The sequence below is a fragment of the Crossiella sp. NPDC003009 genome, from assembly GCF_053591555.1.
Map to the genome: position 1 here is coordinate 56909 of NZ_JBSFUA010000025.1, position 57563 is coordinate 114471.

Sequence of the window (57563 nt, forward strand, 5' to 3'; positions counted from 1 at the left end):
GACCAGGTAGAGCGGGACCGCGCAGGAGCGCCACAGCAGCAGCGCGCGGTCGGTGACACCCCGGTCCAGGAAGCGCTTTCCGACCTGTTCGAGGTCGGCGAGGCCGCCGCTGAGGTCGCCAAGGGAGGCGCGCAGCAGGCCGCGGACCAGCAGCAGGTAGTTGTAGCGCCAGCCGGCCGGCAGCTCGTCGGCCAGGCCGCGGTCGTGCAGCAGGTCCGCGGCGGCCGGGGCCTGGCCGCGTTCGAGCAGGATCTCCACCAGGGTGGCCACCGCGAACAGGGTGGCGCTGCGGGTGCCGGTGCGCAGCTCGTCCAGCACGGCCAGCGCGGCGCGGGCGTCCGCCTCGGCCTCGGCCAGCGCGCCGCGGCGGCAGCGGACCTGGGCGCGCAGGCCGAGCGCGGCGGCGGCGCGCAGCGAGTAGCCGAGGCGGCGGGCCGCGGTGAGCAGCTCGGTGCAGTGCGCCTCGGCCAGGTCGAGGCGTTCCAGCACGAACAGCCCGGCGACCAGATAGGCGAACTCCCAGCGTTCGGCCAGCTCGGCGCCGGGACCGGCGACCGGGGTGCCGCCGCGCTGGGCCCAGGCGCGCAGCACCAGCGGCTCGGCCTCGGCCGCGCTGGGCCCGCCGACCGCGGCCTGGAAGGCGAGCAGGGTGTCGGCGAACCGGCTGGCCCGCATCGAGCCCGCCGTGCCGCGCAGTCCGGCCAGGCGGTGCGGCAGGTCGGGCTGGACGTGGCAGTCGTCGACCTGCAGGCACAGCACGGACAGCCGCAGCTGCCTGGCCAGGTCGGCCTCGTGCGGCTCGACCCTGGCCGCGGCGCGCGCCAGCAGGGCGATGCCCTCGGCGTGCCGGTCGGCCTCGCCGAGCTCCTGGGCCAGCGCGTGCGCGGCCTTGGCGGCGAGCACCGGGTCGATGTCCTCGCCGGTCAGCTCGGCCAGGCGGGTCGCGGCGGTTTCCGGGTCGACCTGCAACTCGGTGAGCGCGAGCTCCAGGCGGAGCTCGGCCAGGTCCTCGGCGGGCTGGGGTTCGGCGAGGGCGCGGCGCAGGCAGCGCACGGCCAGCTCGGGGGCGCCGTTGGCGGCCGCGCCGCGGGCCGCGCGGACCAGGGTGCCGGTGATCCAGTCGCCGGTGACCGCGCCGGGTCCGGTGGCGGCCAGGTGCGCGGCGACCTGTTCGGCTGGGGCGGCGGTGGCGTGCAGGTGCCGGGCGGCGCGGGCGTGCGCGGTCTCCTGCTCGGCCGCGCTGACCTCGGCGGCGAGCGCGCCCGCGATGAGGCCCTGGGCGAAGGTCAGCGGTTTGCCGTCGGCGAGCACGCCGAGTCCGGTCAGCTCGCGGGCGGCTTCGGCCGCCTCGGCCGGGGCCAGGCCGGCGGCCGCGGCGGCCAGGTCGAGCTCGGCCGCGCCGAGCACGGCGAGCACCCGGACCAGGCGGACCACCTCGGGTGGCTGGGCGTGCAGGCGCGGCAGCAGCAGCTGGGCGATCTGCCGCTCGCCGAACTCGGGCACCTCGGCGGCGTGCCCGGCGGTGGGCGGCACCCCGGCGGCCCGCACGGCGCGGGCCAGCTCGCCGAGCAGGTACGGGTTGCCGCCGGTGGCCGTGGCGCAGGCGGCGGCGAACTCGGGCTCGACCGGCTCGCCGAAGGCGGCGGTGAGCAGGTCGGCGCAGTCCGCGGCGGCCAGGCCGGTGAGCGCCAGCGGCTGGCCCGAGGTGACCAGGTCGTCCAGCGCGGCCGGGTCGGCGACCTCCCGGCCGGCGCCGCGGGTCACGGCCAGCAGCACCGGCAGGCCGTGCAGGCGGCGGCGCAGGTAGGCCAGCCAGCGCAGCGAGGGCGGGTCTGCGGCCTCGACGTCGTCCACCGCGATGACCAGCGGCGCGGTCGCGGCCAGGTTGGCGGTGAAGCGGAACAGGCCGTGCAGGGCGGCGTAGGTGTCCAGCGCGGGCCGCTCGCCGTGCAGGCCCTCCCAGCCGAGCACTCGTTCGGCCAGCACCGCCGGTCCGGCCAGCAGCCGCTCCCGGCACTCCGCGGGCGCGGTGAGCAGCGCCGGTTCCAGCAGCTGCCGGACCACGCCGAAGGCGAAGTCGCGCTCCACCGGCGCGGCCTGCGCGCTGAGCACCAGCAGCCCGTCCTGTTCGGCCTGCTGGGTGAGCGCGCGCAGCAGGGTGGTCTTGCCCATGCCCGCGGCGCCGGTGACCAGGACCGCGCGGGGCAGGCCGCCGACGGCGTCGGCCAGCAGGGCGCGCAGGCTGGCCAGCTCGGCGCGACGCCCGAAGAGGAGGCGGTCGCGCTCGGGCGTCCATGGTCGCTGGCGCGTCATCGGCTGCTCCTCGAAGGCCACTTCCGGGGCTTCGCGGCGGTGCGAGTGCTGAATGGTGGAAGCGTAGGAACCGCTGGGACGGCGGGCCAGTCCACATTGGATTTTGTGGTACAGACTGTCCCTGTGACAGCGGACTTCCTGGGTGAGGCCTATAGCGCGCGGACGATCAAGCTGGCCGCGGTCCGGAATGTGGACTCGGTGGCCACGCTGGTGCGCTACCCGGCGAAGTCTCCCGGTAAGGGCGCTTTGCTCTACGTGCACGGTTTCTGCGACTACTTCTTCCAGACCCACGTCGCCGAGTTCTTCAGTGCACTCGGTTATGACTTCTACGCGCTGGACCTGCGCGCCTATGGCCGGTCGTTGTTGCCGGCCCAGCTGCCGAACTTCGTCACCGACCTGGCCGAGCACTTCGAGGAGCTGGACGCCGCCGCCGAGCTGATCCGGCAGGACGGGCACGAGCGGCTGGTGGTGATGGCGCACTCCACCGGCGGGCTGATCACCCCGCTGTGGGCCGATGCCCGGCGCGGGCAGCTGCCGCTGGACGCGATGGTGCTGAACAGCCCGTGGCTGGACCTGGCCGAACCCTGGTTCAACCGGACCATCGGCACCGCGATCGTCCGGCTACTCGGCCGGTGGCTGCCGAAGCTGGTGGTCAAGCCGACGCTGGCGCCGACCTACGCGCACAGCCTGCTGCGCGCCCACCACGGCGAGTGGGACTACAACCTGGCCTGGAAGCCGATCGAGCACTTCCCGGTGCGGATGGGCTGGCTGCGCGCGGTGCGCCGGGGGCACGCGAAGGTGCACGCCGGGCTGGACGTCGGCGCGCCGGTGCTGGTGCTGTGCTCGGACAAGAGCCTGCTGCACCGCAAGGTGTGGGAGCAGGCGGCGGGCAACGCGGACACCGTGCTGGACGTGGAGCAGATCGCCAGGTGGGCGCCGCGGCTGGGCCGGGAGGTGACCGTGACGCCGGTGCCGGGGGCGCTGCACGACGTGTTCCTGTCCGCGCCCTCGGTGCGGGAGCGGGCGCTGGCCGAGGCGGGGAACTGGCTGACCTCGCGCACGGCGCTGTAGCGGCCGCGGGGCCGCCCCCGGTGTCGGGCGTCACCCGGAGTGAAAATATCGGGGTCTACCCCGAGGTGCGTGGGCCGGAAAACGGGGAATGTGAATGGGGAAGCGGCCGCAGCGAGCGGCCCGACCCCAGGAGGTACTCACGATGTCCGCCCCGATCAGGTCGCGACGGCTGGCCCGGTCGCGCAACAGTGTGTTCTTCGGCGTGGCCGGTGGCCTTGCCGAGTACTTCGGCTGGAAGCCCGGCACGGTGCGGTTGCTGTTCGTGGTCTCGTGCGTGCTTCCTGGGCCGCAGTTCCTGATCTACCTGCTGCTGGCGCTGTTCATGCGCTCGCCGGAGAAGTACTGAACCGCGCTGAGCTGAACTGAGCTGACGGACCCCCGCCGTGCCACCGGCGGGGGTCCGTCTTTTGTCAGCTCAGACCTGCGGGGCCCAGCCCGGCATCGGGTAGCCGGCCATCAGCTCGGCGACCTCGGCCGCGATGCGCTCGATGGCCGCCTCGTCGTTCTCGCCTGCCGCGGTCACCGCGCGGTCCATCCACTCCGCGACCTGCGGCATCTGCTCGACGCCCAGGCCACGGGTGGTGATGCCCGCGGTGCCCAGCCGGATGCCGGAGGGGTCGAACGGCTTGCGCGGGTCGAAGGGCACCGTGTTGTAGTTCAGCTCCACGCCCGCCCGGTCCAGCGCCTTGGCCGCCGGCTTGCCGCCGATGCCCTTGCTGGTCAGGTCGGCCAGGATCAGGTGGTTGTCCGTGCCGCCGGAGACCAGCTCGAAGCCGCGTGCGAGCAGCGCCTCGGCCAGTGCCTTGGCATTGGCCACCACGGCGTGCGCGTAGTCGCGGAAGGCCGGGCCGGCGGCCTCGCCGAGGGCGACCGCGATGGCGGCGGTGGTGTGGTTGTGCGGGCCGCCCTGCAGGCCGGGGAAGACCGCCTTGTCCAGTGCCTTGGCGTGTTCGGCGTCGGACATCAGCATCGCGCCGCGCGGGCCGCGCAGCGTCTTGTGCGTGGTGGTGCTGATGACCTGGGCGTGCCCGGCCGGGCTGGGGTGCGCGCCACCGGCGATCAGGCCGGCGATGTGCGCGATGTCGGCGACCAGGATGGCGCCCACCTCGTTGGCGATCTCGGCGAAGGCCGGGAAGTCGATGGTGCGCGGGATCGCGGTGCCGCCGCAGAAGATCAGCTTCGGCCGTTCGGCGCGGGCCAGGTCGCGCACCTGGTCCATGTCCACGGTGCCGGTCTCCTTGCGCACGCCGTACTGCACGGCGCGGAACCACTTGCCGGTGGCCGAGACGCTCCAGCCGTGCGTGAGGTGGCCGCCGGAGGGCAGCGCCATGCCCATCACGGTGTCGCCCGGCTCGGCGAAGGCCAGGTAGACGGCCAGGTTGGCCGGGGAGCCGGAGTAGGGCTGCACGTTGGCGTGGTCCACGCCGAAGAGCGCCTTGGCCCGGTCCACGGCCATGGTCTCGATCGGGTCCACGAGCTGCTGGCCCTCGTAGTAGCGGCGGCCTGCGTAGCCCTCGGAGTACTTGTTGGTCAGCACGGTGCCAGTGGCTTCCAGCACCGCTTCGGAGACGTAGTTCTCCGAGGCGATCATGCGCAGCTTCTCGAACTGGCGGCCGGCTTCGGCCTGCACGAGTTCGGCGAGCACCGGGTCGGCATGGGTGAGATGGGGCAGGGCGGGCTGGTGCATGGACGAGTCCTCCTCGCGGCACGGCAACGGGTTCCGGCTGCGCCCAGGCGTACGGCGCGCACCGATCCGTGCCGCTCCCCGATGGTTGGTTCCACCCGAACACGCCAGTCGCGACAGGGGTGATCCTACCGCGCGACGGGGTAGGAGAGGGGTGGATAGGGTGATCCGCAGCCGCGGTGCCCATGACCCGCGAGACCCCATTTCTTGGAGTGCCGATGAGCCTCGAACGTCCCGTCGCCCCCGACCCGTACAGCCTGCTGCCCCCGGTCGGCTCCTTCACCGTCACCTCCACTGACGTGGCCGACGGCGAGCAGCTGACGAACGCGCAGGTGTTCAACGGGATGGGTCTGTCCGGCGAGAACCGCTCCCCGCAGCTGAGCTGGAGCGGCTTCCCCGCCGAGACCAAGAGCTTCGCCGTGACCTGCTTCGACCCGGACGCGCCGACCCCGTCCGGCTTCTGGCACTGGGTGGTGGTGGACGTGCCGGCCTCGGTCACCGAACTGGCCGCCGACGCCGGCCGCGCGGACGGCTCCGGGCTGCCCGCCGGCGCCTTCCACGTGCGCACCGACTTCGGCTCGGCGGGCTACGGCGGGGCCGCGCCGCCCGCCGGGGACCACCCGCACCGCTACCTGTTCGCGGTGCACGCACTGGATGTGGAGACCCTGGGCGTGGACGCCTCGGCCACCCCGGCGGTGGTCAGCTTCAACCTGGTGTTCCACACCCTGGCGCGGGCCGTGATCAGCCCGGTCTTCGCGCACTGACCGGATGGGAGTCCGGGTCTTACCGGCCTGGGTCGCGGGCATCGCCGCGGTCGTACTGACCCTGGTGCTGTTCGTGCCCTACGTCGCCGTGCGCTACCGCAAGCGCGGCGACCTCGGTGCCGGTGATGTGGCGGTGGCCTTCGCCTTCCTGCTCTACCTACTGGCGCTGCTCGCCTATGTGATGATCCCGCTGCCGCCGGTGGGACCGGACTTCTGCCAGCAGTTCGGTGTGCGGGCGCAGTGGCAGCCGCTGCACGTGCTCACCGAGTGGCCCTCGGTGCACGGCTGGCGGGACCTGCCCAGGGTGGCCGCGGACGGCAGCTTCCGCTCCTTCGCGCTCAACGTGGCCCTGTTCGTGCCGCTGGGCATGTTCGTCCGGCACCTGTTCCGGCGCGGTTTCCTCGCCAGCGCGTTCCTCGGCGCGGGGGTGTCGCTGCTGATCGAGCTGACCCAGCTGACCGGGATCTGGTGGGTCTACCCGTGCGCGTTCCGGATCTTCGACGTGGACGACCTGATCTCCAACACCACCGGCGCGGCGCTGGGCGTGCTGTTCGCGCCGCTGCTGCGGCTGGTGCCCGGGCAGCGGGCGGTGGCCGACGCCGGGCTGCCGCGGCCGGTGACCCGGTGGCGGCGGCTGCTGGCGATGGTGTGCGACCTGCTGCTGTTGTGGTGGGCCGGGAACGTGTTCGCGCTGGTCGCGGGCGTGGGCGGGGTCGCGGGGCCGTGGGTGCCCGCGTGGGCGCAGTGGTGGTTGCCGGCGGGGATCTTGCTGGTGCTGACAATGGTGGCGCGGGGCGCGAGTCCCGGGCAGGTGATCGTGCGGCTGCGGCCGGTGGCGGCCGAGGACGGTGCGCGCCCGGGGCCGGAGCCGGCAAGGGACGGCGCGGACCGAGGGCCGGTGGCGGGCGCGCGGGCTCCTGGGCTGGTGGCGCTGCTGGTGCGCTGGCTGATCGGGCTCGGCGGGGTGGCCGGGCTGCTCGGCTTCGCCGCGGCGCCGACCGAGGTGCCTGGCGCGGACATCGCACTGTGGCTGGCGCTCGGGTTGTTGCTGACGCACGCCGTTTCGGCGGTTTTCGGGCGGGACTCGCGGGGAATCTCCGGGCGGCTCGCCGGGTTGCAGGTCATCGACGCCCGGATGCCCGTGGCGGTCAGCGACCCCGCCGATGACCGGCGGACCACGAGCGACAGGCAGGATGGATAGCGTGCCTCACTACGACCTGGTCATCATCGGCAGCGGCTCGGGCAACTCGATCATCGACGAGCGGTTCGACGACTGGAACATCGCGATCGTGGAGAAGGGTGTCTTCGGCGGCACCTGCCTCAACGTCGGCTGCATCCCGACCAAGATGTTCGTGCATCCCGCCGAGCTCGCCAGCAGCCCGAAGCCCGCGGCCAAGCTGGGTGTGGACCTGGAGCTGCACGGGGTGAACTGGCCACAGATCCGGGACCGGGTGTTCGGCCGGATCGACCCGATCGCCGAGGGCGGGTTCCGCTACCGCGCGCAGGAGTGCCCGAACGTCACCGTCTACACCGGTGAGGCGAGGTTCACCGGGCCGAAGCAGCTGGACACCGGCACCGGGGTGACCATCACCGCGGACCGGTTCGTGATCGCGGCGGGCAGCCGTCCGGTGATCCCGGCGGTGGCCGGCATCGACGAGGTCGGCTTCCACACCAACGAGACCGTGATGCGCCTGGAGAAGCTGCCCGCGCGGATGGTGATCCTCGGCGGCGGGTTCGTGGCCACCGAGTTCGCGCACGTGTTCAGTTCCTTCGGTGTCCAGGTGACCGTGGTCAACCGGTCGGGCGCGCTGCTGCGGGCCGAGGACGGCGAGATCTCCGCCCGGTTCACCGAGCTGGCCGGCCAGCGCTGGGACCTGCGGCTCAACTGCAAGGCGCTGCGCGCGGAGCGGGTGGACGGCGTGGTCCGGCTGCACCTGGAAGGGCCGGAGGGCGCCGAGGTGGTGGAGGCCGAGGAGCTGCTGGTGGCGGCCGGGCGGATCCCGAACGCGCACCTGCTGGATGTGGACAAGACCGGCGTCGGCACGCATGCCGACGGTCGGATCGCGGTCGACGAGCACCAGCGCACCGGCGTCGAGGGCATCTTCGCCCTGGGCGATGTCAGCTCGCCGTACCAGCTCAAGCACGTGGCCAACCACGAGGCGAAGGTGGTCCAGCACAACCTGCTGCACCCGGACTCGCCCAGGACCACCGACCACCGGTTCGTGCCGCACGCGGTGTTCTCCACGCCGCAGGTCGCCTCGGTCGGGCTGACCGAGGAGCAGGCCAAGGCGGCCGGGTTCAACCACGTGGCGGTCACCCAGGAGTACGGCGGCATCGCCTACGGCTGGGCGATGGAGGACACCACCAGCTTCTGCAAGCTGATCGCCGACCCGGCCTCCGGGCTGCTGCTCGGCGCGCACATCATCGGGCCGCAGGCGGCCACGTTGATCCAGCCGCTGATCCAGGCCATGCACTTCGGGCTGGACGCGCGGACCATGGCGCGCGGGCAGTACTGGATCCACCCGGCCATGCCGGAACTGCTGGAGAACGCGCTGCTCAAGATCTGAGCCGGGTCACCCCGCGACCGCGCACCGCGGTCGCGGGGCAGGCGCTCAGACGTAACGGGGGCGGCCGGCCAGGTAGCCGATGAGCAGCTGGATGGTCATCGCGGTGAGGACCAGCAGCAGCGAGGCGGTCCAGCCACCGGTCCAGCCGTGCAGCATGCCGACGCCGAACGGGCCGACCGCGGCGATCAGGTAGCCGAGGCTCTGCGCCATCGCGGAGAGCTCGGCGGTGTCGGCCACGGTGCGTGAGCGCAGCGCGATGAAGGTCAGCGCGAGCGGGAACAGCCCGCCCATGCCGACGCCGAGCAGCGCCACCCACAGCACCGGGGACAGCGTGGGCGCGACCAGCAGGCCCAGCACGCCGAGCAGCGAGGTCGCGGTCATCGCCACGGCCCAGCCGGACTGCGCGCGGCGGCGGGTGACCAGCGGCGGGACGATCAGCGCGGCGGGCACGCCGATGACCATCAGCGCGCCGAGCATGACGCCGGCGGTGGTCGGGTCGACGCCCGCGACGTCGCGCAGGATCTCCGGCAGCCAGCCCATCCAGGTGTAGGCGACCAGCGACTGCATGCCGAAGAAGCCGGTGACGGCCCAGGCCAGCGGGTTGCGGTACAGGCTGCGGGAGCGCCCGGCGGCCGCGGTGGTGGACGCGGCGGCCGGTTCGGCGGCGGTGGCCCGGGTCGCGGTGGTGGCGGACGTCGCGGTGGCGGCGAGGGCCGCGGTGGTCTCGGCGCGGGTGGCGGTGGTCTCGGCGGGGGTGGCGGCTTGTTCGAGTGCGTCGTGCGCGAGGGCCGCTTCCTCCAGGGGCTGGGCGCGGCGGCGGGCCACCGCCCAGACGACCAGGGCGGTCACCGCGAGCACCGCCCACAGCCCGACCGCGACCCGCCAGCCGCCGACCCACCGCTCCAGCGGCGCGGTGAAGGCGGCCGCGGCGGCGCCGCCGGCGGAGAGCGCGGCGCTGTAGACGCCCATGACAAAACCGAGCCGTCCGGGGAAGGACTCCTTCACGACCACCGGGATCAGCACGTTGGCCACCGCGATCGAGGAGCAGGCCGCGAGCGTGCCGCCCAGCAGAACCGCAGGTCCGTCCAGGACTCGGAGGGCGAGTCCCAGGCCGAGCAGGCCCAGTGCGAAGCCGACAACGCGCAGCGGGCCGAAGCGGCGGGAGAGCATCGGCGCCACGAGACCGGCGAAACCGAAACACACTGTAGGCACGGCCGTTACCGCGCTGACCCAGACTGCCGAGACGCCCAGAGAATCACGGACCTCCGCCAGCACGGCAGCGAGGCTGGTCACGGCGGGACGGAGGTTGAGCGCGGCAAGCACGATACCGACGATCAACAGCGAACTGCCGCCGACGACCGTAGCTGCACGGGAACGGCCGGAAGTGGCAGGCTGAGCTGCTGACCGGATGTCGTCAGGGAGGATCGGCGTCACGGTCACGCGAGTACTATAAGCAAACATGGGATGTCCGGATGAAAGGATGAGACTGTGCCGTTGGCCACTACCCGACGCACCGGCCTCGTCGAGCAGGTGATCGACCAGATGCGCACGCTGGTGACCAGCGGCGAATGGCCGATCGGGCGGCGGATTCCCGCTGAGCCCGAGCTTGTGACGGCGCTGGGCGTGGGCAGGAACACGGTCCGGGAGGCGGTCCGGGCGCTGGCGCACGCCGGGTTGCTGGAGGTGCGACAGGGCGACGGCACGTTCGTGCGCGCGACCAGTGAGCTTTCCGGCGCGGTGCGCAGGCTGTGCGATGCCGAGCTGCGCGACGTGCTGGAGGTGCGGCACGCGCTGGAGGTCGAGGGCGCGCGGCTGGCCGCGGTCCGCCGCAGCGAGGAGGAGCTGCACCGGCTGACCGAGACCCTGGCCGAGCGGGACGCCGCGCTGGCCGCCGGGGAGTGGGATCGGATGGTGGTCACCGACACCGCCTTCCACCTGATGCTCGTCGAATGCTCGCAGAACCCGGTGCTCACCGAGCTGTACCGAGGGTTCACCGAGGCAGTGAAGGCCAGTGTCGCGACCACGGTGGACTCCGAGGTGGACGGCGACCGGCACATCTCCCACCAGGACCTGCTGGCGGCGGTCCGGGACCAGGACCCCGAACGCGCGGCCCGGGAGGCAGGCGGCTTCATCGAGGAACTGCTCTCCACCCTCGGTTCCGCCGAGCACTAGGCACAACGGCGGCCCGCCGGATGACCGGGAACCACCGGCGGGCCTGTCCTCGGCCGGGGGCGGTTCTCCGCGACGGCCAACGACTGGCGCAGGCCGCGCGGCACGGGAGGCCGACGCGGCGGTCGCGGTGTGGCGGCAAACCGGCCGCCGGGGACGTGCGCTGCGCTAGCGGCCCCTGGTCCGCTGCTCGCGGGCGTCCAGGTCGGCGTTGAGGCGGGCGACCAGGCGGGCCAGGTCGCGCTGGTCCTGTTCGGGCCAGTCGGCGAGCACGCCGTGCAGCCAGGCGGCGCGGTCGGCTTGCACGATGGCGACCCGACGTCTGCCCTCCTCGGTGGCCTGCAACGGCTGGGTGCGCGCATTGGGCGGGTTGTCGACCACCCTGGCCAGCTCGGCGCTGGTGAGCTTGGCCACATGACGGCTGGCGGTGGACTTGTCCACGTTGAACATCCTGGCCAGCTCGCCGACGGTCAGCCCCGGACGCGCGGAGATCACCGCCAGGTAGGGGTACGTCGTCTGGTCCAGGCCGATGACCTCGGGATATCGAGTGGTCCAGAACCGCCAGAAGGCCTTGCGGGTGAACAGGGTCAGCTCGTGTTCGAGTGCGCCGGTGAGCTGGTCGTCCGCCGTGTTCGGTTCGGCCCGGTTCGTCACGATTCCACCCTTCCACCTGCCGCCGGGAACACCAAGCCGACCGTTGCGTGACGCAACCATCGGGTCTACCGTCGGAGACATCCCACCAATTCAGTGCTGAAGGGGGATCTCTCTCATGTGTGGAATCGCCGGCTGGGTCGGCTACCAGCGCGACCTGACCCAGGAACACGACACCGCCGCCGCGATGACCGAGACGATGGCCTGCCGGGGACCGGATGACGCCGGGCTCTGGCTGGACCGCCACGCCGCGATCGGACAGCGGCGACTGGCCATCATCGATCTTGAGGGTGGCCGTCAGCCGATGCTCGCCGAGGCGCAGGGGCGCACCACCGCGGTGCTGACCTACAGCGGCGAGGTCTACAACTTCCGCGAGCTGCGCGCCGAGCTCCAGCGCCGCGGCCACCTCTTCCGCACCGCCAGCGACACCGAGGTGGTGCTCAACGCCTACCTGGAGTGGGGCCCGTCCCTGGTCGACCGGCTCAACGGCATGTACGCCTTCGCCATCTGGGACGCCCGCACCGAGGAGCTGCTGCTGGTGCGCGACCGGATGGGCATCAAGCCGCTCTACTACTACCCCACCGCCGACGGCGTGCTCTTCGGCTCCGAGCCCAAGGCGATCCTGGCCAACCCGCTGGCCGAGGCGGTGCTGGACGCGGACGGGCTGCGCGAGGCGCTGGGCTTCGTCAAGACGCCGGAGCTGGGCATCCTGCGCGGGCTGTCGGAGGTGCGGCCCGGCTCGGTGGTCACGGTGTCCCGCAAGGGGATCAGCAAGTCCCGGTACTGGCAGTTGGAGGCCACCGAGCACACCGACGACCTGGACACCACCGTGCGCACCGTGCGGGAACTGCTGGAGGACATCGTCGAGCGGCAGCTCATCGCGGACGTGCCGCTGTGCACGCTGCTCTCCGGCGGCCTGGACTCCAGCGCGCTGACCGCGCTGGCGGCCAAGGCGCTGACCGCGCAGGGCGCGGGTCCGGTGCGCTCGTTCTCGGTGGACTTCGCCGGGTACACCGACAACTTCCACGCCGACGCCTTCCGGGACAGCCCGGACGCGCCGTTCGTGGCCGAGGTCGCCGAGCACGTGGCCGCCGAGCACACCAACATCGTGCTGGACAACGACGACCTGATGGACCCGGTGGTGCGCGCGGCCGCGCTGCACGCCCGCGACCTGCCCAACGGCATGGGCGAGATGGACTTCTCGCTGTACCTGCTGTTCAAGGCGATCCGCGGCCGGTCCACGGTGGCGCTGTCCGGGGAGTCCGCCGATGAGGTCTTCGGCGGCTACAAGTGGTTCCACGACCCGGCCGCGGTCAACGGGAACACCTTCCCGTGGATCGCCGCGCGAGCGCACAGCCAGACCGAGTCGGTCTACCGCGGGCTGGCCGAACGGCTCCAGCTGGGCGACTACGTGCAACAGCGCTACCAGGAGGCATTGGCCGAGGTGCCCAGGCTGGCCGGGGAGACCGGGCTGGAGGCGCGGATGCGCGAGCTGAGCTACCTCAACCTGACCCGGTTCGTGAACCTGCTGCTGGACCGCAAGGACCGGATGAGCATGGCGGTCGGCCTTGAGGTCCGGGTGCCGTTCTGCGACCACCGCCTGGTGCAGTACGTGTTCAACGCGCCGTGGGCGATGAAGACCTTCGACGGCAAGGAGAAGAGCCTGCTGCGCGCGGCCACCGCGGACGTGCTGCCGCAGTCGGTGGTGCAGCGCAAGAAGAGCCCGTACCCCTCCACCCAGGACGCGGGGTATGAGAAGGCGCTGCGCGAGGAGCTGGCCAGGGTGATCGAGGACTCGTCCGCGCCGGTGACCGAACTGGTGCCGCGCAAGGACATCCAGACCCTGCTGGACTCACCGCTGGTCACCGTCGGCTCGGACTCCGCGACCCGGCGCACGGTGGAGTCGCTGCTGGGCCTGAACCGGTGGATCGTGGACTACGGCGTGCGGGTCGAGCTGTAGCAGTCGTAGAGCTGCCCTGTCCCCGGCACCGGCGCGCAGTGCGCGGTGACCCAGGACAGGGCCGCGTCCACCACGGCCGTGCCTGCGCCCGCACCGCCGCCGAACTGGAGCGTCGGGGACGCGCCGGTGGTCCAGACGAAGCGCAGCTGTCCACTGTGGACATAGTTTTGCAGCTGGGCCGTGGTGGGTGCAGGGTCGTTGCCGTTGAAGCCGCCGACGGCCATCACCGGCAGGCCGGTGTCCAGGATGACCGGGGCGGCGACCAGCGCGCCTACCACGGCCACCGCCCAGCGCTCGTTGCGGTACTGGGCCTCCAGGTGGGCCAGCGCGGCGGCACTGGGGCCTTCGGCGCGGTCCGGGGCGAACCTGACGGCGGCCGCGGGCTGCGCGATCGGGAAGGTCACCGAGGTCTTCGCGGTCAGCGGGGTCACCGCGTAGGCGGCGGGTCCGGCCAGGGCCGCGAGCAGCCCGGTGATCGCGGTGAGCGCGGTCGCCCGGCGGGAGAAACGGCCGCCCAGCAACGGGATCGCCAGCGCGACCGAGGCGGCCAGGCCGAGCAGCGCGAGGGTGACCGGCAGCCAGGGCAGGTAGTCCGGGGTGCGGCCGAGCAGGGTCGCGCCCCAGAACCCGGTCAGCCCCACGGTCACCGGCAGCAGCCAGCCCCAGTGCGAGCGGTCCCGGTGCAGCCGCCACAGCGCGGTCGCGCCCGCACCGGCCACCACGGCCAGCGGCGGGGCCAGCGCGACCGTGTAGTAGGTGTGCCAGATCCCGGCGGCGGTGGAGAACACGACCGCGGTGGTGAGCAGCCAGCCGCCCCACAGCACCAGTTCGGCGCGCTGCCGCCGCAGTACCAGCGCGGCCAGGAAACCCAGCAGCGCCAACGGGAACAGCCAGGCGATCTGGCCGCCGACCTCGCCGCTGAGCAGCCGGTCCCAGCCGCTGGCGTTGCCCCCGCCGCCACCACCGGCGTTCAGCCCTGGCGAGCCGACCCGGTTCTGGCCGAGCAGTCGGCCGAAACCGTTGTAGCCGAACAACAACTCGCTCACCGTGTTGTCGGTGCTGCTGCCGATGAAGGGTCGCTCGGCCGGGTTGACCGAGTCCACCGCGAGCAGCCAGGACAGGCTCACCCCGAGCAGCACCACCCCCGCCAGGCCGAGCCGGAGCAGCTTGCGCCACCACGGCCCGCCGACACCGACCAGGTAGGCGACGGCCGCGGCTGGCACGATCAGATAAGCCTGCAACATCTTGGTGTTGAAGGCCAGACCGACAGCCAGCGCGCAGGCCAGCAGCGGCAGCAGGTGGCCGGAGCGGACCGCGTTGGACAGCGCCCAGGCGGCCAGGGTGAGCAGCAGGACCAGCAGGGTGTCCGGGTTGTTGTGCCGGGTCACCGCGACCACCACCGGGGTCAGGGTGAGCGCCAGCGCGGCCAGAATGCCCGCTGCCGGCCCGAAAGCGCGTCTGGTCACATGGTGCACCACCGCGACCGCGGCCACCCCGGCCACGGCCTGTGGCAGCAGGATGCTCCAGCTGGAGAAGCCGAACGCCCTGGCGGACAAGGCCTGCACCCACAGCGCCAGCGGCGGCTTGTCCACCGTGATGAAGCCACCGGCGTCCAGCGCGCCGTAGAAGAAGGCCGACCAGCTCTTGGTGGCGCTGAGCACCGCCGCGGAGTAGTAGGTGTTGGCGAAGCCGTTGGCGGACAGGGCCCAGGTGTAGAGCACCGCGGCCAGTGCCAGCACCGCGGCGAGGGCGGGCCGGGACCAGCGGGGCTGGCGCGTGCGGTCGGTCACGGGAGCAGGCTGGCCGCCGTGGCTGGGAGCCAGGTGGGAACCCGCTGGGAGTCAGCCCGGAGCGGGCATGGGGAACGGGCGCGGCCGGGGAGGACACGGCCGCGCCCGTTCGTCGGTGGCGCGGTCAGTTGCGGTTGATGGTGAAGGTGGAGGTGGTGTTGCGGATGTCGGTGTGGTTGCCGGAAAGGCGGAGGTTGTTGAAGGTGACCGAGCCGACCGCGGGGCCCTGACCGGGTTCCGGCAACTCGTTGGCCCAGAGGCCGAAGCCGGACTTGGCGTCGAAGGCGTCGCCGCTCTTGCGGGCGCCGGAGATGGAGACGTTGGTGAACACCGTGTCGGTGATCGGGTTCTCCGGCTGGCCAGGACTGCTGTACTTGGTCTGGAACATGATGCCGCTGTAGGTCGGGTCGATGATGTCCACATCGGACACCCGGATGTTGCGGAAGACCTTGGAGGCGGAGAACACCCAGATGCCCGGGAATGTTTGAGCGCCCCAGAAATGGCCGCCCGCCCTGACGATGGAGATGTTCTCGAACTTCGTCGGCCCCGGCCCGAAGCCGTTCATCGGGTAGCCGAAGTCCAGCGAGGAGATGGTGATGCCGGAGTAGACCAGGGTGTCGGCGATGTAGATGTTGCGGAAGGTGTTGTCATAGCCGCCGTAGACCGCGACCCCGGCCGCCCGCCAGGTCAGCGTGGAGGTCAGGTTCTCGTAGACGTTGTTCCTGATGTCCGCGCCACCGGCGTCGATCGCGGAGAACAGCGCGAAGCTGTCGTCACCGCTGGCCCGCGAGTCGTTGTTGACCACGTGGTTGTCGGTGCTGCCGTTGGTCATGTTGATCGCGTCGGCGAACATGTTGCGGACCCGGGAGTTCTTGATGGTGATCCGGTCGGTGTTCGCGCCCCAGTACAGGCACACCATGTGCTCGTTCCAGATGTTGTCGATGACGATGTCGCTGACGTTCTGGAAGTCGAACACCTTGCCGGGACCGTCGATCCGCGAGGTGTAGTTGCCGAAGTAGGCGAAGTTGGCGAAGGAGGACCCGCTCGCGCTGCCCTCGGCCCGGAAGCCGACGTCGGTGTTGGCCTGGCCGGCCGGTGCGTGGAACCTGGTGAACCACGGCCCGGCTCCGGTGATCTTGACCGCCTTGCCGTAGACCTGGAACTTGCTGCTGGTCTGGTAGTCACCGGCGGGCAGGTACACCCCGACGAGGGTGCCGCTGGTGTCCATCCGGACCTTGTCCAGCGCGTTCTGCACGTCCTGGTGGCCGAACCCGCTGGGCACGGCGTACTTGGCCGGGTCGGGGTTGGCCATCGGCGCGACCTGCTCGGTGTTGATGAAGTCGATGGCGTAGCTGCTGGTGTTGCCGCCGTCCTTCTGCAGCTTGATCTTGCTGCCCTTGGGGATGGTGCTGCCGAACATCAGGTTCGCCTCGTCGTAGATGTGCCGGGGGCCGCCCGCGCCCGGTGAGTTCTCCGGGCTGGCCTCGGCGCCGTAGAGCCAGGCGTACTTGGAGGTCAGGGTGATCGGCTTGTGCGGCTGGCCGTTGACGTAGATGTTGAGCGTGGCGTCGATGCCGCCGCCACCGGGGGCGTCCGGGATGGAGAAGCGGGTCACCAGGGTGTTGGTCTCGGCCCTGGTGGTGAACTCCACGAAGCTGCCGGTGTTGTTCAGGGTGACCGCGCGGCGGCCGGAGGCCTCACCGGCGAGGTCGCCGATGGTGCGGTTCGGGCCGATGACCTGCGCGCCGCCGCCGATGACCGCGTCCTCGGCCTCGTACATGTCGTAGGGCATGTTCGCGCCCCTGCCCACGAACAGGGCCTGGCTGCTGGTGTTGTTGGCGCGCTTGACCGGCAGCTCGTTGGCGTCCTCGGCCAGCACCACCCGGACCGAGTGCCTGCCCGCCGCGGACGGCCAGCTGCCCAGGTTCACCGGGGCGGTGGTGGCACCGGCGGCGATGACGCCGTTGTGCGCGCCGGTGAGGGTGCGGACCACGGTTCCGTTGCCGTCCAGGACGTTCAGCGTGATGCCGTGCGCGCCCGCGGCCGAGGCGATGCTGCCCTGGTTGCGGATGGCCACCGCGAACTCGACCGCGGCCCCGGGGGCAGGGTTGTTCGGGGTCCAGCTGACCGAGGCGGCCACCAGGTCCGAGCTGGACACCGGGTTCACCGTGAGCTGGCTGGCGTTGGTGTGGCTGTTGTCGGTCTCGTTCTGCTCGACGACCGCGTTGTCCTCATCGACCTTGGCGGTCAGCGGGTAGCTGCCCGCGTCCCTCGGGCCGATGTCAGTGGTGACGGTCGTGCTCGCTCCCGCGGCCAGGCCCCCGACCGCGGCGGCGCCGACTTTGTTCTCCCCCAGGTAGAAGGTGACGCTGGTCGCGCTTGAGGCGGCGCTGCCGGAGTTGCGCACGGTCGCGCTCAGCCGCACCGGGTCGGTCTCCACCGGGGTGGCCGGGGTCCAGGAGCTGCCGGTGACGGTCAGGTTCGGGTTGGGCGCGGGGGTGCCGAGCACCTGGAACTCCGCGACCTGTCCGGCGGGCGCGCCGGTGTTGCCGGTGAAGCGGAGCTGGAGGTCGGCGGCCCTGCCCTTGGCGGCGATGGTCACCGTGTTGCCGGTGGCCGGGTCGAAGACGTGCTGGGCGGATGCGGCCAGCTGGCTGAACGCGCCGCCGCCCTGGTCCCGGCCGAGCACCTCCAGGGTCTGGGTGCGGCGGCCCCACGCGGTGCCGGGGTCGAGCTTGAGCACCACCGAGCTGACGTCGGCGTTGGCGCCCAGGGACACGGTGAGCGTGTTCGGGTAGCCCGCGCCGCCCTCCCAGTAGGTCTGCGCGTTGTTGTCGTTGGCGTTGGCCGCGACGAAGTTGTGCACGTGCGAGGAGGCGGTGATCGGCTTGCCCTGGGCCAGGTTCGTGCCGCTGTCCGGGCCGGTGCGGGTGACCGTGTTGCTGTTGGGCGAGGCGTTGCCCGCGGCGTCGCGCGCCCGCACGTGGTAGCTGACGGTCGCGTTCACCGGCTGGGTGTCGGTGTAGCTGAGCACGTTCCCGGCCACCCGGCTGCGCAGGGTGTTGTTGGCGTAGACGTCGTAGCCGGTGACGCCGACGTTGTCGGTGGCCGCGGTCCAGGTCAGCCGGATCTGGTCCACACCGGGCTGGGTGTAGGCCAGCTCGCCCGGCGCGGTGGGCGCCTGGGTGTCGCCGGTGACCGGGCCGTAGATCTCGAACTCGGCCAGCTGGGCCGCCGGCCAGCCGGTGTTCGCGCTGAACTCCAGCCGGAGGTGCCGGGTGGTGGCCGCGGCGTTGAGGGTGAGCGTCACCGTGTTCTGCGCCTGCGGGCTGAAGGTGTGCGCCGCGAGGGCCAGCAGGTCGGTGAAGGTGGTGCCGTTGTCGCTGCCGCGCACGGTGAAGGTCTGGCCGCGCGGCTCCCAGTTCGGCGGCAGCTTCAGTACCAGCCGGTTGACCGCGACCGAGGCGCCGAGGTCGGCCTGGAGCCACTGCGGGAAGGCGTTGTTCGCGCTTTCCCAGTAGCTGCCCTGGTTCCCGTCGCCGGCGTTGGCCGCGCCGTAGTCCTGGTGCTGGCTGCTCGCGGTGAAATTGGCCGCGGCGGCCAGGTCCACGGTGGACGGGGTGGCCCGGCGGACCTGGAGCTCGGCCAGCTGCGCGGCCCGGTCGCCGGAGTTGGCGCTGATCTCGACCCGCAGGTGGCGGGTGGTGGTCGCGGGCAGGTCGAGGGTGACCGTGTTGCCGGTGGCCGGGTCGAAGGTGCGCGCGCGGGAGGTGAGCAGGGTGTCGAAGCCGACCCCGTCCCTGCTGCCCTGAACGGCGAACGTCTGGGCGCGTTTCGCCCACCGCTGGGGCAGTTTCAGCGTGACCTGGTCGATGGTCTGCTCGCCGCCGAGGTCGACCTGGGCCCACTGCGGAAGCGCGTCGCCCGCGCTCTGCCAGTAGGTGCCCTGGTCGCCGTCGGTGAGGGCGCGGGCGTTGTGCGCGGCTTCGGCGCTGCTGGCCGCGGCCGGCTGCCGGATCGCCACATCCGGCGCGGGGGCGGCGGTGGCCACCACGGGTCCACCCATGCTGAGCAGGGAATACGCGGCTAACAGGGCGATGGGTCGGAACAGTGAGCGCTGCACTCTCATGGCGGTCCTCTGTTTCTCATCCCCGGGGCAGGGCAGCCAGGGAGGAGGTCATGCGCGACGTTGCGCAGGAAATAACGGGACTCTGTACGTAAATGCCACTTCAATGTCAGATTTTTGCGTAACGGGAGGCAAGAGTTACAGACCCGCTACGGCCGCGTCAACGGCTCGGCCGGCATTGGCTCTGGCACGAAACAGCACCACGCGAATGGAGCAGCGCTGGTGTACAACCGGCTTCATGAGCCAGCAGGCGCCCACGTCCGACCTGACCGGGTGGCGGCGGTCGCCGTTCACCGCGGCCGGATCCAGCTACGACTGCTACGAGAAGGGCAGCGGCCCCGGCGTGGTGGTGCTGCCGGAGCTCCCCGGCCTGACGCCCTCGGTGCTCGGCTTCTGCGACCACCTGGTGGACAACGGCTTCACCGTGCTGGTGGTCTCCGCCTTCGGCACACCCGGCGCGCCGGAGAACCCGCTCACCGGCTTGCCCGTGGTGGCCAAGGCGTGCGTGTCCGCGGAGTTCCGGGCTTTCGCCCTGAACGCCAGGCGCCCGTTCAGTGACTACCTGCGTGCGGTGGCCAGGGACCTGGCCGCCCGCACCCCCGGCCCGGGCGTCGGCGTGATCGGCATGTGCTTCACCGGCGGTTTCGCGCTGGCCGCCGCGGTGGAGGAGGTGGTGCTGGCCCCGGTGGCCAGCCAGCCCTCGCTGCCGCTGCCGCTGGGCGCGCGGCGGAAGGCGGATCCGGGGATGTCGGCGGAGGAGCTGTCCCGGATCGCGGCGCGCACGGTGGAGTCGGGGCTGTGCCTGATGGGGCTGCGGTTCAGCCGGGACGTGCTGTCGCCGGGTGAGCGGTTCCGGACGCTGACCGAGCGGTTGGGCGAGGCGTTCCGGGTGGTGGAGCTGGACTCGGGGGCGGGGAACGCGGAGGGGTACCAGTGGAACGCGCACTCGGTGCTGACCAGGGAGGTCCGGGAGGGGAACTCGGCGATGGCGGCACGGGATCAGGTGGTGGCGTTCCTGCACGAGCGGCTGGGCGGCCTCGCTAGCTGACTAGCGGGGGTGCGCCGGGTGGGAGGTCCGGCAGTCCCTTCGGCGCGCCCCGCTCCAGCAGCCGCTGCACGGCGTCGGTGTCCAGGTGGTCGGCGACCAGGTCGCCCAGCAGGTCCAGCTGGGCGGCGCGGGCGGCGGCGAAGTCGGTGTCCGGGGCCGGGGTGAAGCCGGTGCGGCCCGCGCGCGTGGCCGCCCAGCGCAGGAAGTCGCGGCGGAACTCGTCGTTCTCGAACAGGCCGTGCCAGTGCGTGCCCGCGATCGACTCGTGCAGCACACCCTCGCCGGTGCCATCCGGCAGGGTGATCAGCGGGGGCAGGGTGTCCGCGCGGCGGGACGGGTGGCCGTGGTGGATCTCGTAGCCGTGCACCGGATGTGACAGCGCGCGGCCGGTGGGGCGAGCCAGGGTCTTCACCGGGTGGAAGTCGATGTCCAGGTCCAGCAGGGCCAGGCCGTCCACGGTGCCCGCCCTGGACTCGACCTCGTCCCGCAGGGTCCTGGCCAGCATCTGGTAACCGCCGCAGATCCCGGTGACCGGCAGGCCCGCGCGGGCGTGCCGGTGGATGGCCTCGGCCAGGCCGGTGCGGCGCAGCCAGGCCAGGTCGGCGACGGTGGACTTCGAGCCGGGGATCAGCACCAGGTCGGCGTCGGCCAGCCGGGAGGGCTCGGTGACGAAGCGGACCGAGACGCCGGGCTCACCGGCCAGCGCCTCCACGTCGGTGGCGTTGGAGATCCGGGGCAGCCGGGGCACCACGACCCGCAGCCACTGCTCCCCCACCGGCGGCGCTGGCCTGCCCACCACCCCGTCGGCGGCGTAGGAGAGCGAGTCCTCGGCGTCCAGCCACAGCTCCTCGCGCCAGGGCAGCACGCCGTGCACCGGGCGGCCGGTCAGCGCGCGCAGCTGGCGCAGGCCCGGTTCCAGCAGCGTGGCATCGCCCCGGAACTTGTTGATGACAAAGCCGCTGACCAGGGCCTGGTCCGCCGGGTCGAGCAGGGCCAGGGTGCCGAACAGGTGGGCGAACACGCCGCCGCGGTCGATGTCGCCGACCACCAGCACCGGCAGGTTCGCCGCGCGGGCCAGGCCCATGTTGGCGATGTCGTTGGCGCGCAGGTTGATCTCGGTCGGCGAGCCGGCGCCCTCGCAGACCACCGCCTCGTACTCCGCGCGCAGGCCGTCCAGGGTGGCCAGCACGGTGGCGAACAGCTCCTCCTTGCGGGCGCGGTAGGACAGCGCGCTGACCTCGCCGACCACCTTGCCCAGCAGCACCACCTGCGAGCTGCGGTCGCTGCCCGGCTTGAGCAGCACCGGGTTGAACCGCACCGAGGGGTCCAGCCCGGCCGCGGCGGCCTGCACCGCCTGCGCCCGGCCGATCTCGCCGCCGTCGAGGGTGACCACCGAGTTGTTGGACATGTTCTGCGCCTTGAACGGCGCCACCCGCACCCCGCGCCGGGCCAGCCAGCGGCACAGCCCGGCGACCAGCACGCTCTTGCCCGCGTCGGAGGTGGTGCCCGCGATGAGCAGGCCGCCACCGGTCACGGCAGAGTCAGGATTTCTGCGCCGTCGGTGGTGACCAGCACGGTGTGCTCGAACTGGGCGGTGAACTTCTTGTCCTTGGTGGTCACCGTCCAGCCGTCGGCCCACATGTCGTAGTCGATGGTGCCCAGGGTGATCATCGGCTCGATGGTGAAGGTCATGCCGGGCTCCAGCACGGTGTCCATGCTCGGCTCGTCGTAGTGCAGCACGACCAGGCCGCTGTGGAAGGACCGGCCGATGCCGTGCCCGGTGAAGTCGCGCACCACGCCGTAGCCGAACCGCTTGGCGTAGGCCTCGATGACCCGGCCGATCACGTTGATCTGCCTGCCGGGCTTGACCGCCTTGATCGCCCTGGCGGTGGCCTCCCTGGTCCGCTCGACCAGCAGCTGCGCCTCCTCGGAGACGTGCCCGGCCAGGAAGGTGGCGTTGGTGTCGCCGTGCACGCCGCCGATGAACGCGGTGACGTCGACGTTGACGATGTCGCCGTCCTCGATCACCGTGCTGTCCGGGATGCCGTGGCAGATGACCTCGTTGAGCGAGGTGCAGCAGGACTTCGGGTAGTTCCGGTAGCCCAGCGTGGACGGGTAGGCCCCGTTGTCGCAGAGGAACTCGTGCACCACCGCATCCACCTCGTCGGTGGTCGCGCCCGGCACGCACACCTTGCCCGCCTCGGCCAGCGCCTGGGCGGCGAGCCTGCCGGCCACCCGCATGGCCTCGATGATCTCCGGCGGCTGCACCCACGGATCGGTGTTGCGCTTGGGCGCCGGCTTGTCCACGTACTCGGGACGCTCGATGTGTGCGGGCACGGGTCGCCGCGGCGACTGCTGGCCGGGCTTGAGTGGGGCGCGGACGGGCATGGGGTCCACCCTACGACGCCCGGCCGGAGCAGTGGATCGGACCGGCCGGAGAAGGGTTACCTAGAGCGCGCCCAGGAACCGTCCGGCTGCGTCCACCGCTGGTCCGGAGGTGCCGGAGTCCACGATCAGCACTGCGAAGGCCACGTCGCCGCGGAAGCCGATGAACCAGCCGTGCGAGTGGGTGCCGTCGCCGAACTGCGCGGTGCCGGTCTTGCCGTGCACCTCGCCGAGCCGGTTCAGCTTCTTGGCGGTGCCGCTGGTGACCACCTCGCGCATCATCGGCCGCAGCTGCTCGGCGATGCCAGGCGGCGGGGGCGCCACCGCGCCGACCACCTTGGTCTCGGCGCCGCGCAGCAGGTTCGGGGTGGGCATCGAGCCGCGGGCCGCGGTGGCCGCGACCAGGGCCATGCCGAACGGGGTGGTCACCACCTTGCCCTGGCCGAAGCCGTCCTCGGCGCGCTCCACCACCGGCTCGGCGGGCGGGACCTTGCCGGTCAGGGTGCGCACCCCGGCCAGCTCGAAGTCCACGCCGACGCCGAACTGCTTGGCCGCGTTGGTCAGCGAGTCGGCGGGCAGCTTGGTGGCCAGTTCGGCGAAGGTGGTGTTGCAGGAGGCGGCGAAGGCCTGGTGCAGCGGCACGTTGCCCAGGTCGAACTCGTCGTTGTTGGGGATCTTGCGGCCTTGGATGGTCCAGGTGCCGGGGCAGGGCAGCACGGTGTCCGGGGTGGCCGTGCCCGCTTGCAGCACGGCGGCCGCGGTGACCACCTTGAACGTGGAGCCCGGCGGGTAGTTGCCGGTCAGCGCGAGCGGGCCGCCCTTGTCCGCCTCGGCGTTCTGCGCCACCGCGAGCAGGTCGCCGGTGGAGGGCTGGAAGGCGACCAGCATGGCCGCGTTCTTGACCGGCTCCAGCGCGTCCTCGGCGGCGGCCTGCACGCCCCGGCTCATGGTCAGGGTGACCGCCTTGGCCGGCTGGGCCTGCTGCTCGTGCAGGGTCTCCACCTCGGTGCCGCCGGCGTTGAGGGTGACCACCCGCCAGCCCGCGGTGCCCGCGATCTGGTCCTCGACCGCCTTGCGCACGGTGGGCAGCACCTGGGCGGCGAACTCCTTGCCCGCGGGCGGCAGCAACCGGGTCTGGCTGCTGAAGCGCACTCCCGGCAGGTCGTAGATCTCGCCCTTGACCTGCTGGTAGTCCGCGTCGCGCAGGGTGACCACCGGGTAGGCCTGGCCCTCCGGCACCTTGCTCGCGCCGTCGGTGACGCTCTGCTGGGTGATCGACTTGTCGAAGCGGGACACCGCGCCGGCCAGCGCGCCCGCCACCTTGGGCAGGTCACCGGCGGCCTTGCGGTCCAGCAGCACCGCGACCACCTTCTCCGGGTTGAGCAGCGGGCTGCCGTCCCGGTCCAGGATGGGCGCGGGCTGCGGCTGCTGCTCGCGCAGCGCGATGGTCTGCTGCGGTTGCAGCTTCGGGTGGATCACGCTGGGCGAGAAGTGCACCCGCCAGGTCTTCTCGGCCCGGCGCAGCTCCAGCTTGCCCTGGTAGCTCCAGCTCCGGCCGCCGCCGAGGTCCCACTTGACGGTGTAACCGCTGCTCGCGGTGGTGGAGTCGGCCGAGGAGACCTCGGTCTGGTCCAGGGTGGCGCTGACCGCGGTCGGCTTCAGCGCGGCGCGGGTCTTGTCCAGCAGGTCCTTGGCCGGTTTCGCCTCGTCGGTGCTGTTGGCCGCGGTGGCGGTGTCCCCGTTGGCGAAGGCGGAGAGGAAGGTCCGCGCCGCGTCCTCGGGTTTGGGCTCGCTGCCGAACAGACCGCAACCCGCGACCGGGAGCAGGAGGACTAGCAGGGCGGTGGCGCTGACGACTCGGTGAGCGGGCACGGCCGTCAGTATGCCGCGCACCCGTGTCAACACGGGATGAAGGGCGGACTGGGTTCCAGTTGTCAGCGACCGGCCGCGCGGGACTGACCAGGGATGACCAGGCCGGTTTCGTAGGCGACCACCACCGCCTGGGCCCGGCTGGAGAGGTTGAGCTTGGCCATCGCGCGGTTGAGGTGGGTCTTGACGGTGGCCTCGCTGACCGCCAGCTCGTCGGCGATGCCGGCGTTGGTCAGGCCGCGGCCGACCAGGCGCAGCACCTCCACCTCGCGACTGGTCAGCGCGGACAGCTCCGGGATCGGCGCCCAGGTCTGGGTGCCGCGGTTGGCGTAGGACTCGACCAGCTTGCGGGTGATGTTGGGCGAGAACAGCAGGTCGCCGCCGGCGATGGTGTGGATGGCGGCCAGCAGCCGCTCCGGCGGGGTGTCCTTGAGCAGGAAGCCGGAGGCCCCGGCGCGCAGCGCGGCGTAGACGTACTCGTCCAGGTCGAAGGTGGTCAGCACCAGCACCTTCGGCCGCGGCTCCGGCGGACCGGCCAGGATCTGCTCGGTGGCGGCGACCCCGCTGACCTCGGGCATGCGCAGGTCCATCAGCACCACGTCCGGCCGGGTCCGGGCGGCCAGGTCGATCGCCTCCTGGCCGTTGGCGGCCTCGCCGACGACCTCCAGCCCCGGCGCGGCGGTGATCAAGGCGACGAAGCCGGCCCGCACCAGCACCTGGTCGTCCACGACGAGGACGCTGGTCATCGGCTCGCCCCCTCCCCGGCTAGTCCAGCGGCGGTGCGAGCGGCAGTCGCAGCTCCACCGCGAACCCGCCGTGCGCGTGCGCGCCAGCGGTGAGGCTACCGTCGTAGAGCCTGGCGCGTTCCCGCATTCCGGCAAGGCCGTGGCCGGAGACCGGGCCGGTTCCGGTCGCGTTGGGCTGCTGGCCGTCGTCCACCACCCGCACGGTCAGCTCGCGCGGCCCGTAGTGCAGGTACACCGTGGCCGAGGCGGGCAGGGCGTGCTTGAGCACGTTGGTCAGCGACTCCTGCACCACCCGGTAGGCGCACAGGTCGGGGCCGGGCGGCAGCGGGCGGCGCGGGCCGGTGACCACCAGCTCGGCCGGCACCCCGGCCGCGCGCACCCGGTTCAGCAGCTCCTCGATCCGGTCCAGGCCGGGCTGCGGGTCGAACTCCGGCTCCGGCTCGTCGTCCTCGGCGGGCAGCCGGAGCAGGGCCAGCACCCTGCGCATCTCGTCCAGTGCCTCGCGGCTGGTGTCGGCGATGGTGGCCAGCGCGTTGCTCGCGGTGGCCCGGTCGGTGTCGAAGACGTAGCGGGCCAGCCCGGCCTGCACCGAGATCACCGACATGTGGTGCGCGACCACGTCGTGCAGCTCGCGGGCGATGCGCACCCGCTCCTCGGTGACCGCGCGCTGGGCCAGGCGTTCCCGGTCGGCGTGCAGCTCCAGGGCCAGCTCGGCGAGCTGGTGGTTGCGCTGGGTGAGGCTGTGCCGGCTCGCGCCGAGCAGCCAGGCCACCGAGCCGTGCATGACCCACTGCACCAGGCTCACCCAGGACCCCCCGGTGAGCATCATCAGCGTCAGCAGCGCGGGGACCACGGCCAGGATCACCGGCACCGACACCCTGGTCTGGCAGTGCGCGGCCACCGTGTACAGCGCGATCCAGGCGCCGAAGGGGGTGATCACGTCGGGGTAGCCGCACAGCAGGTAGGCCGCGTAGGCCGCGCTGGCCACCAGGAACACCAGGATCGGCGCCAGCCTGCGGAAGGCGTTGGGCATCACCGACAGGATGACCAGCGCGACTACCAGCTCGGTCGGCTGACCGATGCCGAACGGCGGATCGCGGTGGACCAACAGCAGGGCAACGCAGGTGACCACCGCGGCCACGATCGTGTCGGCGACCTGCGGTTGCAGCGCCAGTGCCCAGCGCATCGCCGATCTGATCAGGCGCACGGACCAACGTTAGTGCCCTTCGGCACACCCCGTCCCGTACCTGCGCATGGCATCGGGCATACCGCAAAAGTTGCAGACCGTCTCCGGGCTACCACCCGAGTTGGTGCCAAAAGTCGGTTGGGAGTGCGACGACCACACTCCGCACAGGGCATAGCTTGAATGCCGGTGTTCCTGCCGCCTGGGGGTTGGTGGGACCACCAGCTCAGGTAGTCGTCCCGGCCGGGTCGAGTACGGATGGGCCCCGACTCGGAGCCCGGCCGGGACGATTGTCTTCTCGTTTCAACACAGTTGTGTCAGAACAGGACCGTGCTGAACTGCCCTACCTGCCGGAACCCGATCCGCTGGTAGGCCGCGCGGGCCGGGGTGTTGTAGGCGTTGACGTACAGGCTGGCGATCCGGCCGAGGCCGCGGACCAGCCGGTCGGCCACCGCCGCGGTGCCCGCGGTGCCCAGTCCCTGGCCCCGCCGGTCCGGGTGCACCCAGACGCCCTGGATCTGGCCGACCCGCGCGGACAGCGCGCCGATCTCGGCCTTGAACACCACTTCACCCTGCTCGAACCGGGCGAAGGCCCGGCCACCCGCGACCAGTTCGGCGACCCTGGCTCGGTAGCTCGCGCCGCCGTCGTCGGCCCTGGGGTCGATGCCGACCTCTTCGATGAACATGGCCACCGCGGCCGGCAGGTACTGGTCCAGCTCGTCCGGCCGGACCGGGCGGACCAGCGGGTCGGGCGCGACCACCGGTTCACCGGCCATCGCCATCAGCGGCTGGTCCTCGCGCACCTCACGCGCCGGGCCCCACTCCGGGGTGAGCTCCTCCCACAGCGGCATCACCTGCTCGGCCGGGCCGACCAGGGAGGAGCAGCCGCGGCGGCGGCGCAGCGCGCGGTCGGCGAAGGCCTTGACCGCGGGTAACCCGCCGGCGAGCGGGACCAGGTTCGCGCCGGAGAAGCAGAGGCCGTCCAGCCTGCTGCCGAACCCCCACATCTCCCCGCCCAGCCGCCAGGGATCGCATCCGGCGATCTCGACACGGGAGGCGACCATGCAGGCTGCCACGGGATCGGCGTCAAGGGCGGCTCGAACCGCCCGCAGATCCCGTTCCTCGAGCAGCCGAGCCCCGGCAAGCTTCAGCACCCCGCAAGTCTGCCAAACACACCCGGCCGAGGGCACTGGGTCACCCAATGGTCGTCATCCCCCGGTTCACGAAGAGTTCACCGGGGGATGACGGGACTGCGTTGGGGGCTGGGTCAGCCGGCGGCGGTCACCACGGGAGAGGCGCCCTCGACGGGCTCCATCTCCTCGGCGATACGCATGGCCTCCTCGATCAGGGTCTCCACGATCTGCGACTCCGGCACGGTCTTGATGACCTTGCCCTTGACGAAGATCTGCCCCTTGCCGTTACCGGAAGCGACACCCAGGTCGGCCTCGCGGGCCTCGCCGGGACCGTTGACGACACAGCCCATGACCGCCACCCGCAGCGGCACCTCCATGCCCTCCAGACCGGCGGTGACCTGCTCGGCCAGGGTGTAGACATCCACCTGGGCGCGGCCGCAGGAGGGACAGGAGACGATCTCCAGCTTGCGCGGGCGCAGGTTCAGCGACTGCAGGATCTGGGTGCCGACCTTGATCTCCTCCACCGGCGGCGCCGACAGCGAGACCCGGATCGTGTCACCGATGCCACGGGAGAGCAGCGCGCCGAAGGCCACCGCGGACTTGATGGTGCCCTGGAAGGTCGGACCGGCCTCGGTGACACCCAGGTGCAGCGGGTAGTCGCACTGCTCGGCCAGCAGCTCGTAGGCGCGCACCATGACCACGGGGTCGTTGTGCTTCACCGAGATCTTGATGTCGTGGTAGTCGTGCTCGGCGAACAGCGAGGCCTCCCAGAGGGCGGACTCCACCAGCGCCTCAGGGGTGGCCTTGCCGTACTTGGCCAGCAGACGCGGGTCCAGCGAACCGGCGTTGACCCCGATCCGGATCGGGATCCCGGCGTCCTTTGCCGCCTTGGCGATCTCGCCGACCTTGTCGTCGAACTTCTTGATGTTGCCCGGATTCACCCGGACCGCGGCGCACCCGGCGTCAATCGCGGCGAAAACGTACTTGGGCTGGAAATGGATATCCGCGATCACCGGAATGCCGGACTTCTTCGCGATCGCGGGCAGCGCCTCAGCGTCGTCCTGGCTGGGGCAGGCGACCCGGACGATGTCACAGCCCGCCGCGGTCAGCTCGGCGATCTGCTGCAGGGTCGAGTTGACATCGGAGGTCAGCGTGGTGGTCATGGACTGGATGGACACGGGGTGGTCACTGCCCACGCCCACCTTGCCCACCTGAAGCTGACGGGTCTTGCGGCGCTCGGTCAGCACAGGCGGAGGCATCGCCGGAATGCCGAGCATGACACCGTCAACGGTCATCTTTGTTCAACTCCCCATAGGGTCGGCCGGTATTGACTACTTTACGCGACAGGGAAGTTCTCCCTTGGGGTCAGGTAGACCACCCCACGGACGGAAGTGTAACGAGATGCACCGCGCGTGCATCTACGCAGAGTCACAAGTCTGCCGCCCAAACTGTGAGTTGGATCGATTCCGTCTTTCTCAAAAGGCCGTATCCGACATGGTCATCACTGCCGGTTGACTCGGTTCCGAGGGTACTTGGCCGGTGGCGGCCGGGGCGGGGGCAGGGGCGATGGTCACGTGTGAGATGCATCGGGAGCGGCGGGGCGGGGCTTGAGACGCTGGGGTTGGGGCGCGGGCCTGGGGCGCGGGGCCTGGAGCGGCGGAGCTGCGGGCGGCGACGGGCAGCGGCAGCGGGCAGCGGCAGCGGCAGCGGCAGCGGCGTCGACGAGTTCGACGGCGGGCGGCGGGTTGGCCGGGGGGCGAGGGCGGCGGCAAGTGGCGGCGGTGTGACGGGCGCGGTGGGCCGCGGTGAGCTCGGCGCGGGCGCGGACTTGGCTGGGTCTTGCGGGCGGGGCGGGCGGGGGCGAGGTGCGGCGAGTGGCCGAGGGTGCGGACGGAGGCGGCAAGCAGCAGCAGGGCGGTCGGTCGGAGGCGGCAGCCGGTCGGAGGCGGCAGCCGCCCGGTCGGACAGGCCGGGCGGTCGGACAGGCCGGGCGGTCGGACAGGCCGGGCGGCGGCAGCCATGTCGGACAGGCGGGCGGGCCATGGCAGCCGGTCGGGCGGGCGGGAAGCGGCGGCAGCCGCCGCCTGGCGGGCGGGAAGCCGGGTGGCAGCCGGGTGGCGGCGGGGCGCGGTGTCGGGTGGGTGCGGTTGGTGGGGTGGTGGGGTGGTGGCCTGGTGCCCGCGTGGAGCGGGTTTGGGGCGGCCCTCGCCCGGCCGCGGCGGGGGTTGCCGTGGCCGGGGCGTGGGTGGGCTTGGGTGGGGTTTTGCTGGTCAGCCCAGGCGGACGGGGTTGATGACGTCGGCTACCAGGACCAGGGCGCCGTAGGCGATGATCACCAGGGAGATGGCGTAGGCCAGGGGCATGAGCTTGGCTACGTCGAAGGGGCCTGGGTCGGGGCGGCGGCGGAGCTTGGCGAAGCGGCGGCGGATGGACTCGTACAGGGCGCCGGCGATGTGGCCGCCGTCCAGGGGCAGCATCGGCAGCATGTTGAACAGGAACAGGGACAGGTTCAGCGCGGCCAGGATGTTGATCATCGCGGCGATGCGCACCGAGCCGGGGATGTCCAGGGCCGCGATCTCGCCGCCGATGCGGGCCACGCCCACGATGCCGACCGGGGAGTTGCGCTCGCGCTCGCCGCCGAAGACGGCGCTGACCAGTGCGGGCACCCGCTCCGGCAGCTGCACGATGGCGGTGGCCGCCTTGCCGAGCAGGCCGCCGATCTCGTGCGCCACGCCGGTGACGCCCAGGGTCTGCACCTCGGAGGTGGGTGACAGGCCCAGGAAGCCGACGGTGCTGACCTTCTTCGGGTCGTCCAGGTCCGGCATCTCGGTGGCGATCAGCTTCGGGGTCAGCGTGACCTGCTGGCCGCCGCGGTCCACCACCACGGGGACCTCCTTGCCCGCCGCGGCCCTGATCTCCGCGCGCACCGCGTCCCAGCTCTCCGCGGGCTTGCCGTTGAAGCTGACCAGCTTGTCGCCTGCCTTGAACCCGGCCGCGGCGGCGGGCGCGGCCGGGGCGTCCACCGGGCACTCCTTGGCGGCCTGCTGGCTGGCGGGCAGCGCGCACTTGCTCACGCTGGCCACCGTGGTGGTCGGCATCTCCCGGCCGAAGCCCATCAGCGAGATGGAGAACAGCACCACCGCCAGGATCAGGTTCATGAACGGCCCGGCGAACATGACGATGATCCGCTTCCACGGTCGCCGCTGGTAGAACTGGCGGTCCGCGTCCTCCGGCCGGACCTCCTCGGCCGAGGCGCTGCGCGCGTCGTCGACCATCGAGGAGAACATGCCGGTGCTGCGGTTGCGGCCCAGGTTGCCGCCGCCCACCGGCGGCAACATCCCGATCATGCGGATGTAGCCGCCGAAGGGCAGCGCCTTGATGCCGTACTCGGTCTCGCCGATCCGCTTCGACCAGAGCGTGCGGCCGAAGCCCACCATGTACTGGGTGACCTTGACGCCGAACAGCTTGGCCGTGCTGAGGTGGCCCAGCTCGTGCCAGGCGATGGAGAACAGGATCCCGAACACCAGGATCAGGACGCCCAGCACGAACATCATCTAGGTGGCTCCTCGTTCTGCTTACTCGGCTGCGCGCGGCAGGCCGAGGAGCTCCTTGGCCCGGGTCCGGGCCCACTCCTCGGCTGCCAGCACTTCCTCCACGGTAGACGGTTCGGCGGACCACTGGTTGCCTTCATCCACAACCCGGGCGACCGTGTCCACGATGTCCAGAAAACCGAGGGCGCCGTCGCGGAAGGCGGCGACCGCCTCCTCGTTGGCCGCGTTGTACAGCGCGGGCATGCAGCCACCGGCCGTGCCCACCGCCCTGGCCAGCGCGACCGCGGGGAAGGCGGCGTCGTCCACCGGCTCGAAGGTCCAGGACTGGGCCTGGCTGAAGTCGCAGGCGGCCGCCGCGTCCAGGAGCCGGTCCGGCCAGCCGAGGGAGAGCGCGATGGGCAGCCGCATGTCCGGCGGGCTGGCCTGGGCCAGGGTGGAGCCGTCGATGAAGGTGACCATGGAGTGCACGATGGACTGCGGGTGCACCACCACGTCGATCTGCTCGTAGGGCACGCCGTAGAGCAGCTGGGCCTCGATCAGCTCCAGGCCCTTGTTGACCATGGTGGCCGAGTTGATGGTGATCACCGGGCCCATCGACCAGTTCGGGTGCGCCATCGCCTGTTCCAGCGTGACCTGGGCCATCTGCTCCCTGGTGCGACCGCGGAAGGGCCCGCCGGAGGCGGTGAGCACCAGCTTGGCGACCTCCTCGGCGCGCCCGCCGCGCAAGCACTGGGCCAGCGCGGAGTGCTCGGAGTCCACCGGCACGATCTGGCCGGGCTTGGCCGCCTTGGTGACCAGCGGGCCGCCCGCGACCAGCGACTCCTTGTTGGCCAGCGCGAGCACCGCGCCGCTTTCCAGCGCGGCCAGCGTCGGGGCCAGGCCCTGCGAGCCGGGCATCGCGTTGAGCACCACGTCGGCCGGGTTGCCCTTGATCAGCTCGACCATGGACTGCGGACCGGCCAGGATCCGGGGCAGCCGCAGCTCGCCCCGCTCGAAGCCGCGCTTCTGCGCCTCGGCGTAGAGCGCCAGCTGCAGGTCCTCCACCGCGGTCGCGCGGGCCAGCGCCACCACCGGCACCTCGAACTCCAGCGCCTGGGCGGCCACCGTGGCGGCGTCGCTGCCGCCCGCGCCGAGCCCGGCGACCCGGAAACGGTCCGGATGGGCGCGCAGGACGTCCAGCGTCTGGGTGCCGATCGACCCGGTCGAGCCGAGCAGAATGACGGAACGCTGTGACTCGGAAGTGGGCATTCGGTACTCCATCACGGTCATTCTCCCTGTTCCGGAAGTGCGCCCCGCCGCGCGCGGCAGGAGCATGCAGCCATCCTCGGCTATCGGTGCTCGGAAGTGTGATCGACAACAGGGTGTGAAGACCGAAGCGCCGGGTAACTCTGTCAGTGCGCAACGCGAGTCGCGCCGGGCTTCGGCGCGATCGGCTGGAAGGAGAGTCTCGTGGGTATCCTCGGGTGGATCGTGGTCGGTCTCATCGCTGGTGCGCTGGCCAAAGCCATCATGCCCGGCAACGACCCCGGCGGAATCCTGGTGACGATGCTGATCGGCATCGTCGGTGGAGTCATCGGCGGCTTTGTCGGGCGGCTGATCTTCAACACGGACACCGGTTCGTTCTTCGACCTTCGAACCTGGCTGCTGGCGATCCTGGGCTCGGTGATCGTGCTCGCGATCTACCGGCTCGTTATCGGGAGACGAACGGCGGCCTGACCGCAGCACCACCACACGCGAAAGCCCGGGACACCGTCGTGGCCCCGGGCTTTCGCGCGTTCAGGGGAAGTCAGGACTTGATGACGCCCCGGTCCGCGGCGGCCTTGGCCAGCCACTGCCCGGCCCGGTCGGCCAGCCGGGGGAAGTGCCGGTAGAGGCCGCTGACCAGCCGGGCGCTGGCCGGTGCGACCACCAGCGCCTTGTTCCGGTCGATGCCGTGCAGCACCGCCCTGGCCAGCTGTTCCGGCTGGAAGGCCGGTCCCTTGCCCTCCATCGCGGTGATCCGCTGCGCGCTGGGCACCGGCGGCAGGCCGGGGTTGGGGACGAAGCCGGTGTTGGTCATGCCGGGGCAGACCACGGTGACCTTCACCCCTCGGGTGGCGGCCTCGGCGCGCAGCGTCTTGCTCAGCCCGACCACCGCGTGCTTGGTGGCCGCGTACGGCGCGATCAGCGGGAACGGGGCCAGGCCTGCCACCGAGGCGATGTTCACGATGTGGCCGCAGCCCTGCTGGATCATGATCGGGTAGGCCGCGTGCACGCCGTGGATGACCCCGCGGAGGTTGACCTCCAGCGCCAGGTTCCAGTGCTCAAGACCGAGGTCCTCCACCGCACCGGCCACGATCACGCCGGCGTTGTTGACCATCAGGTCGAGCTTGCCGTGCTCGGCGTGCGCGGCGCGGACCACCGTGCCGACCGCCTCGGCGTCGGTGACGTCCAGCTGTGCCGCGCTCGCCTGTCCCGGCCCGTGTCCGGCCAGCTTGTCAGCGACCTCTTTGGCCTTGTCCCCGTTGAGGTCCGTCACCACGACCGTGTCGCCGCGCAGGACCAGTGCCGTCGCGATCGCCCGTCCGATGCCGGACGCCGCGCCGGTCACCACCGCCACCCTTGTCATGACCGAGAGCAATATCACGATCACCGACTGGAGGCATGGGCCGAAGGTCAGGAACCGTCCTCAGGGGCGAACACAGCGGCGCCGGGAGGCACAAGGCCACCCGGCGCCGCTGGCACCAGCTCAGGTCACTTGGTGCTGTACACGCGGATCTTCATCGAGGTGCCGTCCTGCTGGAGCACCCGGATGCCGACGCCGGCGTTGGCCACCTTGACACCGGCGGTCGGCTGGCTGGCCGACCAGTAGGGCTTGGTGTCGTCGAACAGCGGCTTGGCCGGCTGACCGCGCACGTAGCTCGGCTTGCCGTTGACGTGCAGCGTGAAGGAGTCCGACTTCTGCAGCGAGAACGGCGCGTCGTAGCCCGCGATGCGCGGACGCCAGGCCTGACCCTCGAGGTTGTAGATCGGGTCGGGGTTGGCGTCGATCGGCAGGATCAGGCCTTCACCGGGGTGCGCGCTGGTGTTGTTGTCCACCTGCGAGGTGTCCCAGTAGGAGACCAGCAGCCCGTCCTGGTACGGGAACCGCTCCGACCAGCGCGGGCGCGCGGGCCAGCCGTAGTTGTACGGGCCGGTCTTCATGTACTTGTCATAGGAGGCGTAGGTCCGGTTGGTGGCCACGTAGAAGTGGTCGTAGGACTTGGTCTCCGTGCCGGTGGTGGTGCGGAAGCCCTTGAGCGTCCACCCGTTGTTGCCGCTCTCCGCGCCGTCGGTGAACATCGTCTGGCCGTCGGCGACGATCTTGAGGTCGTCGGCGAAGAAGCCGATCGGGGCCACGCCGCCGTCGGTCAGGTAGCGGAAGCGGAACAGCGCCTTCTTGCCGGCCAGCGGGGTCAGCGGGATCTGGGTGTCGACCCACTTGCCGTCGCTGGTGCCGGTGATCGACGGCTTGTCAGCGGCGTCCTTCGGGAAGGGCTTGCCGTCGAGGGTGCCGTCCAGCGTGGTCCAGTTCGCCCCGTTGTCGGTGGAGTACTGGGCGTAGATGTAGTCGAAGTCGATCTCGATGTCGTACCGCGACTTCAGGCTCAGCGCGGCCGCGGTCTTGCCGGTGAGGTCGATCTCCCTGGTGAAGGTGTTGTCCAGCTCGTCGCCCTGGCCGCTCCACCACTGGTTGGCGCCGGCGAAGGGCGCGCCCAGCTGGGTGGTCTTCTGCTTGTCCGGCAGCACCACCACGACGCCCTGCGCCTTGTCGGTGTTGTACTCGTGCGGGCCGAGCTCGAGCTGCTTGTCCTGGCCCGCCACCACGGTCTCGTAGTCCAGCCAGCCCAGCTGCAGCTTGTCCCAGGCGGACAGGTCAGCCGCGCGGGTGCCGATGCCCTCGTTGACCGGGGAGACCCGGCTCTGGCCCATCAGCGACCACCAGTTGACGCCGTTCTCCTGCGCCCCGCCCGGTCCGGCGGTGTCGTAGTGGTCCGGCAGGCCGAGGTCGTGGCCGTACTCGTGCGCGAACACGCCGAGCCCGCCGTTCTCCGGCTGGATGGTGTAGTCGCCGACCCAGATGCCGGTGTCGCCGACCTCGGCGCCGCCGCGCTTGTTGAAGCCGGGGCCGGTCTGGCCGGAGCTGGTGTTGTAGGCGTACCAGCGGTGGGACCAGATCGCGTCCTCGCCCTGGGTCGGGTCGCCGTCGGCCTGGTCGCCGCCGGAGTGCACGATCTGGAAGTGGTCCAGGTAGCCGTCGGACTCGTTGAAATCGCCGTCGGCGTCGTAGTCGTAGCGGTCCCAGGTGTCGTACTCGGCGAGCTTGGCCTTGATCTGCTCGGTGCTCTCACCGGCGGCCTTGCGGTCGGCGACCCACTGGTTGACGCCGTCCTTGACCAGCTCCCAGGTGTTGTTGCAGGTGCTGCTGGGGCACGGGTAGCCGTTGGAGCGGCCGTAGCGCGCCTCGTTGTACTTGACCTTGACCCAGTCGGTGACCAGGCCGTCGACGGAGTACCGGCCGGAGGACTGGCGCTCGTAGAAGGTCTTCAGCGACTCGACGTTCTCGCCGGTGCCGAAGTACATCTTCTCGAAGTGGGCCTTGGAGTAGTCCGGCTGCCAGATGGTCGAGTTGTCCACCCCGCGGTTGGGGGCCGGGATCTCGTTGTGCAGCGGGCCGTCGAAGCGGGTCGGGCCGGGGGTCGCCGCGTGGGTGTCCTGGTCCGGGTACTGCGGGTGCCGCTCGTTGCCGAACTCGGTCAGGATGACGAAGATCTTGTCGGTCTTCTCCCTGGCCAGCTCGACGTACTGGTCGACGCGGGGCACCTCGGCGGCCTTCGCACCGCGCTCGCGGGCCGCGCCCTCCTGCTGCTCGGGGGCGGCGCCGATCTTGGCGACGGTGGACGAGCCACGCTTCTCGGTCTTGGTCTCGCCGCTGATCACCTGGGAGATCGCCTCGGTGCGCAGTGCGCGGCGCTTCTCCTCCAGCGGGTTGGGCAGCTCGTGGTCTGCCTCCACCTCGGTCACGGCCTTGGTCTTCGTGTCCGCGGCCGGGGCCGCGGTGGCGACCCAGGGCGCGGTGGCGCCGAGCATGGCCACCACGGCCAGCCCAACGGTCATTCTTCTGTGCACGTGCCCTCCCGTGACAGGCGTCGGAGCTGATCAGGTGTGCAGTGACGCTCCGACAGCATGTTGAACGGAAGGAACCATACGAGCGATCCCGGTCAGGTGAAATGGCCATCACGCATCGTGATGTAGCGGTTGCCTGACTGGCGGCGGCGGTCAATCCGATCGGCTGGTTGACTTGAAACCGAACTCAAAGGCGGCTCGCGCCGCCGGAAGTGGAGCCGCCGGATGACCGCCACCGCGCAGCGCGTGCGCCAGGCCCGTGACCTGCTCGGGCAGGTCCACCAGCAGTTGGCCGAAGGGGGTAGCCGGGACCCCTCGGTGGCGGAGGTGGTGAGCATCCTTACGGAGCTACCGGGCCTGCTCAGAGCCACTGCGGGGCTGCTCGACCAGGTGGATCCGGCGGTCGCCTCGGTGGTGCTGAACAGCACTTCCTCGCCGGGCTGGCTGCACTCCCCGGCCGAGCGCGCCCGCTATGTCGCCAGCGCCCTGCGGAGCAAGGCCGACGACGTCGTGGGGATCACCGCGAAGCTCCGGCTGGCGCGCTGAACAGGTCTGGACCCATGCTCGGATTGCCAGTTTTGCATGGGTGTCCGGCGAGCCTGTTCAGCGCGATTCCCAGTTTTACCGACACTACGGACGGTTCACCCTGGCCAGCAGCGCGGCGAGCACGGCGGCCGCGGTGAGCACGCCAGCCGCGACCACGACGGTGACGTGCATGCCGCTGACGAAGGCCAGCTTGGCCGCCTCGGTCAGCGCGGACCCAGCCGGTCCGGGCAGCTCGGCGGCCACCGCCAGCGCGCCCGCCGGGGTGTCCTTGGCGGCCGCGGCCGCCTCGGCGGGCAGGCCAGGGGGCAGCGCGGCGCCGACCTCGGTGCGGTAGACCAGCCCGATCCCGACACTGCCCAGGATCGCCATGCCCAGCGCGCCGCCGAGCTCGGTGCCGGTCTCCGACAGCGCGGAGGCCGCGCCCGCGCGCTCGGGCGGGGCCGCGGCCAGCACCAGGTCGTTGGCCAGCGCGGTGACCAGGCCCAGGCCGACGGCCATCACGGTCATCCCGGTGACCACCCAGGTCAGCCCGCCGCGGTCCACGCCGGCGGCGGTGAGCAGCAGCAGTCCGGCCGCGCCGACCAGCAGTCCGGCCGCGATCACCAGGCCGGGCCGGAACCGCCGGGCCAGCGCCGGGCCGAGGCCGGTGCCGAGGGCCATGCCGAGGAAGACCGGCAGGCCCCAGAGCGCGGCCACGAACGGCCGGTAGCCGAGCACGGTCTGCAGGTACTGGGCGGTGAACAGGGTGATGCCGCCGATGGCGAACAGGGTCAGGGTGGCAGCGAGGATGGCCACCGCGAAGCCCGGGGTGCGGAACAGGCTCAGCTCCAGCATCGGGTCCGGGCGCTGCTGGCGGCCGATGAACCAGAGTCCGAAGGCCAGTCCGGCCACGATCGCGGCCAGGGGTTCCCAGCCGAGGCCGTCGGTGGCGAGCCGTTTCACGCCGTAGATCACCGGCAGCATGGCCAGCAGCGAGAGCAGCGCGCTGAGCAGGTCGAACCGGCCGGGCCGCGGATCGCGGGACTCGGGCAGCAGGACCGGGGCGAGCACCACCAGCAGCAGCATCGCGGGCACGTTGACCAGGAACGCGGTGCCCCAGTGGAAGTTCTCCAGCAGCAGTCCGCCGAGCACCGGCCCGAGCACCGCTCCCCCGGCGAAGGCGGCGGTCCACACCGAGATCGCGGTGGCTCGCTGGGTGGGGTCGTGGAACATCGCGCGGATCAGGGCCAGCGTGGACGGGGCGAGCGTGGCGCCGCCGACGCCGAGCAGCGCTCGCGCCGCGATCAGCAGTTCCGGGCTGGTGGCGTTGGCGGCCAGCACCGAGGCCAGGCCGAAGAGCACGCCACCGGCCACCAGCAGCTTCCGCCGCCCGATCCGGTCACCCAGGGTGCCCATCGTGACCAGCAGCCCGGCCAGCAGGAACCCGTACACGTCCATGATCCACAGCAGTTGTCCCCCGGTTGGCTGAAGTTCGGCGGAGAGGAACGGCACCGCGAACAGCAGGATCGACAGGTCCATCGCCACCAGCAGGGCCGGCAGCACCAGCACCGCCAGGCCCAGCCACTGCCGCACCCCCGCGCGGTCGGTCATTACGGTCATAGCGGTTAATCATACGTACGTCTAATACATCTGTATAGATCCTAGGATGGGCGGCGTGGGACACCGTGAAGATCTGTTGGCCGGGGCCAAGCGCTGCCTGCTGGAGCGCGGGTACGCGCGCACCACGGCGCGGGACATCGTCGCCGCCTCCGGGACCAACCTCGCCAGCATCGGCTACCACTTCGGGTCCAAGGAGGCGCTGCTGACCCAGGCCATGATCGAGGCGCTGACCGAGTCCACCGAGGCGGTCAGCAAGGCCCTGCCGATCGACAACACCGCCCCGGCGCGGGACCGCCTGGAGACGGCCTGGCACCAGGTCTCGGTCTCCACCAAGGACGCGCCGGCGATGTGGCGGGCCAGTCTGGAGGCGTTCCTGGTCGGCGCTCAGCAGCCCGAGGTGCTGGAGGTGCTGCGCGAACTGCACGCCTTCCAGCGCCGGGAGCTGACCGCGGAACTGCTGGGCGTGCCTGCCGAGCAGGTCGATGAAGAGCAGGCGGGCACGCTGGGCGCGCTGCTGCTGGCGATGGCCACCGGCCTGTCCATGCAGACCATGGTCAACCCGGAGCACGCGCCCACCGCCAAGGACATGGCCGCCGGGCTGCGCCGGCTCGCCGAGGTGCTGGACGCCGGCTAGACCAGGGTGATCCGCCCGCCCGCCCTGCGCGCCCGCCAGGACGCGGCGGCCACACCGGCCAGCAGCAGCACCGCGCTCAGCGCGACCATCGCGGTGGACAGGGCCACGATCTCCGGGGAGATGCCGCGCTTGCTGGCCTGGCCGTAGACGAAGACCGGCAGCGTGGTGGAACCGGCGTCGCCGAGGTAGCTGGAGATCACCACGTCGTCAAAGGACAACAGGAAGGCGAAGGCCGCGCCCGCCGCCACCGCGGGGGCGACCAGCGGCCAGGTCACCGTGCGGAAGGCGGTGAACGGGTCCGCGCCCAGGTCCGCCGCGGCCTCCTCCAGCCGCGGGTCCATCCCGGCCAGCCGGGCCCGGACCACCACGACCACGAAGCTGAGTGAGAAGGCCACGTGCGCGGCCAGCAGCGCGCCGAAGCCGAGCGGGATGCCGGCCAGCTTCACGCAGAAGGCCAGCAGGCTCACGCCCATCACCACCTCGGGCACCACCAGCGGCAGGCTGAGCAGCACCGTCCACACCGCGCGGCCGCGGAAGGCCTTGCGCAGCCCGAAGGCGGCCAGCGTGCCCAGCAGCACGCACACCGCCGCGCTGGCCAGCGCCAGCCGCAGGGTCAGGCCGAGCGCGCTGAGCACCCGCTCGTCCTGCGCCAGCGCGGCGTACCAGCGGGTGCTGAACCCGGTGATCCGGCTGACCTGGGCCGAGTCGTTGAACGAGGCCAGCGCCAGCCAGCCGATCGGCAGGTACAGGAAGGCGAAGACCAGCGCCACGGCCAGGCCCAGCCGCCAGGGGCGTCTCACAGCACGTCCTCCCCTCGGCGGCCGCGCAGGATGAGCACCAGCACGACCAGGATGAGCAGCAACACCGCCATCGCCGAGCCGAGCGGCCAGTTGTTGCCGCTGCGGAACTGGTCGTCGATCACGCTGCCGAAGGTGGACTGCTCCACCCCGCCGAGCAGTTTTGGGGTCACGAAGTCACCGGCGGCCGGCACCAGCACCAGCAGCGAACCGGCCAGCACGCCGGGGGCCACGCCGGGCAGCACCACCCGCAGGAAGGTGGACACCCGGCCGTGCCCGAGGTCGTAGGAGGCCTCGGCCAGCCGGTGGTCGAAGCGCTCGCAGGCCACGTAGAGCGGCAGCACCATGAACGGCAGGAACCCGTAGCTCAGGCCGAGCACGACCGCGCCGTCGGTGCGCAGGAAGCCGCCGTCGACTCCCAGCCCGAGCAGGCCGAGCGCCTGGTTGACCAGGCCGTCCTCGTCCAGCAGGGCCTTCCAGGCGTAGATCCGGGCCAGGTAGGAGGACCAGAACGGCACCAGCACCGCGGCCAGCAGCGCGGTCCGCCAGCGGCCGCCGTGCCGGGCGATGAACCAGGCCAGCGGGAAGCCCAGCAGCAGGCAGACCGCGGTGGTGGCCAGCGCGTAGAGCAGGGTGCGGCCGAAGATGGGCAGGAAGGCCGGGTCCAGCGCGCTGCGGTAGGCCTGGCTGGTCCAGGGCAGCACCACGTGCGTGACGCCGGTGTCGCGGGTGGCGAAGCTGTACTGCACCACCAGGGCCAGCGGGGCGAGCAGGAAGATGCCCAGCCACAGCCCGGCCGGGGTGAGCAGGGCGTGCCGTTTGAGCGCTCCGGTCAACCCGTCTTCACCTTGGTCCACGCGTCCGCGTAGCGGGCCTCGACCTCCCGGTCCAGGTCCTTGGTGAAGGGCAGCTTGGCCAGCGCCTCCTCCGAGGGGTAGACCAGCGGGTCCTCCAGCAGCTCCTTGTCGATCATCGGCTTGGCCGCGGTGTTCGGGCTGCCGTAGCGGACCGCGTTGGCCAGCTTCGCGCCCACGTCGGCCCGCAGGATGTAGTCGATGAAGCGGTGCGCGTTGGCCGCGTGGGGGGCGTTCTTGGGCACGCACAACAGGTCCACATAGGACAGTCCGCCCTCGGTGGGGATGGCGTAGGCCACGTCCTCGTTGTCGTCGCGGGCCTGGAAGGCGTCGCCGGAGTAGACCTGGGCCAGCACCACCTGGCCGGAGGTGAGCGGCTGGATCACGTCGGAGGTGATCTGGCCGATCTTCTTCTTCAGCCCGAGCAGGTAGCGCACCGCCTCCTCGATCTTGGCCGGGTCGGTGGTGTTCGGGTCGTGGCCCAGCGCCAGCAGGCCCAGCGACATGCCGTCCCGGGCCTCGTCCAGGATCGAGCTGCGGCCCTTGACCCCTGGGTGGTCGAAGGCGCTGAAGCCGGTGAAGGTGCCCAGCGTGTTCTTGGAGTACGCCAGGCCGGTGGTGCCCCAGGCCCAGGGCGCGGAGAAGCGGTTGCCCGGGTCGTAGTCGGCCTCGGTGAACCGCTTGTCCAGGTTGCGCAGGTTCGGGATCAGGTCGTGGTCCAGCGGCTGGAGCAGCCCGGCGCGGCGGAACCGGCGCAGGAAGTTGTCGCTGGGCACCACCAGGTCGTAGCCCGCGCCGCCGGAAGCGATCTTGGCTTCCATCTCGTCGTTGGAGCTGAAGTTGTCGTAGGTGACCTTGATGCCGGAGTCGGCCTCGAACCCGCTGAGGGTGTCCGGCGCGATGTAGTCGGTCCAGTTGTAGAAGTTGAGCTGCTTCTCGTCCTTGGCGTTGGTGGCCTTGACCTTCGTGGACTCGGGACCGCTCGGCGTCGGCGCGGGGCCGATGCCGCAGGCGCCGAGGCCCTGCGCCGCCACGGCGAAGAAGGCCATCGAGCGCAGCATGCTCCGGCGGCTGACCCGGGGGCCGCTGGTGTCCCACAACCGGGCGATCCGCACCTGCTCGGTCATTTCTTCCCCTGTTCGGCCAGGACGACGGTGTACTCCGGATCCCAGGCCAGGCGCACCGGCTGACCAGGGGTGCCCGCGTCGGAGATCCGGCGGGTGTTCTGCACGAACGCGGCCAGCTGGCCGCCGCCGGGCACGTCGATGACGTACTGGGTGGACATCCCGGTGTAGACCACGTCGTGCACCGTGCCGTCGAGCACGCACCAGCCCTCCGGCGGCTGCTCGGCGCCGTCGAGGTCGTAGAGGTGCAGCTTCTCCGGCCGCACGGTGACCGCGAGGCTCCCGCCGTGCCCGATCGGACGGCCCGGCGGGCGGGCGCGCAGCCTGCGCACGCCGGGCGCGGCCAGCTCCAGCCAGTGGCCCTCGGAACCGGTCACCGTGCCGTCGAGGATGTTGGAGGTGCCGATGAACCCGGCCACGAACCGGGTCGCCGGCCGCTCGTAGACGTCCTCGGGGTAGCCGACCTGCTCCACCCGGCCCGCGTTGAGCACCGCGATCCGGTGCGAGAGGACCAGCGCCTCCTCCTGGTCGTGGGTGACGTAGAGGAAGGTGGTGCCGACCTCGCGCTGGATCCGCATCAGCTCGATCTGCATCTGCTTGCGCAGCTGCGCGTCCAGCGCGCCCAGCGGCTCGTCCAGCAGCAACAGCCGCGGCTGGGCGGCCAGCGCGCGGGCGATGGCCACCCGCTGCTGCTGCCCGCCGGAGAGCTGCGCCGGCCGCCGCTTGGCGAACCCGGACAGCTGGACCAGCTCCAGGTGCTCGCCCACCCGTTTCTTCAGCTCCGCGCCGCGCAGCTTCTTGCGGCGCAGCCCGTAGGCCACGTTGTCCCACACGGACAGGTGCGGGAACAGCGCGTAGGACTGGAAGACGGTGTTCACATCGCGCCGGTAGGGCGGCACGCCGACCATCTCGGCTCCGTCCAGCTCGATCCGCCCGGAGTCCGGGTCGGCGAACCCGGCGATCATCCGCAGCAGCGTGGTCTTGCCGCAGCCGGAGGGCCCGAGCACGGAGAAGAACTCGCCCTCGTGCACCCGCAGGTCCACGCCGTCGACGGCGACCTGGTCGGCGAAGTGGCGGGTGACGCCGTAGATGCCGACCGCGACCGGGGCGTAGGTGTCCGGGGTGCGCGCTTCGACGGGATGGAACTCAGCGGTCAATCCGAGGACCTCCAGGCACGGCGGTGCCCCGGCTGGGGCTGGGGATGGGGGGACGGCGAGCCCGGCGGCGGTTACGGGCGCGCGGTGGGTCAGCGTAATCCAGCGGGGGCTGGTGTGCGACGATGGGCTGTAGACGAACTACTTGTCAGTGGAGGGAAAGATCGTGGCTAGCGCACCAGCCTCGGAGCACGACGAGCCCTCGGCCGAATGGGGCTGGCACGGGCACTTCCCGCGCGCGACCAAGATCATGGGCTGGTTCTCCGTGGTCGCCATGCTGGGCATGCTGATCGGCAACCACACCGGCTGGAACGAGGACGTCTATCTGGTGCTCACCGCCGCGATCATGGCCGGCGCGCTGATCCGCTGGCAGATCAAGGACCGCACCTCCTGGCGCAGCTGACCCGGCTCTGGCCGATGTACCGGACGTGAACCCTCCGTATAGGCCCGTGCCCTAAGGTCGCGGCCATGAAGCCGAGGGGCATCCGCCGGGGGCGCGCGCCCATGGCACTCACCGCGTTGACCGTGGTGGGTGCGGTGGCGCTGGCGCTGACCGGCGCGGCCAAGCCACAGGGCGGGGCGGACTTCCAGCAGAGCGGGCACTGGGTCTACAACGCGGTGCTGGGTGGCGTGTTCCACCTCGACGGCGCGACCGGGGCGATCGACGCCAGGGCCGAGGTGCCGGAAGCCGAGGCGGGCAGTCCGGTGGTGCAGGGCAGCACCGGGGGCTACGTCATCGGGCGCAGCCGGATCATCGAGTTCGGCAAGTCGACGCTGCGGGTGGAGCGGAGCACGCCCGCGCCCTCGGCGGAGCAGCCGGTGACGCTGGAGGTCCCCGGCGGCCCGTACGTCATCTACCGGGAGTCCGGGAAGATCGTCTGGCTGGGCGGGGAGACCGCCACCGTCTCCGCCGACGGCAAGCTCGGCGACCCGGTGGCCACCGCGGACGGCACCGTCTGGCTGCACCGGCCGGACAACGGCGCGGTCTGCAAGCTGGTCAAGGGCGCGCTGCGGCTGGACTGCCCGGCGAGCACGCCGAAGGGGCAGACCGGCGCGCTGACCGTGGTCGCCGACCGGCCGGTGTTCGTCAACACCGCCACCGACACCGTGCACCCCATCGGCGAGGCCGGGCTGGGCGAGGGCCTGCCGGTGGGCGCGGACCTGCCGCCGACCGCCCGGCTGGCCAGCACCGACGTGGACGGCCGGATCGCGGTGCTGGACGGCGCGGCCAAGCGGATGCTGCTGGTGGACATCGGCGGCCCGAACCGGACCGGGCCACCGGCCAAGCCCGCGGTGGTCAGCCTGCCGCCGGGTGACTACACCGACGTCGAGTCCTCCGGGCAGACCGTGGTGGTGGTGAACAAGACCACCAACGCGGTGCTCACCTTCGACCGCGCGGGCAAGCCGCTGCGCGACACCACGATGCCGCCGGGCGGCACCAGGGTCAGCCGCGGCGAGGACTCCAGGGTCTACGTGGACAGCGCGGACGGCGGGCACGTGGTCGCGGTGGACCACGACGGCCGGGTCACCCCGGTGCCGATCAGCGGCGACAAGATCACCAGCAGCAACCAGCCGCAGCCGCCGCCCGCGGAACCGACCCTGACCGGCGGGCCCGGCCCGACCACCGGCGCCGGACCGACCACCGGGCCGCGGATCCAGCCGCCGCCGAAGCTGCCGCCGCCACCCCGCCGCACCACCCCGGTCCGGCCGGTCCAGCCGACCAGCGCGAAACCGCCGGTCGCCCCGGCCAGTCCGCCAGGGGTGCCGCAGGGCGTGCGAGCCAGCTCCGGCGACCGGCAGCTCACCGTGGACTGGGGTGCGGCCGCGGCGAACGGGGCCCCGGTGTCGGCCTACCTCGTGTCCTGGACCTCCAGCGCGGGCGGCTCCACGAAGCGGGTCGGCGGCGGGACGCGCTCGACCGTGCTGACCGGCCTGGCCAACGGGACCGCGTACACGGTGACCGTGGTCGCGGAGAACCGGGCCGGGCGCGGGCCGGGCGGGCAGGCCACGGCCAGCCCGGTCGCGCCGAAGCCGCAGCGCAGCATCCAGCTGAGCCGGGGCACCCCCGCGACCTACGGCGAACAGTGTCCCTCCCTGCCGGAGAGCGCAAAGATGCGGGTGACGCTGCGCGGGTTCGCGCCGAACACCAGCGTCAAGGTCATCCCCTACTCCGACAGCAGGAACTACGAGAACCCGGGCCGGACCGTGCGCACCGACGCGAACGGCACGCATACCTTCGAGGCCTTCCACTTCTGCGCGGTCGGCAGGAATGTGTGGGTGATCGCGGACGGCGTGCGCTCCAACACGATCACCTGGGTCCGCCAGTGAGCCGGTTGACCCGGCGTGGCGTGGTGGTGCTGGTGCTCGCGGTGCTGCTGCTGACCGCCGGCGTGCTCGCCGGGCACCCGCTGCTGCGGGCGCTCGGCGGGCTGTGCGTCGGCGCGCTGGTCGCGGCGGTGGCGCTGACCGCGCGGCGGCCCAGCGTGGTGGTGACCAGGGAGGTGTACCCGGACCGGGTCGAGCGCGGCCGTCCGGCGCTGGCCCGGCTGCTGGTGCGCAACCAGGGCCAGCGGCACCAGCCCGCCTTCACCGCGGGCGACCGGCTCGGCGAGGGGGTGCACGACGTGCGGGTCGACGCGCTGCCGCCGGGCACCGAGGCCAGCTACCACTACGAGCTGCCCACCCAGCGGCGCGGGCGGCTGCCGGTGGGCCCGCTGGTGCTGGAGCGCACCGACCCACTCGGACTGGCCCGCGGCAGGCTGACCGCGGGCGAGTCGGCCACCGTGTGGGTGCACCCGCGCCGCCACCCGCTGCGGCTGCCCGCCAGGGGCACGCCCCGGCACCACCACGAGGGCCGGGTGGCCGAGGACCTGCACGGCTCGCTGGACCTGCGCGAGGTGCGCGAGTACCAGCCCGGCGATGAGGTGCGGCACCTGCACTGGAAGGCCGCGGCGCGCACCGGGCAGCTGATGGTCCGCCAGTACGCCGACCCGGACCAGCCGCGGCTGACCCTGTTGCTGGACACCAGGTCGCGCTCGCTGACCCCGGCGGGTTTCGAGGAGGCGGTGGAGGTGGCCGCCTCGGTGCTGCACGCCGCCGCGCTCGGCGGGCAGCGGTGCAGGCTGGTCACCTCCGGCGGGCTCGATCTGTCCACTTCGGACGGTGCCACCGCGGCGCGGCGGCTGCTGGACGAGCTGTGCGAGCTGGGCCAGGACCAGGAGACCGCGCTGGCGCCGGGCGCGCTGGCCAGGGCGCGCGGCGGGGACGGGGCGCTGGTGGTGGTGACCGGCGGTTCGCTGGACGAGGCGGTGCTGGCCAGGCTGCGCGGGCGGTACCCGGCGACCACGGTGGTGGCGCTGGGGGTCGGCGCTGGCCGGCCGGTCGGCCGGTTGATCAGGGCGGCGGACGCGGCGGAGGCGGTGAGCCAGTGGAACGCGACCTCGGCCGGACGCCGGTGAAACCCCAGCCCGCGGCCGGTTCCCGGGACCGGGCCGGTGAACGGCTGACCCTGGCCGGGGTGCTGCTGGCCGGCGCGCTGGCCGGGCTGCTGTTCGCGCCGGTGTTCGGCCTCGGCGTGCTGCTGCCCCCGGTGCTCACCGTGACGCTGGTGCTGGCCGCGGGCGCGGAGCTGCTCGCCAGGACGCCCGCGCTGATCCCGTGGCGGCCGCTGCTGCTGGGCGCGGCCGGACTGCTCGGCATCGTCGAGTCGGCCCTGTTCGACACCACGCTGGCCGGGCTGCCGACCGGGGACACCGTGCGGGCGCTGGGCGCCGGGCTGGTCGACTCCTGGCGGCTGACCCTGGAGTCCACCTGGCCCGCGCGGCCGGAGCCGGAGCTGCTGCTGTTCGTGCCGCTGCTGGTGCTGGCCGCCGGGGTGCTCGGGATCGAGCTGGCGCACCGGTTCCGGGGGCCGCTGCCCGCGCTGCTGCCCAGCGCGGTGGTGCTCGGCCTCAGCCAGCTGTACGCGGCCGCGACCGGCGGGTTCGCGCTGGCCGCCGCGCTGGGTTACGCCGCGGCCTGCGCGCTGGCGCTGGTGCGCGGGCAGGTCCGGCCGGTGGCCCTGGTCGTGGTGGCCGCGGCGGCGCTGGCCGGGTCCGGCGTCGGGCTGCTCGCCGACCCGCTGGGGCGGCCCGCCTACTCGCTGCAGGACGAGCGGTCCACGCCGCTGCCGCCCGCGCCCACGGTCAGCCCGCTCACCGAGATCGCGGCCCGGCTGCGCGAGCCGGACCGGGCGGTGTTCAGCTATACCAGCCCGGCACCGGTGGACCGCTGGCCGCTGGCGGTGTTCACCGAGTTCGACGGGGTGAACTGGCGCACCGGCGGGGACTTCCAGCGGCTGGGCGCCGAGCTGGCCCCGCCGCCGGGACTCCTTGACCCACAACGCCGCGAGGCGCGGATCAGCACGCCGCCGGGGAGCGGGCGGTGGCTGCCCAGCCAGTCCTGGCCCGCCGCGGTGAGCGGGACCGACCCGCTGATCGGCCCGGCCAGCGGCATGCTGTTCGGGCCCGGCGGCGCGGTGGACTACCGGCTGTCCTGGTGGGAGCCCAAGGCCGAGGGCCTGCTGGAGGCGCCGATCGACCCGGATGTGCCCGGCTGGCAGGGCGGGATCGGCGAGGTGCCGCCGGGGATGGCCGAGCTGGCCGAGCAGGCGACCAGGGGGCTGCGCGCGACCTTCCAGACCGCGTTGCAGCTCCAGCGGTTCTTCACCGACCACTACCGGCTGGCCAGCGGGGCCGAGCTGCCCACCGGGCACGGCTGGCCGCAGCTGGAGCGCTTCCTGCTGCACACCAAGCAGGGCACCAGCGAGCAGTTCGCCGCCGCCTACGTGGCACTGGCGCGGCTGCGCGGCATCCCGGCCCGGCTGGCGGTCGGGTACGCCGCGCCGGCCACCAGCGCCGCGGACGGGCGGTGGGTGGTGCGCAACCGGGATGTGCTGGCCTGGCCCGAGGTCGCGGTGCGCGGCTTCGGCTGGGTGCCGCTGGACCCGACCGAGACCGCGGCCCGCTCCACCGCCACCGGCGGGCTGGCCGACCTGACCGCGCGGGCCCGGCAGAACTTGCCCGCGCCGGAGGCCATGCGCAATCCGGAGCTGCCCGCCGCCGGGGCCGGGGACGAGGCGGACGAGGCGGGCTCGGGCAGCTGGTGGTGGCTGCTGTGGGCGCTGCCCGCGCTGGTGCTGGGACTGCCGGTGCTGTGGGTGCTCGGGGTGCCGCTGCTGCGACTGCTGCGGCGGTGGCGACGGCGGCGGGCCACCGGCACGGCCGCGGTGGCCGGCGCGGTGGCCGAGGTGCGGGACCGGTTGCGCGCCTTCGGGATCCCGGTGACGCCCGGGATGACCGTGCGGGACCTGGCGACGGCAGCCGGGCCGGGCGCGGACCGGTTCACCGCGGAGAGCGTGCGGCTGCTGGCCGGCACCGTGGACGCCGCGCTGTGGTCCGGCGCCCAGGTCACCGGCGAGCTCGCCGAGCGGGCCTGGGACGCCGAGCGGCAGGTGCGCAAGAGCTTGTCCCGCAACGGCTCCCTGCGCGCCCGGCTGCGCGCGGCGCTGGATCCGCGGACCGGCTGACAGCTTCCGGCCAGCACGGCCCGCACGCCGCCCGGCCTGGCCAGCATGGGGTGGTGACTCGAACCGCCACCCTGCTCCCCCTGCTGGCGGGCGCCGCCGTGCTGCTGGCGGGCTGCGCCCCGGACGCGCCCGCCCCGGCCCCCTCCTCGGCGTCGCCCGCCTCCACCACCTCCGCTCCCCCGCCGCCGTCGTCACCGCCGCCGAGCACCCAGCCCGAGCCCCCGCCGCCCCCGCTGCCCACCGGGGCCGCGGACGGCCGGAACCTGACCGCCTGCACGGACGGGACCTGCGAGGTGCTGGTGAGCAAACCGGCCTCGATCCGGCTCAACCCCAAGCTCCAGGTGCGCACCCTGCGGATCGGGGCGGTCGAGGCGGACACGGTGACGCTGAACCTGACCTTCCCCTCCGGCAGCGGGGTGAAGTACGCCTGCGAGGGCGGCACCCAGTGCACGGCGGTGGGCGGCACGGCGAGCTCCGAGCCGTTCGCGCAGGCCATCGGCAAGGCGGGGGCGCGGATCACGGTGAACGGGCTGCGGGTGGAGGTGGTGGCCGCGCACGAGGGCACGGCCGTGCTCCGCCTGTCCCCCGCCTAACGCTGGGAGACGCTAGGGCCGGGAGACGCTGTGCAGGAACGGGTCGAAGTCCAGGTCGGCGGTCTCCGGGTCGGCCCCGGCCGGGAGGAAGTCCCGCACCAGGTCGAACACCTGGCGCTGGGCCTCCTCCACCGCGCGCTGGATGGTCTCCACGATGTCCTCGGCGAGCCGCTGGGAGTCGGGGTCGCGGAAGATCCGCGGGTTCAGCTCCAGGTCCAGCACCTCGCCGCGGGCGCCCACCGTCGCGGTGATCAGCCCGTCCGGTGAGTCGGCGGTCGCGGTGATCTCTCGCATGCCGTCGCGCACCTCGCGCACCGCGTCCACCAGCTGTCGCATCTGCTCGTCGCGCACTGTCGCCTCCTCGCCTGTGGTGGCCCCAGTGTGCTGCGGCACAACGAGATCCGGGCTCGGCTGACAGCTTGCGGCCAGCACCGGCCACCGCGCCGCGCCGGGGGCGGACCATCACAGAATGGGACGCCTTCGCCAGCTCGCCACCATCCTGACGGCGGCCGCGCCGCTCTGCCTCACCGGCGGGCTCGCGCACGCCGCGCCGCCACCCGGCACCTGCCACAACCCGGCCCCCGCGCGCGCCGAGATCCCGGAACTGCCCTGGGCGCAACAGGTCCTGACCCCGGAGCGGGCCTGGCCGGTCAGCGACGGCGCGGGGGTGACGGTGGCGGTGGTGGACTCCGGGGTGGACGCCGACCATCCGCAGCTGGCGGCGAACGTGCTGCGGGGCAAGGACTTCTACTACATCGGCGCCCTGCCGGGGAACTTCGACTGCGTCTCCCACGGCACCGCGGTGGCCGGGATCATCGCCGCCGGCGAGGCGGGCAAGGCCGGGTTCCGCGGGGTGGCGCCGGGGGCGAAGATCCTGCCGGTGCGGGTCAGCGACCGGGACCTCACCGAGGGCGGCGGCGCGGCCGCGATCGACCCCGCGGTGCTGGCCCGCGGCATCTGGTGGGCGGTGGACCAGGGCGTGAAGGTGCTCAACCTGTCGCTGTCCGGGCCGGTGGACAACGCGCTCATCCGGGACGCGGTGGCGCACGCGGTCAGCAAGGACGTGCTGGTGGTGGCCGCGGCCGGGAACCAGCAGCAGCAGGACAGCCAGCTGGTCGGCCGGCCCTCCTACCCGGCGGCCTATCCCGGGGTGCTCGGTGTGGGCGCGATCGACATCGACGGCGCGCGGCTGCCTGCCTCCCAGCTCGGCGAGTTCGTCGACTTGGTCGCGCCGGGCGCGAAGGTGCTCGGCACCACCCGCGCGGGCGGGCACTCCTACTTCACCGGCACCAGCTTCGCCGCGCCGTTCGTGGCGGGCACCGCGGCGCTGGTGCGGGCGCGCTGGCCGGAGCTGTCCGCGGCCGAGGTGACCAGGCGGCTGCTGGCCACCGCCACCCCGGCGCGCGGCGGCAAGGACAGCCCCGGCTACGGCGCGGGCGTGGTCAACCCCTACCGCGCGGTCACCGACGTGCTCTCCGCGGCGGCCCCGGTCCCGCTGCCGCCGCTGACCCACCCGGCGCCGGATCCGGACCTGCTCAGCGCACGGGCCTGGTGGCGGGCCGCGGGCGAGCAGGCCAGGGTGTGGACCGCGGCCGCGGTCGGCGCGGCGCTGCTGGCGGTGCTCCTCGCGGCGCTGCTGCCGCGCGGGCGGCGGCGGGGCTGGGCGGCCGGCCTGCCCGATCCGCTGCCCGCCGCGCCGGGCCGTGAGGAGGAGCTGCCCGAGCAGGTGTTCCTGCTGCCGCCGCCACCCGCGGAACGCTGAGCACGCGAAAGGCCCCGGTCGCCGAGCTGGCGGACCGGGGCCTGCGCGTGCGGGTCAGCCGATCGAGGTGCTGCCGATCCGGGCGATCGACTGCTGCAGGGCGGTCTGCAGGTTCGAGTTGGTGTTCTGCACCCCGCCGCGGATCTGCTCGACCAGCTGCTGCCGCTGCTCGCTGACCTGCTTCCACGCCTGGTGCACATCGCCGAACTGGCCACCACCGGAGTCCGTCCAGTCCGAGCCGGTGATACCCGCCGCCTGCGCCATCTGGTCCATCTCGGACTGGATCTGATTGATGGTGGCGAGCAGCTGCTGAGCGAATCCGTCAAGCTGCCCGAAGTTTCCGCGAACGATGTCGACCATTTCCGGCTCCTGTTCAGTGAGTGGTCAGACCGGCGAAACCACCGGCGGAATCCTGGTCCTGCTGCTCATAGGTGCGGGAGGCGAAGGTGACGTTCTCGCCCAGCTCGGTCAGCGAGGCCACCACCCGCTGCACCCCGGTCACCCAGTTCGCGAAGGCCTGGTCGAAGCTGACCTTGGCCTGGCCCTCCCACGCGCCGCTGAGCGCGTCCGCCTGGGACATCGCCCGCTGCTTGTGCCCGTCGATGCTCTGCGCGATGTTGTTCGCGGTACTACCGGTCTGCGCGATTCCGCTGATCGCACCATGAATTTGCCCGGACATGCCGTGCTCCCCTCTTTCGCGGCGGTGTATTCGCCTGGCGAACGCTAAAGCGCGCCGGGCCCCGGCACGGCGGTCACGGCACCTTCCTGCCACGGCCATTTCCGCGGCCACGCATTCCAGGACGATCTGATTTCCCAGTCCGGTGAAGGAGGATTGTCGTGGCGACCATCGTGGTCCGGCGGCCGCAGCGCAGGCCCGCGCCGGAACTGCCCGCAGGCGAGCTGCTCATCGAGGCGCCGCCGGAGATCCCGCCGCCGGCCGGGCGGCAGTGGCAGCAGGCGCTGATGATGCTGCCGATGATCGCCGTGCTCGGCGCCTCGGTGCTGATGTTCTCCGGGTCGGCGGCCGGCACGCTGCGCTACGTCATCCTCGGCCTGTTCGGCGTGGCCGCGATCGGCATGATCGTGATGACCTTCATCACCGGCGGCGGCCCCAGCAAACGCGAGATGGGCCTGGCCCGGCGGGCCTACCTGCGCGGACTGTCCCAGCAGCGGCTGCGGGTGCGGCGCACCGCGCACCGGCAGCGGGACGCGCTGGCCTACCTGCACCCCGAGCCGCAGGCGCTGTGGTCGGTGGCCGCCGGCTCCCGGCTGTGGGAGCGGCGGCGGGACGACCCGGACTTCGCGGTGGCCCGGATCGGGGTCGGCGCGCAGAGCCTGTGCACCACCCTGATCGCGCCGGAGACCAAACCGCTGGAGCAGCTGGAACCGTTGTCGGCCTTGGCCTTGCGCCGGTTCATCAGCACCTTCACCGCGATTCCCGGGCTGCCGCTGGCGATCGCGGTCACCGGGTTCGGCCGGATCCACCTGCGCGGGGACAGCGACCGCGCGGTCGGGCTGGCCAGGGCCGTGGTGGCCTCGCTGGCGGTGCTGCAGACGCCGGAGGACCTGCGGATCGCGGTGTGCGCGGGCCGGGACGAGCGCGCGGACTGGGAGTGGGTGAAGTGGCTGCCGCACGCGCTACACCCGGAGAAGACCGACGCGCTGGGCCCGCTCCGGCTGGTCGCGCCGACCGTAGCCGGGGTGGAGGCGATGCTGGAGGACCTGCTCGCCCAGCGCCGCCGGTTCGACCCGGAGGCCGGGCACCCCACCGGGATGCCGCACCTGGTGGTGGTCATCGACGGCGGGTCCACCGCGGGTTCGGACCACCTGATGACCGGCGGCGGCGTCGAGGGCGTCACCGTGCTGGACCTGACCACCGCGCCGCCGAGGGCGCTGGACCGCGCGGCGGTGGTGCTGGAGGTGGCCGCCGACGGCGCGCTGAGCAGCGAGACCATCGACGGCGAGACCGAACTGGGCACCGCCGACGACCTGGACGCGGTGGCCGCCGAGGGCCTGGCCCGGCAGCTGGCCCCGTTGCGCGGGGTGGACGGCGGCCGCGGCGAGCAGCCGCTGAGCGCCTCCCTCGGCCTGGCCGAGCTGCTCGACATCGGCGACCCGTACCTGTTCGACCCGGCCCGCACCTGGGTGCAGCGGCCGAACCGGGACAAGCTGCGGATCCGGTTCGGGGTGCGCGCCGACGGCACGCCGATCGAGATCGACCTCAAGGAGTCCGCGCAGGACGGCATGGGCCCGCACGGGCTGCTGGTGGGCGCGACCGGCGCCGGCAAGAGCGAGCTGCTGCGCACCCTGGTGCTCGCGCTGGCGGTCACCCACCCGCCCAGCTCGCTGAACTTCGCGCTGATCGACTTCAAGGGCGGGGCCACCTTCACCAAGCTGGACCGGCTGCCGCACACCAGCGCGGTGATCACCAACCTGGCCGAGGAGCTGCCGCTGGTGGACCGGATGACCGACGCCATCAACGGCGAGCTGATCCGCCGCCAGGAGCTGCTGCGCGCGGCGGGCAACTTCTCCTCGCTGCGCGACTACGAGAAGGCCCGCGCGGCGGGCGCGCCGCTGCCGGAGGTGCCCACGCTGTTCGTGGTGTGCGACGAGTTCAGCGAGCTGCTCTCGGCCAAGCCGGACTTCATCGACATGTTCGTCCAGATCGGCCGGATCGGCCGGGCGCTGGGCGTGCACCTGCTGCTGGCCAGCCAGCGGCTGGAGGAGGGCAGGCTGCGCGGCCTGGACACCTACTTGTCCTACCGGATCGGGCTGCGCACCTTCTCCGAGGCGGAGAGCCGGGTGGTGCTCGGTGTGGGTGATGCCTTCGCGCTGCCGCGCGCGCCCGGCCACGGGTTCCTCAAGTCCGGCACCGAGCCGATGGTGCGGTTCCGCTCTGCCTACGTCTCCGGCGTGCACCGCCGCGCCGACCCCGGCGCGCACCCGGCCGGGCACCGCGCGCCCGCGCTGATGGCCTACTCCACCGCCTACGTCGCCCCGCCCGCGCAGGCCCCGGTGGCCACCCCGGCGGAGGATGCGGACGAGGCGGTCGGGGAGAGCCTGCTGGACGTGCTGGTCGAGCGGTTCGAGGGCAAAGGCGTTGCCGCGCACCAGGTGTGGCTGCCGCCGCTGGCCGAGTCGCCGTCGCTGGACCAGCTGCTCGGCCGGCCGGTCGAGGACCCGGTGCGCGGTCTGGCGGTCACCGACCCGAGGCTGGCCGGACGGCTGCTCGCGGTGGCCGGGATCGTGGACCGGCCGCTGGAACAGCGCCGGGACCACCTGGTGCTGGACCTCTCCGCCGCGGCCGGGCACGCGCTGGTGGTCGGCGCCCCGCACAGCGGCCGCAGCACCGCGCTGCGCACCCTGATCACCAGCCTGGCGCTGACCCACACCCCGCGGGAGACCCAGTTCTACTGCCTGGACTTCGGCGGCGGCACGCTGGGCACGCTCAACGGCCTGCCGCACGTGGGCGGGGTGGCCGGGCGGCAGAACCCGGGCGCGGTACGCCGCACGGTCGCCGAGGTGGTCACCGCGCTGACCCACCGGGAACGGCTCTTCGCCGAGCACGACATCGACGGCATGGCCGAGTTCCGCAGGCTGCGCGCCGAGGGCCGGTTCGCCGAGGAGGCGCACGGCGACGTGTTCCTGGTCATCGACGGCTGGGCCACGCTGCGCAAGGAGTTCGAGGACCTGGAGGACCAGGTCGCCGACATCGCCGCCCGCGGCCTGTCCTACGGCGTGCACCTGCTGGCCAGCTGCGGCCGCTCCTTCGACCTGCGCCCCAACGTGCGGGACCTGTTCGGCAGCCGGGTCGAGCTGCGCCTGGGCGATCCGCTGGACTCGATGGTGGACCGGGCCAGCGCGACCGCGGTGCCCGAGCACGCGCCCGGCCGCGGCGTCAGCACCAGCAAGCACCAGCTGCTGTTCGCGTTGCCCCGCATCGACGGCGGCAACGACCCGCGCGACCTGCCGGCCGCGGTGGCCGAGCTGGTCGCCGGCGCCGCCCGCGCCTGGACCGGGCCGCGCGCGCCCAAGGTCCGGATGCTGCCCGGCACCCTGGCCTACGCCGACCTGGTCGCGATGGATGCGGACAACCGGCTGGTCACCGGCATCGCCGAACGCGACCTGCGACCGGTGAGCTGGGACTACCAGGCCGATCCGCATCACCTGCTGCTGGGCGGCCCGGAGTCCGGCAAGACCACGTTCCTGCGGGCGCTGGCCCGCCGCATCCAGCAGACGCTGACCCCGGACCAGGCGCGGATCGTGCTCATCGACCACCGCCGCGGCCTGCTCGGCGAGGTCGGCGCGCCCTACCTGCTCGGCTACGGCACCGACAAGGCCACCACCGGCAGGCTGATGACCGAGGCCGCCACCGCGCTCACCGAACGCCTGCCCGGCAAGGACATCACGCCGGAGCAGCTGCGCACCCGCAGCTGGTGGAAGGGCCCGGAGATCTTCGTGCTGGTCGACGACTACGACCTGGTCGCCAGCCAGTACGACAACCCGATGCTGCCGTTGCTGGACTACCTGCCGCAGGGCCGCGATGTCGGCCTGCACGTGGTGCTGGCACGGCGCACCGGCGGGGCCGGGCGGGCGATGTTCGAGCAGTTCTTCACCAGGCTCCGCGACGTCGGCTCCCCCGGACTCATGTTGTCCGGGGACAAGGAGGAGGGACCGCTGCTGGGCGGGCTGAAGGCGGAGAAGCTGCCGCCGGGCCGCGGCTGGCTGGTCGACCGCCGCGACTCGGCCCGCCTGGTGCAGCTCGCCTGGCTGCCGCCCGGCGAGGCGTAGGCACACGAGAGGGAGGCCCGGCATGGGCGAGTCAAGGGAAGAGATCAACGGGCGGGTCAGCGCGATGCGCGCCTTCGCCGAGGAGTTGCGCCCACCGGAGTTCGCCCCGGTGCGCGCCGCCGCCGGCGCCAGCAGCGGCGGCGGGGGCGGCGGGATGGCCGAGGGCGCCGCGTTCACCACCGCGCACACCGAGGCCGCCGCCAAGGTCACCGAGTTCACCACCGCGGTGGACCAGGGCTTCAGCGCGTACCAGCAGCTGGCGACCGGCGCGGCCGAGGACTACCGCCGCTACGACGACGACAGCGCCCGGCAGATGCCGAACTGAGGGGGAGGTCATGGAGAACTACACCACGATGGAGATCGAAAAACAGGTCCAGCTGATCGAGGCGGAAGCGGCGGGCGGCCGGGTCCGGCAGATCACCGAGGCCCGCACCATGTGGACCACGCTGAACAACCAGCTGACCCTGGCCAGTGAGAACCTGCACGGCAAAGGCCAGGAGCTCGCGCCGAACTGGGCGGACAGCGCGGGCGCGCTCTTCGGCGACCAGGTCGAGTCGGGCGTGACCTCGCTGACCGAGTGGGCCCAGCGCACCCGCACCGAGCCCGCCGCCACCCTGGCCGACCTGGCCATCGCCCTGCCCCAGACCCGCGCGGGCGTGCTGGCCACCTGGGAGTGGTTCCAGAAGGCACTGCAAGCGGCCCCCGAGCGGGAAGCCGAGCTGCGCAGGCAGGCCAGCCAGAACGCCGGCGTCCCGATGAACCAGCTCGCCAGCCTGTTCACCCGGGCCGCCGAAGCCACCAGCAGCGCCGTGGGCGCCCCCTGGCGCGGCCCGCAAGGCACCCCCGCCTCCCCGGCAGGCGCGCCCGGCAGTCCCGCGGCTCCCGGCACCCAGCCCGGCAGCCCGCCCGGCGGTCCCAGCAGCCCACCCGGCGGCCCAGCGGGCGGCCCCAGCGCCGCACCTCCGGGCGGCGCACCCGGTGGCGCACCCGGCGGGGCGCCCGGTGGCGCACCGCCCGGTGGTGCCGAACCCCCCGGCGGCGCGCCCGGCGGCCCTCCTGGCACCGGCCCAGGCCTGGCAGGCGACGCCCCGCCGCCACCGGCCCCGCCCAAGATCCCGACCCCGCCCCCGCTGCCGAACATCCCCCCGGCGGCGAACATCCCGCCCCCGCTGCCCCCACTCCCGCCGATCGCCCCGGTCCCCGGCGTCGGCGGCCTGGCAGGCGCCAAGGGTGGCGGCGGTGGCGGTGGCGCGGGCGTCCCCAAGGTCCCCGCCATCCCCGGCCTCGGTGGTGTCGGCGGCGCCGGCGCCCTCGGCCACCAGCCCGCCTCCCGCACCATGGGCGCCGCGGCCAACCTCGCCCCACCCGCGGAAGCCCCAGCCGCCGCGACCGGCCCCGCCGGCGCGGCCAACGCGGCGAACGCGGCCCGCGCGGGCGGCATCCCACCGATGATGCCGCCGATGGGCCACGGCGCGGGCGGCGGCAACCAGGTCAAACCCGGCAGCGGCGCGGCACAGGGCAAGGCCACGGCCCCCGGCAAGGGCGTCAGGCGCGGCCTGCCCGGCGTCCCCGCCAAGCTCAGCGGCGGCCTGACCGGCGGCCAGGTCCCCACCACCACCCGTCGCCGCCGCACCGAGGAACCGTCCAGGGTCGAGCTCCTGGACGAGGAGATGTGGCGCGTCGACCCCGGCCTGGACGCCGCCCCGGCCACCACCCAGCCCGACCCACCCCGAGGCCGCCGCCGGCCCCGCTGACCGGACCAAAGGAACCGTTGCCCCGCCCGGACTTCCCGGGCGGGGCAACGGCTTTTCACCGAGCAGGCAACAGGTTTTCCCGGCGCACAAGAACGGCGGCCCCGATTTCCGGGGCCGCCGTTGTCGTTGCCGCGCTTCGGGGCCGTGGGTCCGCACCGCACGGCCGATGTCTGCGCCCCAGCGCCGCCAGCCCGCGTCAGCGCCGCCAGCCCGCGCCCCAGCGCCGCCAGCCCG

General features: G+C 72.5%; 45 protein-coding genes and 1 riboswitch (1 of these 46 cut by a window edge). Of the genes, 20 read left to right on the forward strand and 25 right to left on the reverse strand.

Going from position 1 to position 57563, the window contains the following annotated elements:
• A protein-coding gene (locus ACWDY5_RS24530; RefSeq protein WP_449724504.1) for an AAA family ATPase crosses the window boundary here: on the reverse strand, nt 1-2313 show its 5' portion. 597 nt of this gene lie to the left of the window's left edge; 2313 of the gene's 2910 nt are visible here — the first part of the coding sequence; it begins with the start codon at nt 2311-2313; its stop codon lies off the left edge, out of view.
• A gap of 123 nt (nt 2314-2436) precedes the next feature.
• On the opposite strand from ACWDY5_RS24530, the gene ACWDY5_RS24535 reads away from it, so the two are divergent.
• Nucleotides 2437-3384: an alpha/beta hydrolase gene (locus tag ACWDY5_RS24535; protein ID WP_449724505.1), complete on the forward strand. Its 948-nt coding sequence runs from the start codon at nt 2437-2439 to the stop codon at nt 3382-3384.
• Between the two features lie 142 nt (nt 3385-3526).
• Nucleotides 3527-3730 (forward strand): PspC domain-containing protein, encoded by a 204-nt coding sequence (locus ACWDY5_RS24540; RefSeq protein WP_449724506.1) that lies wholly within the window; start codon nt 3527-3529, stop codon nt 3728-3730.
• Nucleotides 3731-3799: 69 nt separating this feature from the next.
• Here the strand turns inward: ACWDY5_RS24540 and glyA are convergent, their stop codons facing one another.
• A complete protein-coding gene (gene glyA, locus ACWDY5_RS24545) occupies nt 3800-5071 on the reverse strand; it encodes a serine hydroxymethyltransferase (RefSeq protein ID WP_449724507.1) in 1272 nt (423 codons plus the stop codon).
• 34 nt (nt 5072-5105) lie between these two features.
• A riboswitch (ZMP/ZTP riboswitch) is annotated at nt 5106-5193 on the reverse strand.
• A gap of 93 nt (nt 5194-5286) precedes the next feature.
• On the opposite strand from glyA, the gene ACWDY5_RS24550 reads away from it, so the two are divergent.
• From ACWDY5_RS24550 to ACWDY5_RS24560, 3 genes are read left to right on the forward strand one after another with little or no spacing between them, the layout of a single operon-like run.
• A complete protein-coding gene (locus ACWDY5_RS24550; protein WP_449724508.1) occupies nt 5287-5832 on the forward strand; it encodes a YbhB/YbcL family Raf kinase inhibitor-like protein in 546 nt (181 codons plus the stop codon).
• Nucleotides 5833-5836: 4 nt separating this feature from the next.
• Nucleotides 5837-7033, forward strand: coding sequence for a VanZ family protein (locus ACWDY5_RS24555; protein WP_449724509.1), 1197 nt, complete (start codon nt 5837-5839; stop codon nt 7031-7033).
• 1 nt (nt 7034) lies between these two features.
• A complete protein-coding gene (locus tag ACWDY5_RS24560) occupies nt 7035-8399 on the forward strand; it encodes a mycothione reductase (RefSeq protein WP_449724510.1) in 1365 nt (454 codons plus the stop codon).
• Between the two features lie 45 nt (nt 8400-8444).
• Here the strand turns inward: ACWDY5_RS24560 and ACWDY5_RS24565 are convergent, their stop codons facing one another.
• Nucleotides 8445-9860, reverse strand: a complete 1416-nt coding sequence (locus ACWDY5_RS24565) for an MFS transporter (protein ID WP_449724511.1) — start codon at nt 9858-9860, stop codon at nt 8445-8447.
• Nucleotides 9861-9887: 27 nt separating this feature from the next.
• Here ACWDY5_RS24565 and ACWDY5_RS24570 point away from each other — a divergent pair, with 27 nt between their 5' ends.
• Nucleotides 9888-10571 (forward strand): FadR/GntR family transcriptional regulator, encoded by a 684-nt coding sequence (locus ACWDY5_RS24570; RefSeq protein ID WP_449724512.1) that lies wholly within the window; start codon nt 9888-9890, stop codon nt 10569-10571.
• Between the two features lie 165 nt (nt 10572-10736).
• Here ACWDY5_RS24570 and ACWDY5_RS24575 read toward each other — a convergent pair whose 3' ends face one another.
• Nucleotides 10737-11222 (reverse strand): MarR family winged helix-turn-helix transcriptional regulator, encoded by a 486-nt coding sequence (locus ACWDY5_RS24575; RefSeq protein WP_449724513.1) that lies wholly within the window; start codon nt 11220-11222, stop codon nt 10737-10739.
• A gap of 115 nt (nt 11223-11337) precedes the next feature.
• Between ACWDY5_RS24575 and asnB the strand changes: the two genes are divergently transcribed.
• Complete coding sequence (asnB, locus tag ACWDY5_RS24580; protein WP_449724514.1) at nt 11338-13179, forward strand: asparagine synthase (glutamine-hydrolyzing); 1842 nt, start codon at nt 11338-11340, stop codon at nt 13177-13179.
• Here the strand turns inward: asnB and ACWDY5_RS24585 are convergent.
• Nucleotides 13155-14969, reverse strand: a complete 1815-nt coding sequence (locus ACWDY5_RS24585) for a glycosyltransferase family 39 protein (protein ID WP_449724515.1) — start codon at nt 14967-14969, stop codon at nt 13155-13157. The two genes, asnB and ACWDY5_RS24585, sit on opposite strands and share 25 nt — an antisense overlap.
• Nucleotides 14970-15093: 124 nt before the next feature.
• Nucleotides 15094-19035, reverse strand: coding sequence for a discoidin domain-containing protein (locus ACWDY5_RS24590; RefSeq protein ID WP_449724516.1), 3942 nt, complete (start codon nt 19033-19035; stop codon nt 15094-15096).
• 298 nt (nt 19036-19333) lie between these two features.
• Between ACWDY5_RS24590 and ACWDY5_RS24595 the strand changes: the two genes are divergently transcribed.
• Nucleotides 19334-20143, forward strand: coding sequence for a dienelactone hydrolase family protein (locus ACWDY5_RS24595; RefSeq protein WP_449724517.1), 810 nt, complete (start codon nt 19334-19336; stop codon nt 20141-20143).
• On the opposite strand, the gene ACWDY5_RS24600 is transcribed toward ACWDY5_RS24595, so the two are convergent.
• The 9 genes from ACWDY5_RS24600 to dxr form a co-directional block, all read right to left on the reverse strand.
• A complete protein-coding gene (locus ACWDY5_RS24600) occupies nt 20136-21677 on the reverse strand; it encodes a cobyric acid synthase (RefSeq protein ID WP_449724518.1) in 1542 nt (513 codons plus the stop codon). The two genes, ACWDY5_RS24595 and ACWDY5_RS24600, sit on opposite strands and share 8 nt — an antisense overlap.
• The gene (gene map, locus ACWDY5_RS24605; protein WP_449724519.1) at nt 21674-22531 is read right to left on the reverse strand and encodes a type I methionyl aminopeptidase; all 858 of its coding nucleotides are present in this window, start codon (nt 22529-22531) and stop codon (nt 21674-21676) included. The genes ACWDY5_RS24600 and map overlap by 4 nt, the downstream gene beginning before the upstream one ends.
• A 60-nt stretch (nt 22532-22591) precedes the next feature.
• Nucleotides 22592-24400 carry a penicillin-binding transpeptidase domain-containing protein gene (locus ACWDY5_RS24610; protein WP_449724520.1) on the reverse strand — a complete coding sequence of 603 codons (1809 nt, stop codon included), beginning with the start codon at nt 24398-24400 and terminating at the stop codon, nt 22592-22594.
• 62 nt (nt 24401-24462) lie between these two features.
• A complete protein-coding gene (locus tag ACWDY5_RS24615) occupies nt 24463-25143 on the reverse strand; it encodes a response regulator (protein ID WP_449724521.1) in 681 nt (226 codons plus the stop codon).
• Between the two features lie 19 nt (nt 25144-25162).
• Entirely contained in the window at nt 25163-26350 is a 1188-nt protein-coding gene (locus ACWDY5_RS24620) for a sensor histidine kinase (protein WP_449724522.1), read from the reverse strand.
• A gap of 293 nt (nt 26351-26643) precedes the next feature.
• Nucleotides 26644-27480 (reverse strand): GNAT family N-acetyltransferase, encoded by an 837-nt coding sequence (locus ACWDY5_RS24625; RefSeq protein WP_449724523.1) that lies wholly within the window; start codon nt 27478-27480, stop codon nt 26644-26646.
• Nucleotides 27481-27593: 113 nt separating this feature from the next.
• The gene (gene ispG / locus ACWDY5_RS24630) at nt 27594-28754 is read right to left on the reverse strand and encodes a flavodoxin-dependent (E)-4-hydroxy-3-methylbut-2-enyl-diphosphate synthase (protein ID WP_449724524.1); all 1161 of its coding nucleotides are present in this window, start codon (nt 28752-28754) and stop codon (nt 27594-27596) included.
• Between the two features lie 975 nt (nt 28755-29729).
• Nucleotides 29730-31013, reverse strand: a complete 1284-nt coding sequence (locus tag ACWDY5_RS24635; RefSeq protein WP_449724525.1) for a M50 family metallopeptidase — start codon at nt 31011-31013, stop codon at nt 29730-29732.
• 21 nt (nt 31014-31034) lie between these two features.
• Nucleotides 31035-32258: a 1-deoxy-D-xylulose-5-phosphate reductoisomerase gene (gene dxr, locus ACWDY5_RS24640; RefSeq protein WP_449724526.1), complete on the reverse strand. Its 1224-nt coding sequence runs from the start codon at nt 32256-32258 to the stop codon at nt 31035-31037.
• A 201-nt stretch (nt 32259-32459) separates the two neighbouring features.
• Between dxr and ACWDY5_RS24645 the strand changes: the two genes are divergently transcribed.
• On the forward strand, nt 32460-32726 hold the full coding sequence (locus tag ACWDY5_RS24645) for a GlsB/YeaQ/YmgE family stress response membrane protein (protein ID WP_449724527.1): 267 nt from the start codon (nt 32460-32462) through the stop codon (nt 32724-32726).
• A gap of 70 nt (nt 32727-32796) precedes the next feature.
• On the opposite strand, the gene ACWDY5_RS24650 is transcribed toward ACWDY5_RS24645, so the two are convergent.
• Nucleotides 32797-33600, reverse strand: coding sequence for an SDR family NAD(P)-dependent oxidoreductase (locus ACWDY5_RS24650; RefSeq protein WP_449724528.1), 804 nt, complete (start codon nt 33598-33600; stop codon nt 32797-32799).
• Between the two features lie 143 nt (nt 33601-33743).
• Nucleotides 33744-36158: an immune inhibitor A domain-containing protein gene (locus tag ACWDY5_RS24655; protein ID WP_449724529.1), complete on the reverse strand. Its 2415-nt coding sequence runs from the start codon at nt 36156-36158 to the stop codon at nt 33744-33746.
• A gap of 222 nt (nt 36159-36380) precedes the next feature.
• On the opposite strand from ACWDY5_RS24655, the gene ACWDY5_RS24660 reads away from it, so the two are divergent.
• On the forward strand, nt 36381-36701 hold the full coding sequence (locus tag ACWDY5_RS24660; protein WP_449724530.1) for a hypothetical protein: 321 nt from the start codon (nt 36381-36383) through the stop codon (nt 36699-36701).
• A gap of 84 nt (nt 36702-36785) precedes the next feature.
• Here the strand turns inward: ACWDY5_RS24660 and ACWDY5_RS24665 are convergent, their stop codons facing one another.
• Nucleotides 36786-38300 (reverse strand): MFS transporter, encoded by a 1515-nt coding sequence (locus ACWDY5_RS24665; protein WP_449724531.1) that lies wholly within the window; start codon nt 38298-38300, stop codon nt 36786-36788.
• Nucleotides 38301-38355: 55 nt separating this feature from the next.
• On the opposite strand from ACWDY5_RS24665, the gene ACWDY5_RS24670 reads away from it, so the two are divergent.
• Nucleotides 38356-38934: a TetR/AcrR family transcriptional regulator gene (locus tag ACWDY5_RS24670; RefSeq protein WP_449724532.1), complete on the forward strand. Its 579-nt coding sequence runs from the start codon at nt 38356-38358 to the stop codon at nt 38932-38934.
• Here ACWDY5_RS24670 and ACWDY5_RS24675 read toward each other — a convergent pair.
• Genes ACWDY5_RS24675 through ACWDY5_RS24690 form a run of 4 tightly spaced genes read right to left on the reverse strand, consistent with a single transcriptional unit; the run spans nt 38931 to nt 42866 of the window.
• Entirely contained in the window at nt 38931-39734 is an 804-nt protein-coding gene (locus tag ACWDY5_RS24675; RefSeq protein WP_449724533.1) for an ABC transporter permease, read from the reverse strand. The two genes, ACWDY5_RS24670 and ACWDY5_RS24675, sit on opposite strands and share 4 nt — an antisense overlap.
• Nucleotides 39731-40567, reverse strand: coding sequence for an ABC transporter permease (locus ACWDY5_RS24680; protein ID WP_449724534.1), 837 nt, complete (start codon nt 40565-40567; stop codon nt 39731-39733). The genes ACWDY5_RS24675 and ACWDY5_RS24680 overlap by 4 nt, the downstream gene beginning before the upstream one ends.
• A complete protein-coding gene (locus ACWDY5_RS24685; protein WP_449724535.1) occupies nt 40564-41712 on the reverse strand; it encodes an ABC transporter substrate-binding protein in 1149 nt (382 codons plus the stop codon). Before ACWDY5_RS24685 ends, ACWDY5_RS24680 begins: the two co-directional genes overlap by 4 nt.
• Nucleotides 41709-42866 carry an ABC transporter ATP-binding protein gene (locus ACWDY5_RS24690; RefSeq protein WP_449724536.1) on the reverse strand — a complete coding sequence of 386 codons (1158 nt, stop codon included), beginning with the start codon at nt 42864-42866 and terminating at the stop codon, nt 41709-41711. Before ACWDY5_RS24690 ends, ACWDY5_RS24685 begins: the two co-directional genes overlap by 4 nt.
• A 163-nt stretch (nt 42867-43029) precedes the next feature.
• Here ACWDY5_RS24690 and ACWDY5_RS24695 point away from each other — a divergent pair, with 163 nt between their 5' ends.
• The 5 genes from ACWDY5_RS24695 to ACWDY5_RS24715 all read left to right on the forward strand — a co-directional run bounded on the left by ACWDY5_RS24695 (nt 43030) and on the right by ACWDY5_RS24715 (nt 49022).
• Nucleotides 43030-43266 carry a DUF2631 domain-containing protein gene (locus ACWDY5_RS24695; RefSeq protein WP_449724537.1) on the forward strand — a complete coding sequence of 79 codons (237 nt, stop codon included), beginning with the start codon at nt 43030-43032 and terminating at the stop codon, nt 43264-43266.
• A gap of 65 nt (nt 43267-43331) precedes the next feature.
• Nucleotides 43332-45191, forward strand: a complete 1860-nt coding sequence (locus ACWDY5_RS24700; RefSeq protein ID WP_449724538.1) for a fibronectin type III domain-containing protein — start codon at nt 43332-43334, stop codon at nt 45189-45191.
• Nucleotides 45188-46321 carry a DUF58 domain-containing protein gene (locus tag ACWDY5_RS24705; RefSeq protein WP_449724539.1) on the forward strand — a complete coding sequence of 378 codons (1134 nt, stop codon included), beginning with the start codon at nt 45188-45190 and terminating at the stop codon, nt 46319-46321. Before ACWDY5_RS24700 ends, ACWDY5_RS24705 begins: the two co-directional genes overlap by 4 nt.
• Nucleotides 46291-48429, forward strand: coding sequence for a transglutaminase family protein (locus ACWDY5_RS24710; protein ID WP_449724540.1), 2139 nt, complete (start codon nt 46291-46293; stop codon nt 48427-48429). Before ACWDY5_RS24705 ends, ACWDY5_RS24710 begins: the two co-directional genes overlap by 31 nt.
• 53 nt (nt 48430-48482) lie before the next feature.
• Nucleotides 48483-49022: a hypothetical protein gene (locus ACWDY5_RS24715; protein ID WP_449724541.1), complete on the forward strand. Its 540-nt coding sequence runs from the start codon at nt 48483-48485 to the stop codon at nt 49020-49022.
• Between the two features lie 12 nt (nt 49023-49034).
• Here ACWDY5_RS24715 and ACWDY5_RS24720 read toward each other — a convergent pair whose 3' ends face one another.
• Entirely contained in the window at nt 49035-49373 is a 339-nt protein-coding gene (locus ACWDY5_RS24720; protein WP_449724542.1) for a YbaB/EbfC family nucleoid-associated protein, read from the reverse strand.
• A 118-nt stretch (nt 49374-49491) separates the two neighbouring features.
• Here ACWDY5_RS24720 and mycP point away from each other — a divergent pair, with 118 nt between their 5' ends.
• Entirely contained in the window at nt 49492-50784 is a 1293-nt protein-coding gene (mycP, locus tag ACWDY5_RS24725; protein ID WP_449724543.1) for a type VII secretion-associated serine protease mycosin, read from the forward strand.
• A gap of 54 nt (nt 50785-50838) precedes the next feature.
• On the opposite strand, the gene ACWDY5_RS24730 is transcribed toward mycP, so the two are convergent.
• Nucleotides 50839-51144: a WXG100 family type VII secretion target gene (locus ACWDY5_RS24730; RefSeq protein WP_449724544.1), complete on the reverse strand. Its 306-nt coding sequence runs from the start codon at nt 51142-51144 to the stop codon at nt 50839-50841.
• Nucleotides 51145-51157: 13 nt separating this feature from the next.
• The gene (locus ACWDY5_RS24735; RefSeq protein WP_252486148.1) at nt 51158-51463 is read right to left on the reverse strand and encodes a WXG100 family type VII secretion target; all 306 of its coding nucleotides are present in this window, start codon (nt 51461-51463) and stop codon (nt 51158-51160) included.
• A gap of 158 nt (nt 51464-51621) precedes the next feature.
• On the opposite strand from ACWDY5_RS24735, the gene eccCa reads away from it, so the two are divergent.
• Genes eccCa through ACWDY5_RS24750 form a run of 3 tightly spaced genes read left to right on the forward strand, consistent with a single transcriptional unit; the run spans nt 51622 to nt 57329 of the window.
• Nucleotides 51622-55575, forward strand: a complete 3954-nt coding sequence (gene eccCa, locus ACWDY5_RS24740; protein ID WP_449724545.1) for a type VII secretion protein EccCa — start codon at nt 51622-51624, stop codon at nt 55573-55575.
• A gap of 22 nt (nt 55576-55597) precedes the next feature.
• Nucleotides 55598-55900, forward strand: a complete 303-nt coding sequence (locus ACWDY5_RS24745) for a hypothetical protein (RefSeq protein WP_449724546.1) — start codon at nt 55598-55600, stop codon at nt 55898-55900.
• A 10-nt stretch (nt 55901-55910) separates the two neighbouring features.
• On the forward strand, nt 55911-57329 hold the full coding sequence (locus tag ACWDY5_RS24750) for a hypothetical protein (RefSeq protein ID WP_449724547.1): 1419 nt from the start codon (nt 55911-55913) through the stop codon (nt 57327-57329).
• Nucleotides 57330-57563 lie beyond the last annotated feature (234 nt).

Excerpts from the sequence above, each read along its gene's own strand:
- ACWDY5_RS24540 (WP_449724506.1), top strand. The coding sequence starts at position 3,527 with ATGTCCGCCCCGATCAGGTCGCGACGGCTGGCCCGGTCGCGCAACAGT.
- glyA (WP_449724507.1), bottom strand. The coding sequence starts at position 5,071 with ATGCACCAGCCCGCCCTGCCCCATCTCACCCATGCCGACCCGGTGCTC.
- ACWDY5_RS24550 (WP_449724508.1), top strand. The coding sequence starts at position 5,287 with ATGAGCCTCGAACGTCCCGTCGCCCCCGACCCGTACAGCCTGCTGCCC.
- ACWDY5_RS24555 (WP_449724509.1), top strand. The coding sequence starts at position 5,837 with ATGGGAGTCCGGGTCTTACCGGCCTGGGTCGCGGGCATCGCCGCGGTC.
- ACWDY5_RS24565 (WP_449724511.1), bottom strand. The coding sequence starts at position 9,860 with ATGTTTGCTTATAGTACTCGCGTGACCGTGACGCCGATCCTCCCTGAC.
- asnB (WP_449724514.1), top strand. The coding sequence starts at position 11,338 with ATGTGTGGAATCGCCGGCTGGGTCGGCTACCAGCGCGACCTGACCCAG.
- ACWDY5_RS24590 (WP_449724516.1), bottom strand. The coding sequence starts at position 19,035 with ATGGGTGGACCCGTGGTGGCCACCGCCGCCCCCGCGCCGGATGTGGCG.
- ACWDY5_RS24595 (WP_449724517.1), top strand. The coding sequence starts at position 19,334 with ATGAGCCAGCAGGCGCCCACGTCCGACCTGACCGGGTGGCGGCGGTCG.
- map (WP_449724519.1), bottom strand. The coding sequence starts at position 22,531 with ATGCCCGTCCGCGCCCCACTCAAGCCCGGCCAGCAGTCGCCGCGGCGA.
- ACWDY5_RS24615 (WP_449724521.1), bottom strand. The coding sequence starts at position 25,143 with ATGACCAGCGTCCTCGTCGTGGACGACCAGGTGCTGGTGCGGGCCGGC.
- ispG (WP_449724524.1), bottom strand. The coding sequence starts at position 28,754 with ATGACCGTTGACGGTGTCATGCTCGGCATTCCGGCGATGCCTCCGCCT.
- ACWDY5_RS24635 (WP_449724525.1), bottom strand. The coding sequence starts at position 31,013 with ATGATGTTCGTGCTGGGCGTCCTGATCCTGGTGTTCGGGATCCTGTTC.
- dxr (WP_449724526.1), bottom strand. The coding sequence starts at position 32,258 with ATGCCCACTTCCGAGTCACAGCGTTCCGTCATTCTGCTCGGCTCGACC.
- ACWDY5_RS24660 (WP_449724530.1), top strand. The coding sequence starts at position 36,381 with ATGACCGCCACCGCGCAGCGCGTGCGCCAGGCCCGTGACCTGCTCGGG.
- ACWDY5_RS24665 (WP_449724531.1), bottom strand. The coding sequence starts at position 38,300 with ATGACCGTAATGACCGACCGCGCGGGGGTGCGGCAGTGGCTGGGCCTG.
- ACWDY5_RS24685 (WP_449724535.1), bottom strand. The coding sequence starts at position 41,712 with ATGACCGAGCAGGTGCGGATCGCCCGGTTGTGGGACACCAGCGGCCCC.
- ACWDY5_RS24700 (WP_449724538.1), top strand. The coding sequence starts at position 43,332 with ATGAAGCCGAGGGGCATCCGCCGGGGGCGCGCGCCCATGGCACTCACC.
- mycP (WP_449724543.1), top strand. The coding sequence starts at position 49,492 with ATGGGACGCCTTCGCCAGCTCGCCACCATCCTGACGGCGGCCGCGCCG.
- ACWDY5_RS24730 (WP_449724544.1), bottom strand. The coding sequence starts at position 51,144 with ATGGTCGACATCGTTCGCGGAAACTTCGGGCAGCTTGACGGATTCGCT.
- ACWDY5_RS24735 (WP_252486148.1), bottom strand. The coding sequence starts at position 51,463 with ATGTCCGGGCAAATTCATGGTGCGATCAGCGGAATCGCGCAGACCGGT.
- ACWDY5_RS24745 (WP_449724546.1), top strand. The coding sequence starts at position 55,598 with ATGGGCGAGTCAAGGGAAGAGATCAACGGGCGGGTCAGCGCGATGCGC.
- ACWDY5_RS24750 (WP_449724547.1), top strand. The coding sequence starts at position 55,911 with ATGGAGAACTACACCACGATGGAGATCGAAAAACAGGTCCAGCTGATC.